This window comes from Halogranum gelatinilyticum (genome assembly GCF_900103715.1).
Lineage (GTDB): Archaea > Halobacteriota > Halobacteria > Halobacteriales > Haloferacaceae > Halogranum > Halogranum gelatinilyticum.
This window is the reverse complement of record NZ_FNHL01000001.1, coordinates 1,207,517-1,251,795: the sequence shown is the minus strand read 5'-3', so window position 1 is coordinate 1,251,795 and position 44,279 is coordinate 1,207,517. Positions and strand designations below refer to the sequence as shown.

Below are 44,279 nucleotides of genomic sequence, written 5' to 3'. Positions count from 1 at the left end.
CGTTCACGCCCTCTTTCTTCGCCAGCTCAGCGTACTTCGTGACCTTCTCCTTGTGACCGGCCTCGATGAGCGGGCCCATGAAGGTGTCTTCGTCCAGCGGGTCGCCGACGGAGACGTTCTTTGCCAACTCGACGTAGCGGTCTTTGAACTCGTCGTAGACGTCTTCGTGGACGACGATGCGCTCTGAAGAGACACAGCGCTGGCCGGTCGTCTTGAACGAGGTCATGAGCGCGGAGTGGACGGCGATGTCCAGATCCGCCTCTTCGGTGATGACGACGTTGTTCTTGCCACCCATCTCACACGCGGCGAGTTTGCCGGGCTGCTGGGCGACTTTCTCGGCGACCTCGTGGCCCACCTCGGCCGAACCAGTGAACAGGACGGTGTCGACGCGTTCGTCCTCCACGATGGAGGCGCCGGCGTCGCCGAAGCCCTGGACCATGTTGAACACGCCGTCGGGAATACCGGCATCCTCGAACATCTCGGCGATGATCTGGCCGCACCACGGCGTCTGTTCGGCGGGCTTCCAGACGACGGTGTTACCCTCGACCAGGGCGACGGCCATGTGCCAGAAGGGGATGGCGACCGGGAAGTTCCACGGGGTGATACAGCCGACGACGCCGCGAGGTTTGCGGCGCATATAGGCGTCCTTGGCGGGAATCTCGCTCGGGATAACGTCGCCTTTGGGGTGGCGAGCGTCGCCAGCGGCCCACTCGACCATGTGGTACGCTTCGATGACGTCCGCGCGACCTTCCGAGATTTCCTTGCCGCACTCTTTGGTCACGACTTCTGCGAGTTCTTCGGTCCGCTCGCGGAGCTCGTGGTAGATGTCCCAGAGATATTCCGCGCGGTCGATATGCGACAGTTCGCGCCACTCCTCGTAGGCCTCGTCGGCCTCAGCGAGTGCGGTGTCGATGTCCGCCTCGGTCCCGCGCTGGAAGGTGCCGAGGGTCTCGCCCGTCGCGGGGTTCTCACTGTCGAACGTCTCCGTGCTCTCGCCGTCCGTCCACTCACCGCCGATGTAGTGTTGGTACGGCTCGTCCGTCTGGTCGTTCATGATCTGGTAAAATTTGCGACGGGTGGGGTGAAAAAGCTCCCTGATTGGTGGACTGACCGTTCAGCACTCCCGCGGCGACGGCTCGGGCACGACGGGCACACCAGCGGCGGCTACGAACAGGTCAGCAGTATCTGGCGGCGTGAGAAGAGTGCAGTCACGAGCCGCGTTTCTCGATTTCGCCCTTCAACTGTGCCGCGTCGAAGTCGTGGTCCGGGCGGATGTTGACGAAGTCGACGAACTCGCGGGCGGCGAGCAGTTCCTCCATGGTGTACGCGGAGAGCGCGGCGTCGACGGCGGCTGGCGCGCCGATGAGCGGTTCGAGCGCGCCGAGCGCGCAGGCGATGTCGTACGAGCGGGCGTCCTCCCGGCCGTCGTCACGGACGTTCGTGGCGTCGATGAAGTAGATCTCGCCGTCGCGGATGAGGACGTTCTCGGCGCGGAGGTCGCCGTGGGCCAGACCGTTGTCGTGCATCAGGTGGAGATGCTCGAAGAGTTCCGGGGCGAGTCGGCGTTCGGCCTCCCTGTCCAGTTGGTCGAGCGAGCGGAACTCCGGGAGATATTCGAGGACGAGAACCCCGAGTCCGTCGAGTTCGAGGGCTTCGACGGGTTCGGGGGCGTTGATACCGAGGTCGCGCATCTTCTCGGTCGCCTCCAGTTCGTGGCGGGCCATGTCGTAGGGCGTCCCGAAATGTTCGAAGAAGCCCTCGGTGCCGCTGGAGAACGCGCCGAGGTTTCGCCCGGTGGTGAACAGCGCGTGGACGAGCGAGTTCTGTTTGGAGATGACCTTGACGAACCACTCGTCGTCGATGACCATCGGGGTGGAGAGCCAGTTGTCCGCGTCGAGAAAGCGGACGTGGACCGCCTCGCGGTCGTACCGCTCGGCGAGGTCGCCGATGACGTGTTCCAGCCGGGACCACTCGACACGGCCCCGCAGGAGGCGACGAAAATCCATCGTCTCCCCCTATGACGGCGGGTGGTATAATTGTCGTGGCAACGGCGACATCGATCGTCGGGCGCGTCAGTCTGCAGTGAGCGCGTAGAGACTCCCGTCGCCGAGTCCGGTTCCGACGAACGTCGTCTCGTCGTGGACCGCGACCGGGCGTACACCGGCGCAAGACACGGTGAGCCGCCAGCGGAGAGAGCCGCCGTCCCCGAGTGCGTGGAGTGTCGTCTCGTCGTCGCGGCCGCCCCTGTCCCCGGCCGACCGCGTCGTCGACACGTAGAGACCCGTGGTACCGGTCGAAAGTGCCGAAATAGTGGAGAACTCCCCGTCGACGGTCTGTCGCCACCGCTCGCTCCCGTCGGCGGCGGCGAGGGCGTAGACCATCCGCTTCGTCCCGACGTACCCACCGACGTACACCGTGTCACCGAGCGTGGCGGGGACGGTGGCAACGTCGCCAACCTGCCACCGCTCGCTCCCGTTCTCCGGGTCGAGACCGTAGACGAGGTCGGCGTCGGTCGCGACGAGCGTCCGACCGGCGAGCTTCGGCCCGTCCTTCGCCTGCTGTCGCTGTGACGAGAGCGTCGTCCGCCACCGTGTCTCGCCCGTGTCGGGGTCGAGTGCGACGAGACCACCGCGTTCCAACTGTACGTAGAGCGTCCCGTCGTGCAACAGCGGTCGGCCAGCGAGTCGGTCCTCCTCAGCGAGGTCACGCTTCCAGACGAGTGAACCGTCGTCCGGATCGAGCGCGAACAGGTCTTCGGGATACTGCGACGCCCGGTGACTCGTCGACACCGAACTGTTCCCGACGTAGAGCCGTCCGTCGCCGAAGACGGGGTTCGACGAGAAGGACCCTGCGAGTTCGTAGTGCCACCGCTCGCTCCCGTCTCGCGGGTCCAACGCCGACAGCCGGTCGTAGCCGCAGACGTACACGGCGTCGTCGGAGACGCGTGGGCCGCGGTAGAGTGCCGTCGGATGGCTCGTCTCCCACCGGCGGCTCCCGTCGGCGGCGGCGAACGCCCGGACAGTCCGGTCGGAACTCGTCGTATACACCGAGTCACCGTCGGTCGCCGGGGTCGAAACGCGCTTCGCGAGCGGGACGCGCCAGCGGATTGCGGCACCCTCGACGGACGGTTCAGCAGCAGTCGGTTCGGTTGTCGTTTCAGCTGTCGCCGTCGTCGGGCGGTCGGTCGGCGTGGACTGTTCGGAACCATCGAGACAGCCACCGACGGCCGTGGAGAGTGCTGCCGCGGCGAGTTGGAGGTACCGACGACGGCCGTAGGGACCAGTCATGTCAGGGAGTGCAAAGGGGTCAGACAAGTGCTTTCCCCCGTATTCTACACGGTCGTTCGCTGACTTTATCAGCACCCCCTCGCAAGCTTTGCCTATGGATTTCGAGCTACCCGCGGAACACCGGATGATTCGCGACACCGTCCGTGAGTTCTGCGAGGAGGAAATCGCCCCCGTCGCCCAGGAACTCGAAGACGACCACGAGTTCCCGGCCGACATCTTCGCGCAGTTGGCCGACCTCGACATGATGGGCGTCCCCGTCTCCGAGGAGTACGGCGGTCTCGGCGGCGACCAGCTGATGTACGCGCTGGTCACCGAGGAGTTGGGCCGCGTCTCCGGCGGTATCGGGCTCTCCTACGCGGCGCACGTCTCGCTCGGGTCGAAGCCCATCGAGGCCTTCGGCACGGAGGAACAGAAGGAACGCTGGCTCACCCCGCTCGCGACGGGCGAGGAGATGGGTGCGTGGGCACTGACCGAACCCGGCAGCGGCAGCGACGCCAGCGACATGGACACGATGGCCGTGAAAGAGGGCGACGAGTACGTCCTCAACGGGACGAAGCAGTTCATCACGAACGCCTCTGTGGCAGGCAGCGTCCTCGTCAAGGCCGTCACCGACCCTGGCGAGGGCTACGACGGCATCTCCACCTTCATCGTCGACCCGAAGAACGACGACGGCTTCGAGGTCACGACCGTCTGGGACAAGATGGGGCTCAACTGCTCGCCGACCTGTGAAATCGCACTCGACGACGTCCGTCTTCCCGAGGACCGCCTACTCGGCGAGGAGGGAGAGGGCTGGAAGCAGACGATGAAGACGCTCGACGGCGGCCGCATCTCTATCGCCGCGCTGTCGACGGGGCTGGCACAGGGTGCCTACTCCGCCGCCCACGACTACGCCAAGGAGCGCGAGCAGTTCGGCAAGCCCATCGCGAAACACGACGCCATCCGCGACAAGCTGGTCGATATGTACCGCAAGACGGAGCGCGCACGCCTCCTGACGCACAAGGCCGCCTGCCGCTACGACGCGGGCAACCGCGTCTCCACCGAGTCCGCGCTGGCGAAACTCGACGCCAGCGAAGCAGCCAGAGAAGTCGCCGAGGACGCCGTGCAGGTGCTCGGCGGCTACGGCTACACCGAGGACTTCGCCCCCCAGCGGTTCTACCGCGACGCCAAGCTGATGGAGATCGGCGAGGGGACGAGCGAGATTCAGCATCTCGTCCTCGGCCGCCAGCTCGGTCTCTAGTCAGAGTTCGTCTTCGAGCAGACCGTAGTGCAGCAGGTCGCGGTACGCGCCGCCGACGAACGCCTCCTCGCGGTGGACGCCCTCCTGCGTGAAGCCCGCTTTTTCGAGCACACGCTGTGATCCCACGTTGTGGCCGTAGGCCTCGGCGACGACCTTGTGCAGGCGACGTTCCTCGAAAGCATAGCGCGAGATGAGTCGGACGGCCGCAGTACAGTAGCCGTTGCCCCAGGCGTCGGGAGCGACCCAGTAGCCGAGTTCACCGACGCCCCACGTCTCGTTGAGGTGTAGACCCATCTGACCGACCGGCTCGCCGTCGTCACAGATGAGCAGGACGACCCGGCCGTCGTCGTCGGTCAGGGAGTCGAGCCACTGCTCCTCGTCCTTGTGGTTCTTGGGTGCGGCGGAGCCGAGCGTCCCCCAGACCTCGGGGTCGTTGATGTGTTCTTGGACGAACGCGAGGTCGTCGGACTCGACCGTGCGGAGTTCGACCGTCTCGTTGCGGAGGAAGACTGGACCGGGCATACGAGAGTCAACGCTCACAAAACGTATCAAGGATTCCGTGGTGTGAGACGGACTGTCGAACCGGCCGCAGTCGTCGTGTCTGTCGGGCCGCGACACCGTCGCCCGCGCTGTCGTTCGCGCCGTCTCCGTCGACAGCGACGAGACTCAGGGACGGGTCAGGATGATGGCGTCGGAATCGCCCGCCTCGTCACCGAGTCTCGCCCGGAGCTGCCGGTCGTGGACCGCCCGGAGCGCGTTGAGTTCCGCGGTCGACAGCGACAGCGCGGAGCCGAACTCGGGCCAGACGTGCCCCGGAACCGCGAGGAAGTACGAGTCCCCGCGTCGCTCGACGAGCGGGTCCGTCGCGAACGCCTTGCGCCACTCGTAGACGAGGTTGTCGACACCGGGGAGGTCCCGGACGCTCTGCTGGTGGCGACGCACCAACTCGCGGAGGTCGGTCACGGCGAGACCCCGTTCGCGGGCGACCGTCTCGATGACCGTGCCCTCGAAGACGTCGAGCGGGTCGCGTGTGTCTGCCATTGGACTCGTCGTTTGGCGGGCCACCGATAAAACACCCCTGCTGACGTCGGTCGCGCGAGCGGACCACTAAGTCGCTCGCGTCCGCGCTCTCCGTATGGACGTTCGCACCGGGTTCGTGACGCAGTTGGAGATGGACCACGAGGCCGCCCTGGCTGCTGCTGCCGACAGTGGCTTCGACTTCGTGGAACTGATGCTGGACGGAGCGGGCGAACGCCGTCGGCTCGACGGCCGGGTCGACGAGTATCGGCGGCTACTCGAACGACACGACCTCGACCTGCTGGTCCATCTCCCGTTCGGCGGCATCGACCTCGGGTCGCCGTTCGAGCACGTCCGCGAGGGGTCGGTCCGCGAGATGGCCGCGGCACTCGATACGGCCGCGACCCTCGGCGCGGAGAAGGCCGTCGTCCATCCGACGACGAACGCCTGGGGACCGGCGTGGGACGACGACGACCTGCGGGCCAACGTCGTCGACTCTCTTCTCGAACTCGACGAGCACGCCTACGCGCAAGACGTCGAACTCTGCGCGGAGAACATCCCGCGGAGCGTCTTCCGAACCCACGAGTTCTCGACACTCCTCGACGAGACGGACGTCTCGATGACGCTCGACACGGGCCACGCCCGGATGGACGGCCGCGACTCGCCGGGCATCGCCGCCTTCGCCGACCGCTTCGCCCACCGTATCAGCCATCTCCATCTCAACGACACCCGGCAGGCGAAGGACGAACATCTCCCGTTCGGCGCGGGCGACATCGACTTCACGGCGATCTTCGACGCGCTCGGCGAGGGCTGGTCGGGCACGCTCTCGCTGGAGGTGTTCACCCACGACTACGGCTATCTCGACGTCAGCAAGCGGCGGCTGGACGAGTTACTCTGAGGCGAGCGCGTCGTGAATCCGGGTCAGGCTGACGTCGGCAGCGCGGGCCCCCGCCGGGAGCGAGAGCGCGACCGTTCCCTCACCGGCGACGTCGACGACGAGCCGTGACCGACGGGAGGCGAGATACAGCCCACAGAGCGCGATGGCGACGACGGCGAGCAGGAGACCGCCGCCGAGCAGTGCCAGTTCGAGCAGTTCGAGCGCGCGCCGGATCGTGCCGAACAGCCCCGCCATGCCGACGACCGACAGCGAGCCACCTGCGTCGACGGCGAGCAGACTGGTCAGCCCCGCCCGTCCGAAGGCGAACCAACCGCCGAGGAGGACGACCGCGTAGACCGCCGCACGCGGGAGCACCGCGAGATACCGAGTGTTGCCGCCAGCGTCGACGCGCACGTCCTTGACGTTCGGCCGGTCGTAGCCGGTGAACCGCGGCCCGTCGGTGTCGGGGGTGTAGACCAGCAGCCGGTGGGTCGTCACCGCCAGCCAGCCCGTCCCGAGCGGTTCGCGGGCGACGACCGACTCGCCGGCGTAGAGCCACCGGTCCGGCGAGGACGGGTCAGCTGTCGTGTCGGGACCGCCCGCTGCGTCGGGAGTGCCGACCGCGTCGGGACCGCTCGCCGCGTCGGCTCGTGGCTCCGAGTCGACGCCGTCGCTCGTGTCGGGTTCAGTGGGCGGGGAGGAGGGGTCGCGGTCGGCCATCGAAGAGGAGAGCGGCGTCAGTTGGTCTCGACGAGCCGTTCGGCGATGCGCTGGGCACCCGACGCGGCCGCGAGCGACGGTTCCTCGGGCGCAGTTGCCTCGATCTCGCGGTCGAGTTCCTCGCTCAGCCGTTCCTCGAACTCGTCGACGAGGCCGGGGATGCAGGCCATCCCGCCCGTGAGGACGATGGGGCGGTCGAGCACCTGTCGGTAGAGCCGGACGTAGTCGTTCGCGAGTTCGGCGAGGAAGCGGTTGGCCACCTCGTCGACCACGTCGTCGAGATACTCGTCGACAGCGTCCATCACGGCCCACTCGATGGTGAACTCGTGGGAGCCGCCGCCGGGCTGCTGGATGACGTCCGTGAAGGGGTCGAAGTCGACGAAGTCGGCGTGGGTCTCCTTGTACTCGCGGGCGGTCTGACGGTCGATGTTGACCCGACGCTGGGTCTCCTCTTCGACGTTGTTGACGATGTGGCGGTCGACCTCGTTGCCCGTCACCGCGCCCGTTGCGAAGGGTGAGAGCTGTTCGCCGCGGCGGTAGGCGCAGGCTTCGAGGTTGGTCGAACCGAGGTTGATGGAGACGAAGATGTCGTTGATGGCCTCCAGCCCGTCGCCGATGGCCGGAATCGCGCCACAGAGCGACTCGGGGTAGCTCCGGACGAACTCGCTACCGATGCCGCTCTCCTCGATGACGGCCGCGAGATTGTCGAGACCGGCGTCGTTGTCGATGGTCGGGATGGCGTAGACGACGCCGCTGTGCTCGGGGATGCCCTCCTCCTCGATGAGAGCCGAGAAGAACCGTTTCGTCAGTTCGGCGCGGTCGTCGTCCTCGGGGAGTCCCGAGCGGAGCATATACTGGACGCGGTCGGGATACTCGCGGGCGGCGTCCTCGCCGTAGAGGACGCGTTCGCTGCCGGTCAGGGCGTCTTCGTACGTCGCGAGACAGGTCAGCGTCTGGACGACCTGTTCGGGTACTGCACCGTCGCCGGTCCCTTCGGAGACGACGACGGTTCGCGTGCTACCGAGTTTGACACCGACCGCGGCGGGTTCGGTGTCGCCGTTGGCACTCATTCTGACTTCGCGTTCATGCTCCCGTTATATAAGTTCCTCCCCGAAAATATCAACACTGAAAATCGTCTGCAAACCCAGTATATCTCGGCTCTCGACCCGTCCGTACGCTGACTTTCGCGGTTGAACCCCTAGCCGCTCGCGACGTGGGGCCGACGGCCGCTACTTCAGCGCGTTCAACTCTGCGAGGTAGACCAGACTCTCGCGGTGGTCATCGGCGGTGAGTTCGCCGTACCGGTCGCTCTCGGCGTCGCTGAAGCCGAAGAGATACTCTTCGAGGTCGTGCATCGCGTCCTCGGTCACCCAGTCGATGTTGCGGTAGTAACGCAGTGCCTCCATCGCGCCGCGGAAGCCCGCGCGGTTGACGAGGAACTCCAGCCACTCGAAGACGGTCACTTCGCCCGCGTGAGAAGCCGGAATTTCGTCGAGATACGGCTTCGAGATCTCGCCATCGCTCGCGCTCTGCAGCATGAGCAGCGTCCGGTGACGGTCGTCGTGGCGGGCGGCCTCGGCCGCACCGCGGTTCGGACGGTTCGAGTGGTTCGAGTGATTCGAGCGAGACCGGCCGCCGTCGACGGCGTCAAACAGGTCGCTCCGGCCGTCGCCGTCGAGTCCGGCCTCACGTTCGGCCCGGCTGGCCATATCGCGCAGCTCGCCGAGGTCGTAGTCCCGCGGGTCGATAGTCATACCTCACACGTCCCAACGCGTTTATATAAATTTTCGTACGGACGTGCGATGCGTCCCGAACCGTCCGTCCCGGACGGTGCGGTCCGCGCAACGCACACCGCGACCGCCGAGATTTTTGACCCCACCTCTCGACGTTCCGGTATGACCCGAATCCTCGTCGCGGGGGAGACCCTCGTCGACTTCATCCCGGACGCGCCGGGACCGCTCGCCTCGGTCGAGGCGTTCAGCAAACGTGCCGGTGGCGCGCCCGCCAACGTCGCCGTCGGTCTCGCTCGCCTCGACGCCGACCTCGACTTCTGGACCCGCGTCGGCGACGACGCCTTCGGCGACTTCCTCGTCGAGACGCTGGAACGGGAAGGGCTCGGCGGCGACCGCGTCGAGCAGGACCCCGACGCCCAGACGACGCTCGCGTTCGTCAGCCTCGGCGCGGACGCCGACCGCGAGTTCAGCTTCTACCACGACCACACCGCCGACACCCGGATGGAGCCGGGAACCATCGACGACGCCGCGCTCGCCGACTACGGCTGGCTCCATCTCGACGTGCTCTCGATGGACACCGAACCCTCGCGCTCGGCCGTCTTGGACCTCGCCGAGCGTGCAGGCGACGAGACGGTCGTCTCTTTCGACCCCAACTCCCGGCCCGAACGCTGGGGCGAGTTCTCCTACGTCGAGTCCGCGAAGCGCGGGTTCGAACTCGCGGACGTGGTGAAGGCGACGCCCGAGGACCTCCGCGAGGCGGGCTTCGAGGGCGACGCGCCGGAGCTGGCCCGCGAACTCTGTTCGTTCGGTCCCCACACCGCACTCGTCACCCTCGGCGACGAGGGGTCGTACGCCTACGCGACGGCCGACGCGCCGTGGGCCGACGAGGAGACGGAGGTTCGTCACCCCGGCTACCCGGTCGACCCGGTGGACACGACCGGCGCGGGCGACGCCTTCACCTCCGGGGCGATTGCGGCACTCTCGTCGGGCGAGTCGCTTGACGAGGCCCTGGCGTTCGGCAACGCCGTCGCAGCGACGACAACGACCGAACCCGGCGCGATGACGGCGTTGCCGACGCGCGGCGAGGTCGCGGCGTTCAGAGACGAGTAGTACGGCGGTCGAAGCGTCGAGGAGGGTCGTCTCCTCCCGTGACGCTCACTCGCTGCGTCTGTTGCCCGAAAACACGCCCGCACGGCTGAGCGCGACGAGCACCAGATAGCCGACGAAACCACAGACGAAGAGTACGGCCGGGATGACGAACGGCCCGAAGACGCCGATGAGGTCGGTGAGCGGGCCGAGTTGAAGCACGACTACAGCCAACGGCCGCGAGGGATTAAAGCTCCCGTTCGTCGGGACCGCCGTCGGCGGGTTCGTCGTCAGCGTCGCCAACGCGGTCGGCTGAATTGTCGCCAACGCGGTCGGCCGAACCATCGTTGCCAACGCGGTCGGCCGAGTCGCCGTCGCCAGCGCGGTCGGCCGAGTCGCCCACGCTGTCACCCGACCACTCGCCACCGTCGGTGCTCTCCGGGCCGACTGCGGCCGCCGGACGGGGAGCGTCGCCATCGAAGCGCACCGCCAGATCTCGCTTCGGGTAGGGAATCTCGATGCCCGCGTCGTTCAGACCGTCGTAGATCGCGCGGTTGAGGAAGTGTATCGCGCGGGCTTCCTTGGTCGGATGGTCGACCCAGCAGAGCAGTTCGTACTCCACCGCGGAGTCGCCGAACCGGCGGAACCGCATCCGCGGCTTCGGTGAGTCGAGCGTCAGCTTCTCGTCGAACGCGATGTCCACGAGGAGGGCCTCGAACTCGTCGAGGTCGGTGCCGTAGCCGACGCCGATGGGGACGCGGATCCGTTTGCGGGTCTGCGGAGCCGAACGGTTGACGATCTTCGCGGAGTTGAGCACCGAGTTCGGGACGGTGATGAGCACCTCGTCGCGCGTCAAGAGCATCGTCGACCGGATGCCGAGTTTGACGACGCTGCCGGCCTCGCCGGAGTCGAGTTCGATGAAGTCGCCCATCTTGTACGTGTCGTCGAAGTAGAGCGCGATTCCGCCGAAGAAGTTGGCGACGGTGTCCTTCGCGGCGAAGCCGACGGTGATGCCGACGATTCCGGCCGCGCCGAGCAGCGGGGTGATCTCGACGCCCCAGATGCGGAGCGTGACGCCAGCCGCCGCCACGAGGACGACGAGCGTCCAGACGTTCGAGAAGACCGGCGCGAAGTCGTACCGCGACCCCTTGTCCTTGACCGCCTCGACGAACCGGTTGACGACCTGATTGAGCGCCCACGCCCAGACGAGGACGATGACGGTCAACGCGGGGTTGTCGAAGAAGAAGCGCAGCTCTTCCTCGGTGAAGACGGTACTCGACGCGATGGCCGGCAGCCGCGTCAGGACGAACACGCCGGCGAGCGCGGCCGTGACGACGATGGGGATCCGCAGCTCCTGAAACAGGATATTGTCGAACTCGGTGTTGGTCTCGGTGACGAGACTCCGGACGAACCGCAGGACGACGAACTCCAAGAGGATGGCACTACCCAGCGAGAGCGCGAGGACGACGGCAGTCGCTTCGAGCGATGTGAGGCTTTCGAGGAACGACAGCGTCTGAAGCACGACCCTCACCACGAAACACGGTGGTATAAAGCTACACCGTCGGTCCGGACGGTGCGTGACGTCCGACGGCCGTCGGTCGGTCTGCCACTCCTCGGGGCGTGACCGGCGGCCAGTAGATTCTTGCGTTGGCCGACATCCGTGACTTTTTGTCCGATTTCGCACAAGGACTCTCTATGTACCGGTTCGGCCACTACGGCGTCTCACTGCTCGTCTTCGCGCCCGTCGGGTTCGCGCTCGTCTCGCTCGGGGCGATCTCGCTGGCGTTCGTCACCGGCGCGACGATGCTCTGGCTGGCGATGTTGCCCGACGTCGACCACCGACTCCCGGGCGTCCCCCACCGCGGGCCGACCCACTCGCTACTCTTCGCCGCGCTCGTCGGGGCGGTCTTCGCCGGAGTCGGCGCGGTACTCGGCCAGGGACTCGGTCTGGGGAGCGTCTTCGGCTTCAGCGCGCCCGGTATTGGCACCGTCGACCTCGCGACCTTCGGCTTCTTCCTCGGCGCGCTGACGGTCGTCGCCCACCTCCTCGGCGACGCCATCACGCCGATGGGCGTCAACTTCCTGTGGCCGCTCTCGGGCACGGAGTTCACGCTGTCGCTGACGCCCGCCGACAGCACGCTCTGGAACTACGGACTGTTCGTCCTCGGTGTCGCCGCGACGGCGGCGACGGCGGTGCTCACGATCCGCGGATTTTAGGACTCGAATCTGACGAGCACGTTCGTCCCCCACCGCTCGAACCACGTGTCTCGCGCTGCATACCGCGGGAAACGGGCACTATCCGCATGAACCCTCGGGCGACGTAGCGTTAAGTCGCGTCGCGGAGTACCACGGGCCATGTCTGAGCCGACACTCGACGACGACGCGATGCGGCGGTTCCCCGTTCCGGACTTCGCGGACCTCCCCGAAGACTTGCAGGAACGGATCGCCGAGGAGACCGACCGCGCGGGCTTCACGCCGAACGTCTTCTCGGCGTTTGCGTCCAAGCCCTCGCACTTCCGGGCGTTCTTCGCGTACCACGACGCACTGGTCGAGGACACTGCCCTCGATAGAGAGGAAGTCGAGATGATCGTCGTCGCCGTCTCGGGCGTCAACCACTGCTACTACTGCAACGTCGCCCACGGCGCGCTCCTGCGCATCTACAGCAAACAGCCCAAACTCGCGGACCAGCTCGTCGCCAACTACCGACAGGCGGACGTCAGCGACGAGCAGCTGGTGATGCTCGACGTGGCCGTCAAACTGACCGAACGCCCCGCCGAGGTGACCGAACGCGACATCCAAGACCTGCGTGAGGTGGGCTACAGCGACGAGGCCATCTGGGACATCGCCTCGGTGACCGCCTTTTTCAACCTCTCGAACCGGATGGCGATGTTCGCGGATATGCGGCCGAACGACGAGTTCCACGGGATGGCGCGGGGCGAGTAGCTCGGCCAGTCATCAGAAGAGGTTTGTCCGATGCGGCCGCCGACTCGGCCGTGTCTCTCGGACGAATACCCCTCCTTACCCTCGCAGTGCTCGTCGTACTCGCTGGCTGCAGTGTCGCTCCCAACGCGTCCGACGCGCAGTCTCCGACTGTCCAGTCGACAGCCGAGACGCCAACGACGGCTGTCGAGTCGACGCAACCGACGCCCGAACCGCCCGGTGGCTACGGCGAGGTCTACGCCGACGTCGTCGCCGACGCACCCGAGAACGCGACGGTAGTCGACGCGTCCACGTCGAGCGTGGCCGAGAGTCAGTCACTGCGCGACGCTGTCGACCGCGCCGTTGCGGCCGACGGGGACCGCGTGACCGTCCGGGTCGAGGGCGAGTCGGCCTACCGGTCGGTCGACGAGCGGTTCGGCCGTCTCCCGCTGTACTTCGGCGCGGACGGCACCTCGGAGCCGACGGCGTACGTCCGTCACGAAGGAGTAATCGTACGACTCTCGGTGAGTGGTGGTTTGTACGAGTGACCGGCGTCGGGTGAGAAGTCGGACGAGGGGCTGTTTACGCCTGTGCGTCGTAGCCAGCCTCGTTGACCGCGAGGACGAGGTCGAGCGGGTCGGCGTCGCCCTCGACGGTCGCCGAGTCGGTCTCGTTGTCCGCGGTCGCGCTCGTGACGCCGTCGACGCCCTCCAGCGCCTCTACGACGGTCGCTTCGCAGTTGCCACAGCTCATGCCTTCGACGGTGAGTGTCGTCGTCATATCTTGTTCTACGCACGGGACGGTTTAGCGACTTTCCCTTTCGGAACCGTGCCTCTGGTCGCCGAACGACTTTCGAATCCAAAGTCGGCTCGAAACGGCTTTCCGAGCCGGTCGAGTAGAGCGGGTCATGCGCGACCTCGACGACACCGACCGTCACATCCTCCGTCTGCTCGTGGAGAACGCCCGTCGACCTTACAGCGACCTCGCCGACCACGTCGGCCTGTCGGCACCGGCCGTCTCCGACCGAATCGACCGGCTGCAGGAACTCGGCGTGATTCGGGGCTTCACCGTCGACGTCGACCGCTCGCTGCTCCGCAGCGGCGTCCTCGTCCTCGTCGAACTCGACGTACCGGTCGACCGCGCTGGCGACGTCGCCGACGCGCTCGCCGCCCTCGACGCCGTCGAGCACACCTTCGAGACCGCAGACGGCACGGTCCTCGTGCAGGCGACCGTCCGCGACGGCGACGTGACCGGCCTGCTCGCGAAGGCCGTCGACCTCGATACCGTCCGCGACGTAGATGTGCGGCTGTTGCGGGATGCCGAGTGGACACCCTCCGTCGGCGAGGCGACGCTGGCTCTCACCTGCGCGGAGTGCGGCAACAGCGTCACCAGCGAGGGCGAGTCCGCCCGGCTCGGCGGCGACCTCTATCACTTCTGCTGTGGCACCTGTCTCGCCAACTTCGAGGAGCGGTTCGAACGGCTCGAAAGCGGTGCCTGAGACGAATTTCAGTTTAGAATCAAAGATTTCCGTCGCTCAAAGCCGAAGTTTCTGAGTCATAATCCGCATAGGTAAGGAACCCCTATGTCTACCTGAGTGAACGCCATGGAACGAATCAGACTCGACATCCGGGGGATGAGCTGTGCGAACTGCTCGTCCACCATCACCGAGGCATTGACGCGGTTGGAGGGGGTCGGCGAGGTGGACGTGAACTTCGCGACCGACGCCGGGACGGTGGAGTACGACCCCGAGCAGGTCTCGCTGGCCGAAATCTACGAGGCTATCGAGAACTCGGGATACGAGCCGGTCGCCGAGACGCTGAACGTCGGCATCACCGACATGACCTGCGCGAACTGCTCGCAGACGGTCGAGTCGGCCGTCTCGAAGCTCCCGGGCGTCGTCGGCGTCGACGCCAACTTCGCGACCGACGAGGCGCGGGTGCGGTACAATCCGGCCGCCGTCGACCGCGACGCCATCTACGACGCCATCGAGGACGCCGGCTACTCACCCGTCCGCGACACCGGCGGCGAGGAGAGCGAGTCCGAACGCCGCAAGAACGCGCGGAACGCCGAGGTCCGCCGCCAGCTCCGGCTGGTGCTGTTCGGGACCGCGCTGTCGGTTCCCTTGGCCGTCCTGATGATGGGCGACCTCGTCGGCCTGCCGGTCCCCGAGTCGTTCTTCGGGGTCGGGAAGGGCTGGATCGCGCTCGTCCTGGCGACGCCCGTGCAGGTCCTCCTGGGCAAAGAGTTCTACGAGAACTCCTACACGGCACTCGTCAGGAACCGCACCGCCAACATGGACGTGCTCATCGCGCTGGGGTCGACGACGGCCTACGCGTACAGCATCTTCGTTCTCCTGAACCTCGTCGCTGGCGGTCTCTACTTCGAGAGCGCCGCGCTCATCCTGACGTTCATCACGCTGGGCAACTATCTCGAAGCCCGCTCGAAGAGCCAGGCCGGGGCCGCAATCGAGCAGCTGCTCGAACTCGAAGCCGACGAGGCGACCGTCGTCTCGGAAAAAGACGGCGAGTTCGTGAACGAGCGGCAGGTGCCGCTGAAAGAGGTCCAGGTCGGCGACGTGCTGAAGGTCCGGCCCGGTGAGAAGATTCCGACCGACGGCGAGGTGCTGGACGGCGAGAGCGCGGTCGACGAGTCGATGGTGACCGGCGAGTCCGTCCCCGTTGAGAAGTCGCCGGGCGACGAGGTCGTCGGCTCGACGGTCAACGAGAACGGTCTCATCTACGTGCGGGCGACGAAGGTCGGCTCGGAGACGGCGATTCAACAGATCGTCCAGATGGTCCGCGACGCCCAGAGCCGTCAGCCCGAGATCCAGACGCTCGCCGACCGCATCAGCGCGTACTTCGTCCCGGCGGTCATCGCCAACGCGCTGTTGTGGGGTGTCGTCTGGTATCTCTTCCCCGAGGCATTGGGCGGCTTCGTTGGGTCGCTGCCGCTGTGGGGACTCGTGGCCGGCGGTCCCGGCGTCGTCTCGGCGTTCGAGTTCTCGGTCATCGTCTTCGCGAGCGCGGTCCTCATCGCCTGTCCCTGCGCGCTCGGGCTGGCGACGCCCGCGGCGACGATGGTCGGCACGGCCATCGGCGCGAGCAACGGGATTCTGTTCAAGGGCGGCGACGTGCTCGAACGCGTCCGCGACGTTGACACCGTCGTCTTCGACAAGACCGGCACGCTGACCAAGGGTGAGATGACGCTGACCGACGCTCGCGTCGTGAGTCCGACGACGGATGGCGCGGGGGCGGTCGCGGACGAGGAGACCGATTCGCTGAGCGAAGACGACCTCGTCGCCGTCGCCGCGAGTGCCGAGGCGGGGAGCGAACATCCCATCGCCGAGGCCGTCGTCGAGGGCGCGCGAGACCGCGGCATCGACGTCTCTGACCCGGCCGCACTCCAGAACGTCGCCGGGAAGGGCATCCGTGCACGGACCGACCGCGGCGACGTCCTCGTCGGCAAGCCCGACCTGCTGCGGGAGTACGACGTCGACCCCTCGCCCGCCGAGGAGACGCTCGCGGAGTTCGAGCAGCAGGGGAAGACAGCGATCATGGTGGCACTCGACGGCCATCTCCTGGGAGTGCTCGGCGTCGCCGACGAGATCAAGCCCAGCGCGACGGAGGCCGTCACGACGCTCCGCGAGCGGGGCACTCGCGTCATGCTCGTCACCGGTGACAACGAGCGGACGGCGTACGCCGTCGCCGAGGAGGTCGGCATCGACCGCGAACAGGTCCGTGCGGGCGTCCTGCCGGAGGACAAGGCCGACACGGTCGAGGACATTCAGGCCGACGGCAGCCGGGCGATGATGGTCGGCGACGGCGTCAACGACGCCCCCGCGCTCGCGGCGGCCTACGTCGGGACGGCGCTCGGCAGCGGGACGGACGTCGCCATCGAGGCGGCGGACGTGACGCTGATGCGCGACGACCCGATGGACGTCGTCCGCGCGATGAACGTCTCGGAGGGGACCTTGGCGAAGATCAAGCAGAACCTCTTCTGGGCACTCGGCTACAACACGGCGATGATTCCGCTGGCCTCCCTCGGCCTGCTGCAGCCCGTCCTCGCGGCGGTGGCGATGGCGTTCTCCAGCGTCTCGGTGCTGGCGAACAGCCTGCTGTTCCGCCGCTACGACCCCGAGAAGCGGTACCGGCTGTTCGGCCGGAACCGCTGAGGCAGTGGAAGCGTGGAACCGTCAGCCCCACAACCGTTAAATCGTCTCGGGGCGTGAAATAAAGCGTAATGGCGAAAGGTAAGGTGGCGTTTTTCAACGACACAGGCGGTTACGGTTTTATCGAGACGGACGATGCGGACGACGACGTGTTCTTCCACATGGAAGACGTCGGTGGCCCGGACCTCGAAGAGGGACAGGAAGTCGAGTTCGACATCGAACAGGCGGACAAGGGTCCGCGCGCGAAGAACGTCCAGCGACTCTAACGGAGTCGACGAGACGGCGAAAACGGTTTTTTCACATCGTGTACGACGACGGTGCAGTACGCCGGTCCCGTCGCGGTCGCTGTCGATCACATCAGCTAACTGTCTCGAAAGACGACTTCAAATCGTGTCTGCCAATAGAGAAATCAAACAGATGCTCGCGGGGATCGAACTGACCGTCGTCGGCGTCGGTCTCTGTCTCTTCTTCCGCACCGACGTGTTACTCGTCGGCGTCGGTGCCACGATGTCGCTCGTCGGGCTGTTCGTCGTGCTGCTGCGAACCGTGTCGTCGGGTGACTGACGGGGTCGGCCGGGTGGCGGCGGGCTCGTGTTCGACGTGCACAGAGTATTTTTCGCCGGACAGCGATGGCTGTCTAAGCGATATAGTCAAGTACTCTCATGAGAACTGTTATACTGGCGCACACAGTGCGCGGTCTGTCATCCACACCGCAGGTCGTGGCGTGGGTATCCCACGCGGTTTTTCCGAAATCGGTTCGCGAGCGGACCGCACCCGATCTCGTCGCTCAGAGCGACCCGTCCTCGGCCAACGTTCTGACTTCGCTCGCCCGCTCGCGGATCGCCGCCCACTCCTCGTCATCCTTCTTGTCGACGTGTGAGTACATCAGCCCCATCCGGCCCGTTCCTCGCAAGGTCTCCTCGTTCTCCTTCAGGAAGTCCCAGTAGAGCGCGTTGAAGGGACAGGCATTCTCCCCAGCCGTCTTCGAGACGGCGTAGGGACACGACATGCAGTAGTCGCTCATCTTGTTGACGTAGTTGCCCGAGGAGGCGTAGGGTTTCGAGGAGAGCACGTCCGTCGCGAACGTGCCCATCCCGACGACGTTCGGCGTCGTCACCCAGTGGTAGGCGTCGACGAAGCCGTAGTGGAACCAGCGGTTGAGTTCCTGGGGGTCCGCGCCGTAGACCAGCGCGAAGTTCGAGAGCACCATCAGCCGCTCGATGTGGTGGGCGTAGCCGTGCTCCCAGACGTGGCCCACGGCCTCCGAGAGACAGGTCATGTCGGTCTCGCCACTCGTGTAGAGCGGCGGCAGCTCGCGCGTCTGGTTCAATTGATTGGCCTCGCGCATCTCGGGCATCGCCCGCCGATAGACGTGCCGCATGAACTCCCGCCAGCCGACGACCTGCCGGACGAAGCCCTCGACGCTGTTGAGCGGTGCGTCGCCCGACTCGTAGGCAGCGACGGCGCGGTCGACGACCTCCATCGGCCGGAGGAGGCCGAGGTTGAGCGAAGAGGACAGAAGCGAGTGCGACAGTGCCCACTCGCCTTCGACCATCGCGTCCTGATACGGGCCGAACTCCGTGAGTCGGACTTCGACAAACTGCTCCAGCGCGGTCAGTGCCTCCTCGCGGGTGACGGGCCAGACGAACTCGTCGTTCGCGCCCCACGTCTCGAACCGTTCGTCGACCCAGTCGGCCACGGCCGCGGTCAACTCGTCCGGCTCGAACCGCGGCGTCTCGGGCGGTGTCCAGCCCTCGGGCGGCGTCTCGCGGTTCTGGTCGTCGTAGTTCCACTCGCCGCCCTCCGGGTCGTCGCCGTCCATCAGAATGTCGTAGTTCCGGCGGACGTGCCGGTAGAAGTGCTCCTGTCGAAAGCCGTCTTCGACGTCCCTGTCGCCCGCCCACTCGTCGAACTCGGCGGGCGTCGTCAGGAAGCCGTCGTTGTCGACGACGGTGAGACGCCCGCCGCGCTCGTCGACCATCGCCCGGAGACGGTCGCCGCCGCCGTGGCTGGCGGGACGCATGAGCACGAGGTCGTCGCCGGGGCGGGCCGCGAAGTAGTCGTCGAGTGCGTCGCCGAAGGAGTCGGCCTGGAGGTAGGTGACGTCGTAGCCGCGGTCCCGCAGGTCGTCACGGAAGTGACGCATCGCGCTGAAGACGAGCGTGAGTTTCTGCGGGTGGTAGGGCAGCCGGTCGGCGAAGCCGTGGGCTTCAACCATGAGCACGTGGTCGTCGTCTCCCTGCAGGACCGCGGCGTCGGCGTTCAGCTGGTCGCCGAGGAGCCAGACGGTCATCGGCTGGCCTCCGGACGGGACGGTGACGGACGGGACGAAAGGGCCGGTCGACGGCGACGGACACCATCGCTCCCGAGCGTGAGGGACATATCCGGCCTACGGAGGCCGTGACCAAATCCGTTCGTGCCGCGGCACTCGCGAACCGCCAATAGGGTTTAACCCGAGGCGCGAGAGGGCGGCGTATGGACAACCTCCTGACGAACTGGCTGCTCGCACTCATCGCCGCGCTGCTCGCGGTGCTCGTCCTCAACGCGACCGGACCGACGTTCGCGGCCGTGCTCGGACCCATCGCCACCGTGCTCGCGCTCGTGACCTTCCTCGCGTTCGTCATCGCGACGGGCGCGTTCCTCGTCTACACGGCGAGTTTCAAGGACAGCACAGAGGCGTAGGCCGATGGCGGATTGGTCAATGTCGTCGAATCAGTCGAATCAGTCGAAGTCACCGGCGTCGTCGGAATCGCTGACGCAAGCACTCCTCGCGGGTATCGGCCTGATGATCGCCTTCGACGTGCTGGGCTACCAGCTTATTGCCGTATTTGTCGCGGCGGTCTTCCTGGTCGGGCTGCTCGTCGTCGGCGCGACGAGGGTGATGCAGTTGGAGACGTCGCCGAGCCGCGACCGACGAGACGGCTGAGTCTCCCCGTCTGCGAGCCGGTCGCCGTTGACAGCGTCCCGTCCAACACTGCTTTACTCCACCGCCGAGAGCTGCGAACGATGACACGACTCGCCCTCTTCGGTGCCGTCCACGTCGACCGACGTGGCAAGGTCGTCAGCGAACTCGCCTCGTTCGCCGACGGCACCGACGCCCTCTTCGTCGAGTATCCCGTCGACGGCCTCTCGTTCCGTGACGGTGCTCGGGCGCTCCTCGCCGCGCCGGTCTCCGCGCTCGGACTGTTGCTCGCGTCGCTGCTCCAGTACCCCCTCTACGCCCTCTTCAACCGCGACGCCGTCCCCGCGGAGGTCCTCGCCGCTCGACGGCTCAGCGAGGAACGTGACCTCCCGCTGTACGCCGTCGACGACCATATCATCTCGATACTGGGCACGGTCGGCCGCGGGCGGACCGCCGTCGAGTGGCTGCTCCTCGTCGCGACCCTGGCGTTCACGCCCGTCGCGGGCGCGGCGTTGGTGACCACCGTCGTCGGACTCTGGGTCGGATTGGGTCTCGTCTACCGGCTTCACCGACTGCTCTGGGTCGTGGCGACCGTGCCAGCCGTCGGCGGCGCGTCCTGGCTCCTGGTGAGTCGGGACCTCGTCCCCGAACCGCTCGTCCTCACTGCCGTGCTCGCCACCTTCTATACGGTCTTTCGGACGCTCGACCGCCGTAACGGCGTCATGGTCGAGCGTATCGTCGAGACCTGCGAGCGCGAGGGACACGACCGAGCCTGTCTCACAACCGGCCGAGCGCATCTCGCGGGACTGGCGACCGCCGCTGACGAACGGGACGTCACGGTCGTCGCCTCCTACGTCCCGAACTGGCTCCGCGCGGGCGACGTCGTGGCGGGCGGCGAGCCGCAGCGTGTCGGTGTCGCGCCCGTGCGCGGCGACCTCGACACTGCGGGCGACGTGTTCGGCCGTCGGGTCGCCGCACTCGCCGTCGACTGGGTCTTCATCGCCGTCGCGGCCGTCGCCTTCGGGGTCGTCGCTGGCACGGTCGGCCGCCTCGTCGTCGGTGACGGCGCGCTCGTCGGTGGCTTCTTCGTCGGCGCGTTCTGTGCCTGGGCTGGCTACTGGGTCGGACTGGAGGCACGCACCGGACAGACCGTCGGCAAACGGCTGCTCGGGCTCGTCGTCGTCGGCCGCGACGGCTCGCGGGTGTCCCGACGCGGGGCCGTTCTCAGAAACCTGCTCCGGCCGGTGGACTTCCTCGTCGGCTACGCGCTCGGGGGCGTCGTCAGCCTGATCTCCCACGACGGCCAGCGACTCGGCGACCACGCCGCCGGGACACTCGTCGTCCGCGCGGAACGGGCCGAATAGCGTTGCACTCGGACGGCGTCGCACTCGGGCGGTGTTGCACTCGGACGGTGTCACGCTCGGCAGGTCGACGATCGGCCTTGAACTCGGCGGGCGACGGAGTGGTACTTCCGCGGAGCCTACGCTTTTGTCACTCGGCGTCGACTCGCGGGTATGGAGTACACCACCCTCGGTGACACCGGGCTGGAGGTCTCGCGCATCTGTCTCGGCTGCATGAGCTTCGGGACGAGCGACTGGCGCGACTGGGTGCTCGACGAGGAGGAGGGCATCGAACTCGTCGAGCGCGCGATGGACCTCGGTATCAACTTCTTCGACACGGCGAACATGTACTCGATGGGCGAATCCGAGCGCGTCCTCGGGAAGGCACTGGAGGGCCGCCGCGACGAGGCCGTCGTCGCCACCAAGGGCTTCTTCCAGATGAACGAGGACGACCCGAACTCGGGCGGGCTGTCGCGGAAGGCCATCGAGCAGGCACTCGACGACTCCCTCGAGCGGTTGGGCATGGACACCATCGACCTCTATCAGACCCACCGCTGGGACTACGATACGCCCATCGAGACGACGATGCGCGCACTCGACGACGCCGTGCGTCGCGGGAAGGTACGGTATCTCGGCGCGTCCTCGATGTGGACCCACCAGTTCGCGGAGGCACTCCACACCGCCGACAGCCTCGGGCTGGACCGGTTCGCCACGATGCAGAACCACTACAACCTGCTCTACCGCGAGGAGGAACGCGAGATGCTGCCGCTCTGTGAGAAGGAGAACGTCGGCGTCATCCCGTGGTCGCCGCTCGCCCGCGGCTACCTCGCGCGGCCGCACGAGGAGTCGGAGGCGACGACCCGTGGGAAGTCCGACGACTACGCGCGTCAGCATCCCTACCTCGAAGGCGGCGGCCCAGACGTCAACGAGCACGTGCAGGAACTCGCCGACGAGAAGGGCGTCAAGATGGCCCAGATCGGGCTGGCGTGGCTGTTCCACAAGGACACCGTGGACGCGCCCATCGTCGGCACGACGAGCATCGAGCATCTGGAGGACGCCGTGGAGGCACTCGACATCAAACTCTCGTCGAGCGACATGGAGTATCTAGAAGAGCCGTACCAGCCCGTGCGGGTGTCGGGCCACGAGTAGCTCGACACGACGACGCCCCTCGCCCCTCAGTCTTCGGAGGACCGCGTCGATTTCCACACGCCGTATCCGAACATCGCCGTTCCGACCACGAGAGAGGCTTCCGGCGGCAACGTAATCGTGACGAGCCCCAGCAACTGCGCGACGCCGCTCGCGACGAGAGCCATTCCGACAACGAAGAGGAGACCACGCTCGATGCTCGCCGTCTCGACGGACTGCTCGTCAGTCATTGGAGGGACCCATGACGCACACTATTCACCTCGACGACATAACTGTTCGAGACGTGTCGTCTCAGTCGTCACCCGTCGGCGTCGACACCGAGTCACCGACCACCGTCCTCGCCGACAGCCGTTTGACTGCCCGGGCAGCGACGAGTGCGATCGCCATCTCCGCGCCGCCGACGAGCAGGAAGGCGGGGAGGAAGCCCGCCAGTTCCGTGGCGAACCCGCCGAGCAGGAACCCCGTCAGGAAGCCGAGACTCCCGAAGACGTTGAATGCCCCGAGCGCCGCGCCGCGTTCGTCCGGTGCGACGACGTCCGTCACCAGCGCCATCGTCGCCGGAGCCACGAGTGCGCCGGCGACGCCGACGAGGACCATCACGCCCGCCGCGAGGAGCGGGGTGGGCGCGAAGACGACGGCGACGATGGTGACGCCGTAGCAGAGCGACCCCACGACGACCGGCAGGAACCGGCCCACGCGGTCCGAGACGATACCCGCGGGATACTGAAACAGCGCGAAGGGGAGGAAGAACGCCGCGAGCAGCAGCCCCGCGCCGGCGGCGTCGAGGCCGAAGGTCACCCGGAAGTAGTAGACGCCGACGAGCGCGAAGAAGCCGGCCGTCATGCGGTCGATGAAGCCGAAGGCGAAGGGGACGAGCAGTGCGGGCCGGTCGGTGAGTTTCGCGAGTGCACTGCCGACATCGGCGTCGCCGTCGTCGGCCTCCTGCGCACGGTCGGTGACGGTCGCGAGGAGTACCGCGACGACGACGAGGACGCCCGCGGCGGCGACGACGGGTGCGAGCGGGTCGACGACGGTGAGTTGGCCGCCGACGACAGACCCGAGCGCGGCCCCGAGGCCGATGGCGATGCCCGCCGCGCCCATGTTGCGGCCGTGCCCGCCGGAGAGGTCCGAGAGCATGGAGATGGCGAGCGAGAACGCCCCGATGGTGAACGCTCCGCCGACGGCGCGAATCGCGAGTGCGACGGGGAAGGAGACGCCGAGCGAGGGGCCGAGTGCGAGGGTGAGGTAGGCCGCCGCGCCGCCGAGCGCGCCCACGACGACTAGCGGGACGCGCTTACCGAGCGAGTCGCTGAGCGCGCCCCAGACCGGTGCAAAGAGCACGAAAGCGGCGAACTCGGCGACGAGGAAGTACATCCCGGCGTCGAGGCTGGCGATGCCGACGCCGGAGGGGTCGCCCTCGGCTCCGAGGGCGACGACGAGGTCCGCGATGCCCGGGTAGAGGAGGACCTGCGAGACGAGGACCGCCCAGACGGCAGTCGCCAGCACGACCCGGTCTCGTCGCTGGGAACCCATGACTGGACGAAGGAGTGGCGGGGACAAATCCCTGGCGTCTTCTGTCGGTTCCGCGACGCGCTGACGGGGAGCCGAGGGGTCACCGGACGGCGACGAGCACGGCGAGGCCGACCAACCCGAGAAAGACGAGCACTGAGAGGAGGAGGATACCCGCGAGACCGCCGACAGTGAAGGCGACGGCCGCACCGAGCGCGGCCAGCGGGAGAGCGATCAGGAGCGCGAGCCGGAACCGAAGGTAGCGACCGAGGAGTGGACTGTTCCAAAGGGCACGGAGCGGGCCGCGCATGGACGAGAGTGGACGGCGGCGCGACAAAGGGGTTCTGGCGCGCTAGAATCAGTCGATGGTCACGTCACCCATGTCGTAGAAGGCCGTCTCGTAGCCCTCGTGGCGGGCGATTTGCGGGGGAAGCTCGACGGAGACGGTCACGGTGTCGTCGGCACCGAGTCCGTCGACCGGCGCGCCGTAGTGGAGTCCCGCCTCGGGGTCGAGACCGGGAGCGAGTTCACCCTCGAAGGCCGTCTCGCCGTCGCGTTCGACCGTCGCCGACAGCGACATTCCAGGGACGAGATAGCGGTTGTACCGGGTCGCCGGGGAGACGAGCAGGTAGGGTCGGTCGCCGAAGCGGTCGTCGGTGGCGACCTGCACGCGGAAGGTGACGTCCTCGTTCGGACTGCGGCCCTCGCCGATGGGTTCGCCGGGAAGCGATTCGGGGGCGACCCCCTGCGGCATCGCCATGTCCATCCGGCGGAGTGCGGCGCGTTCGCCCTGTCGGTCTTCGAGCAGTTCGTACGGGATGTTGTCGCGCTGGCCCTGGCGGTAGTCGAACTGGATTTCGGCCGTGACAGCCTCCTCGAAGCGGCCCTCGAAGGAGCCGAACCGCGCGAACGGGAGTCCGGCGACGGTGACGCGGGCGGTGAAGATGTCGTCGCCGGGGAGCGGGACGTTGTCGCCGTAGTGGACGCCCATTCGCTGGGAGAACATGGGGTAGACGACCTCCTGGTAGACCAGCCCCTCGTCGTTCTCAAGCTCGACGGTGACGTCCGTCGAGGGGACGACGACGCCCGTCTCGGGTTCCCAGACGATGGCCATCAGATGGATCGAGTCGTCGGCTTCCAGCGGAATCTCGACGGAGGTCCACTCGCCACCCTCGTTCTCGACGACCCAAAAGCGGTGGGCGTAGCTGTACATGAGGCCGACGCGGAGGTCGCCCGCCTCGCCCATGCCGACCATCTGCATCCCCTCTTGGTGCGTCGGGATGTAGATGGCGTCCGGGCGGTCGGCGACGAGCGGCGGCTCGCCGCTGTTCGTCGTCTCGAACAGGCTCGCGACGGTCGAACAGCCGGAGAGCGAGGTGGCGAGACCGAGACCGGCCGCGCCGAGGAACGTACGTCGTTGCATTACTGGAGCGTAGGGAAGTCGGGAGGTTACGGGTTCTGGTACGGCCGTCGAAGCGAGGGGCTTCGGCTCACTCGGGCGAGAGGAGGTCGTCGACGAGACGGGTGAAGCGGTCGACGAAGCGGTCGGGCAGCGAGGGCGAGACGGCCGCGAGGAGTTCGGCCGTCGCCTCGGGGTCGACGAGGACGAGCGTCACGCGGTTGCGCGAGTCGCGCTCTTTCCGCGCGACGTCCTGCTCGACGAGGTGGTCGAGATGCCACTCCAGCGTGCTGCGGGCGACACCGACCCCGTCGGCGACGGTCGTCGGGTCCGTCGGGCCGTGTTCGAGCAGATAGCCGATGACGTCGCGTGCGGTCTCTCTGCGGACGAGCGCGAGCGTCCCGCGTTCCCAGTCGTCGAACGTCGGCGGGAAGTAGTGGGTGCGGCCGTAGAGTTCCTCGGCCGCGACGGTCTCCTCGCCGATGAGCCGCCGGAGATGGTACTGGACCTGGCCGGGCGCGAAGTCGGTGGTCCTGACGAGTTCGTTGAAGTGGACGCCGGGATTGTCGCGGACGTGGGCCGCGATGCGCGTGCGGGTCGAACTCATCGGTTCGCCCCCGCGGCGCGTTCGACCCGGCGGGCGTAGTAGACGGCGGCGAGCATGAGCGCGACGAGCACGAAGTCGAGCGTGTGTTCGGCGGTGTGGTGGAACTCGAAGGGCATCACGCCGCCCATCGTCAGGACCGCGACGGCACTCCGGGCGAGCAGTGCCGAGAGCGCGAGGGCGACGAGGAGATACGAACCCGAGCGTCGCTGGACGAACGCGGCGAGACCGAGCCCGGCGACGACGGCGGAGCCGAGCCCGGCGAGCGTCACTGCGACGACGAGCATCGGGCTTACCGTGGTGACGACGTGTGCCGGAGCGAGGACCGTCACGGGCGGACACCTCCTGCCAGCGGGGACGCGTCGAGTGCGGTAGACCGACTGTTCATTGAACGCGTCTAGTGGGTCGATGCTCAAATGTCGATTGGTGTGGCTCTCGAAACCCGCCCGAAACAGTGCGAATCCGACCCACGATTCGAACGGCGGACCAGAACCCCTTAACCGCTCACGGGCCTAGCGAATCCATGTTCGACAGGCCGTCCACACGACGGGACGTCATGAAGGCAGCCGTCGCCCTCGGCGGCGCGAGTGCCCTCGCGGCCTGCATGGACCGCGCCGACGAGCCGGTGCCGACGGGGACCGACGACCCCGAGTCGCTGCCGGAGCGTCAACACGCCTGGAACGACTACCTGCGAGCCGACGAGTACGGCAACGTCGACGGCCCGCGACATCAGCTGCTCCTCTACCTGAATCTGGACCACGACGGCACGCCGACCGCCGAGGACCGAGAGACACTCGAATCGGCATTGACGACGCTCGACCGTGCCTACGAGCGGAGCCACGAGGGAGTCATCTACTCCATCGGCTACTCGCCCGCGTACTTCGACCGGTTCGAGGAGCCACTCCCCGACGGTATCGACCTCCCGGAACCACGAGCACTCGCGCCGTTCGAGGACCCGCAGTTCGACCGACAGGACGCCCTGCTGCATCTCGGTTCGGACCGCGCCGACGCCCTGCTCGAAGCCGAGCAGGCTCTGACCGGCGAGCGCGACACGGCCAACACGGTCACCGTGGAGACGGCCCTCACGGATGTCGTGACGGTCGCTTCCCGGCGGACCGGCTTCGTCGGCGCGGGGATGCCCGCCGAGCGACAGGACGTGGAGGGGATTCCCGACTCGCGGCCCGTCCCCGAGGCGTCGCCGCTGTTTATGGGCTTCAAAGCCGGGTTCGCGAAGAATCAGGCGAGTGAGGACTACGTCACCATCGACGACGGCCCGTTCGCCGGGGGAACGACGAAACACGTCGCCAACATCCGCCAGCGGCTCGCCGACTGGTACGAGGAGCAGGACTTCGACGAGCGCGTCGCCGAGATGTTCTCACCCACCCACGCCGCGGAGGGCATGGTCGAGGGCGTCGGCGAGAACCTTGGCGACGACAGCGGGCTCACGCCCGAGATCGTCGAGACAATCCGCGAGCAGGCCAGCGAGTACGGCCGCGTCGGCCACGCCCAGAAGGCCGCCCGCGGCAACCGTGACGCCGACGGAAACGTCCGCGTGCTGCGACGACATTTCGAGTCGACCGACGACGACGTGGCGAGCCTCCACTTCCCCTCGCTGCAGACGGGTATTTCGGTGTTCGAGGAGGTCAGAGAGGCGATGAACGGGACCGACCTCACTGACAACCCAGCCATCCGCCAGCGGGTGAACAACGGTATCTTGGAGTACATCTTCGTCCGTCGCCGCGGCAACTTCCTCGTCCCGCCGCGCCGGATTCGGAGCTTCCCGACACCGACGGGCGAGTAATCACCCATTCTGCCGAGGGTTCAAGTACGAAAACGGGACCAGCCGACCGCATGGTCTGAACCTCGCCACGGGTCGGCCAGCGGTCGTGCAGGAGACCGACTCGTGGACGCCGACAGCACTCGGTTTGCCGTCGGCGGCCGTCCCCTGCCTGTTCGCCTCTTCCTACTCGTCGTAGTCCAGCGCGACGACCCGACCGTCGGCGTACATGACAAGTGCCTCGTCGTCGCCGTCGCCGTCGAGGTCCGCGAGCGTCGGCCGTGCGAAGACCGGCACATCGCGGCTGTAGGTCGCCCGTACCTCGCCTTCGGGCGAGACGACCGAGACGGTGCCGTCGTTGCCAGCGACGACCAGCTCGGGGTCACCGTCGCCGTCGACGTCGCCGACGACCGGCGGCGGCATCATCTGGACCGACTCGGCCGTGAGGTCGGTCGCCCAGACGACCTCGCCGGTCGCGGCGTCGACCCGGCGAAGCGCGCCGTCGCGGGCGGTCACGTAGAGTTCCTGTCGGCCGTCATCGTCGGTGTCGGCCACCGCCTCGACCGCGGCGAAGCGGCCGACGTTCAGCCGCCACTCCTCGCTCCCGCTCCCGTCGAGCGCGACGACGTCGCCTCGGCTCGTCGCGACGACCGTTTCGCGAGCGGCGTCGTTGTCGATATCGCCGGTCGTCCCCCACGTTATCGACCCACCGACGTTCCGCTGCCACTCGACGGCTCCGTCAGCATCGAACAGCGTCACGTTCCCGTCGTCGCCAGCGACGACCAACTCGGGGTCGCCGTCGGCGTCGAAGTCGGCGACCGCCGGCTGTGCCCAGACGAAGGCGTCGAGGTCGTGGCTCCAGACGGTCTCACCGGCACTGTCGACGACGAAAACGACGCCGCCGGAGTCGGCGACGATCAGCTCGCGTCCCTCGGCTGGCGCGAGGTCGGCGACGAGCGGCTTGGTGTAGCCGTACTTCGTGAGTTCCTTCGCGAACTCCTTCTCTCCCGTCTCGGGGACGAACGCGGCGAGTTCGTTCTCCGTCGTCGCCGCGAGGACCTCGTTGGTTTCGTCGGCATCGTAATCGGCGACCGTCGGGTCGGCGACGGCGTGGATGGTGCAGTTCGCCGCCGCGACGCCGTAGCTCCAGTCGGTCGAGCCGTCGCTGGCGTCGAGCGCGACGAGCGCGCAGCCCGTACTCCGGGACTCGGCACTCACCGGCGCGTAGACGCGGCCGTCGGCGACGGCGACCGAGTGGTGGTTCGCGCGGACGTTCCGCTCGGTGTCGCTCACCCACTCCTCGGACAGCTCCGCTCCTCCGTCGCCGACACCTAGGTAGGCGACGCCGAGGAGGCTGCCGAGGAGGAGGACGCCGACCGCGACGGTCACGAGTCGCATTAGTCGTCCTTGCCAGCCACCGCCGATAAGCCTCCCTCTTTGCCGCTCACGACGCCACCGGCCGGGAGATGATCCACAGCGAGAGGACCGTGTAGCCGACCATGAGCACCACGAGTGGTGCGTGCGCGAGCAGTGCCCGACGACGGCCGTCGACGAGCCGCTCGGCGACGGCGTGCGCCGCGACGACGGCGACGACGTGGCCGACGACGATCAGGACGACCTGCAGCCCCCAGTAGGCCGACAGCGGCAGCCACGCCAGGAGGTCGACGGCCTCGACGCGGACCATCCGCGGCAGGAGGCCGAGATAGGTCAGGACGTAGCCGAGGCTGTGTGCGAGTTCGTAGGCTGCCGCGATGGGGACGACCGAGGCGGCAAACGCCCGTGCCGGTTCGGCGACGTCTCCGATCTCACCAACGAGTCGGGTGACGCTGAGGAAGACGAGGAGGAACCCAGCGAGACCGAGCAGATAGAGCACGACGCTCACGGTCGGTCCGAGACCGAGCGCGTCGCGGACGCCGAAGTAGATTGTCTGGTACTCCGGCGACTCGACGAAGCCGTCGAAGCTCACCGTGTAGACCGCGGCGACGACGAACGCGACGCTGCTGGCCGACAGTCGGTCGAGACAGCCCTGCCACGGCACGCGCGCGACGAGGTCGCCCCCCTCGAACTGGAAGGGCGCGGCGCGGCCGAGCAGTCGGTAGAACACGGCCAGCGCGTCGGCGCGCTCGAACCACTGTGGGCCGAAGACGAGACCGCCGACGAGCATCACCGTCGCGTAGACCGCGAGCAGTCCCGCCGTCAGTGCAGGCCGTTGTGGCAGCTGCGTCAGGTTCTCGGCAACGCCGACGACGAGGAGGAAGCCGACGAACGCTGGCCAGTCACCGAGGTTCGGATACGGCCGAAGCTGAATCTCGCTCCCTTCGAGCCGAGCCAGGCCGTCGTAGAGCGTCCGCCACGGCGAGAGCGTCCGCCACGGGCTACCGCCCAGAATCGCGAGGAGCGCGACACCCTTCAGCAGTAAAGGCCAGACGAACAGCGTCGTGAAGTTACTCAGTGGCGCGCTCGGACCCGTAACACCCTCGACGAGCGCGAGTCCGAAGGCTGCGAGAAAGAGCAGTCGCCCGGCGAGTCGGCCACCCCGCGTCGCCGTCGGCAGCGAGACGAGTCGCCGCTGTCTCATCGGCGTCCCGTCCATCTGCGCGAGGAGCAGCGCGGTGAGCGCGACCGTCGCACCCGCACCGGCGAACAGAAGTGAGAGAGGAAGCGGCGCGTCGAACCGTGAGCCGACGCTGTGTGCTGAGACGGGTGCTGCGAGGAAGAGTACGCCAGCGAGAACCGCGAGCAGGCGGGAGAGCCGTCGCATACCGAAGCTTCTCGGTAGCGGTGGAAAACGTAGTCGATTCGTCGTCCGGTTCGACGCGGAACGGCCGTGTCAGGAGGTGACGTTCAGAGTTCTGACTCGATGGCGGCGCGGACCTCCTCCCACGTCGGGGTGACGGAGGTGCCGTTGACGTAGACGGCCGGCGTCCCGCCAGCACCGCGGTCCTGTGCGCGCTGGGCGTCGGCTTCGAGCACGGGGCGGTACGGCTCGTTGATGGCGTCGCCGCGGATTCCACAGCCGTCGGCACCGACCGCTTCGGCCTGCTCTTGGACGAGGTCGAACGAGTAGTCGCCCTGGTTCTCGAACATCAGCTTCGCGAACTCGAAGAACGTCTCGTCGTCCATCGAATCCTGCACCCCGCGGGCCGCGTTGGGGATCGCCCACGACCACTGTTGGTTGACCGGCAGCGGCCAGTCGTGGTGGTGGTACTGGACGTCGCCGGAGTCGACGAAGTTCGAGCGGATCTGCGGGAAGACATCCTGGGCGAAGGTCGCACAGTGCGGGCAGGAGAAGTCCTCCCAGACTTTGACCGTGACCGGCGCGTCGTCCGGCCCGAGCGTCGGGATAGGCAGCTCCTGAACCGTGTCGGTGCTGTCGGGGATGTCGCAGTCTCCGGCGTCGCTGCCGCTGGCACCGCCGAGACAGCCCGCGAGACCGACTGCGGTGGTGCCACCGATCGTTGCGAGGAGGGAGCGGCGAGAGGTGTCCATAGGTTATCTGTGGGTTTTGGCAGTATTTAACCCCCGTGAAAGGAGGCTGGTAACGACTGTCATCCGTAGGGATTTGCGTCTGCCGTTCCAACGGTGACCATGCCGACTGTCGCGTTCGAGGGAGCGAGAATCGACTGTGCGGAAGGGGCGATCCTCCGAGACGTCCTCCGAGCTGCGGGCCACTCGCCGTACAACGGCCGCGCCGAGACGCTCAACTGTCGCGGGCTGGGGTCGTGTGGCACCTGTGCTGTCGCCATCACGGCACGCGGCGACGGCGGCCCGCCCGTGAGCGAGCCGACCCTTCGAGAGTGTGCGCGGCTGTCGTTCCCGCCGCATTCCCCCGAGGACGGTCTCCGACTCGCCTGTCAGACGCGTGTCTACGGCGACGTCATCGTCGAGAAGTATCCGGGTTTTTGGGGCCACAAAGTCGACGAGTGACCTCGACAGAGAGGGGACGGCGTTCACCGTCACCCCGAGTCAGAGGAACGCTGGCGGCGTCGTCGGCAGCGAGATGAGCCACAGACTCAACGCGGTGTAGAGCATCATCACGACGACAAACGAGTACTGGCTGCGGATCGCCTGAACCCGGCTGGGGAACAGCTCGTAGGCCGTCGAGTGCGCCACCCAGATGGCGAGCAGATGTCCGGCCAGGACGAAGAGGATGGTGAGACTGCCGAACCATGCCGGAAGCGAAAGCACGAGGGGGTTCGGCGGCGGGCTGAACGGCGAGCCGAGGACGGCCACGAGCGACGGCGACAGCGAGACGAAGAACGCGAAGTAATGGGCGAGATGGTAGCCCGCGGCGATGGCGAGCAGTGGCGGTGCGAACCGGACCGCGAGTTCTCGGGTGGTGCGATACGTCTCCAGATAGTCGGCCGCCAGCTTGGCGGCGAGGACGTACAGCCCGACGAAGGCGGCGAAGCCGCCGAGATAGAGTCCGAGATAGACCGAAAGCGGCGGGAGACCGAGGCCGGCGAGGGCTTCGACGGTAGAGACACCAGCCGTCGTCGTCACGAAGCCGCTGAACGTCAGCTCCCAGACGAGCGCGACGACGAACGCGACGTCGTCCAGCCCATCGACGAAGCGGTCCTCGACGAGTCCCATCCCCGGCAGCCGGAGGTCGAGACCGTCCTCGGTCCACGTGAAGGGGGCGACTCGGCCGTAGAAGGCGAAGAAGACCGAGACGGGGTCGACGCGCTCGAACCACGTGTCGGGACCGACGAGGACCGCACCGACGACCGTGACGGCGGAGTAACCGACGAGCGCGGTCGCGAGCGTCGCCGGGACCGACGTGACCCCGGTCGTCGTCTCGACCCAGACGAGCGCGAGCAGTCCGGCGACGGCGGGCCACCGACCCAGCCGGTCGGGATACGCGACGAAGCCGTTCGGGAGCCGTTCGGCGACCGTCCGCCAGGGGTTCAACAGCGGCCACGCGTTGCCGAACAGGTAGGTCACCATCGTGAAGCCCGCACGCATCCCGGCGAAGACGAGCACGAGCGCGAAGTTGACCGTCGGAACCTGCGGCCCGGTGAAACCGCGGTAGACCGCGAGCGGCAGGAGCACGACGCCCGCGAGTGCCAACACGACGCGAGCACCGCGTCTGAGACTCCGGCCGTCGGTGAGCGCGCGCCGCCAGCTGTGAATCGAAGCGATAAACCGGCGGTCGGTCACGAAGCTCGCGAGCAGTGCGGAGGCACCGATGACGGCACCGCCGGTCGCGACGTAGAGCCACCGCGGGACCGAAAGCGACTGGCTGGACGCCCCACTGAGGCCGACGGCGGCGTTGCTCGCGGCGACCGTCCCGACGAACGCGACCGTCGCGAGCGCGAGGGCGGCGAGGCGGCCGGTCAAGCCGGTGAGCCGAGCAGGCCACGAGAGAGACGTCTCTCGCGGCTGGGTTGGGGTCCCGTCCGTCCCGTCCGGGGACTTAGACTGCGAAGCTGGCATACATGAAGAGGAAGCTGAAGTACAGGAGGACGAGTCCTCCGAGTGCGATGATGCGGAAGCGTCGGAGGGTCGCCTCCTCCTCGGCGTACGCGTCACGGTACCGTTCCAGTTCCGCCTCGTCGAGGTCGTTCGGATGGCGGACCCCGCGGTGGTGAATCAGGAGCGTCGCCGTCGGATAGGCCCCTCCGCACGTCTCGCAGATGTGCGGCGCGTCGGTCCCGTCCGTCGCCGTCTCCGCCGTCGGTGTGGTGTGTGTCGTAGTCATGGGTTACGAACGAGTGAGCGTCGTCGGTGGCATCTCGAAGAAGGCGGTCTCGTAGCCGTCGTGGCGGGCCACCTGCGGCGGCACCTCGACGGTCAACTCGACCGTGTCGCCGGGCTCAACGGCCGCGGCGGCTCCGTAGTGGTAGCCGACCGTCGGGTCGAGCGTTCGGTCCAGCGTCCCGTCGAAAACGGTCTCACCGTCTCGGGTCACCGTCGCGCGCAGCCCCATCATCGGGACGACGACGCCGTTGTACGGCGTTCGGGCGGTGATAGAGAGATACGAGCCGTCGACGCCGAAGCGACTCCCGTCGTCGACGACGAACGCGTGGAAGACGGCGTCGCCGGTGGTACCGGAGCCGAGGAGGCGACCGGGGAGGTCGTCGACCGCGGGGACGCGGCCGACCGGGAAGCCCATGTCCATCGGCTCGACCGCGTCTCTGGTGCCGCCGCGGTCGCCGAGGCGGGTGATGTCGACGTCGTAGAGGTCGTCGGTGTCGAACGTGAAGTCGAACGCGACCGTCTCGACGTCCTCGAAGCGACCCGCAAACGAGCCGGTCCGCCGCAAGCTGACGCCGCCGACGCGGACCGTCGCGGTGTAGTCGCCCTCGCCGTCGAACGCGTAGTTCGCGCCGTAGTGAAAGCCCATCTGCTGGGAGAGCATCGGGTAGGCGACTTCTTGGGAGACGAGTCGACCGTCCTGCGTAATCTCGATCTCTACGCCCGCGTCGACCGGGAGGACGGTCCCCGTCTCCGCGTCCCACAGCGAGACCATCAGATGAATCGAGTCGTCGCTTCCGACGGGCGTCTTCGTACGTTCGGTTCCGGCGACCGTCCAGAAGCGGTGCGGATAGGAGTAGCTGAGGACGACGCCGTACGGGCCCGCAGTCGTGCGTCCGTACAGCTTCATACCCTCGGTGATCGCCGGGAGATAGACGGCGTCGGGGCGGTCCGCGACGAGCGGCGGGTCGCGCCAGGCGGACTGCGTCTCGAACCCGCCGAGACAGCCTGCGAGCGAGCCGACGGTTCCGGCGGCCAGCGCGCCAAGGACCGACCGACGTGAGGTCGAGTTCGGGAGTGTCATAGGGTGATGAGAGCGTGCCGAGTCAACGAGTAAGGTTACGGGAGGACGATATTGTCTCTTTTGACACGGCCGCCGATTCGTATCCGAACTCGGGGTGTGCGTTAGGAGTAGCTTGCGGAACGACGGCCGGATATGCGAAGTGAACCACACCACGGGGTCGGAGAAGCGAGCAAGCCGGATCCGTATTAAATGGGGTCGGATACGACGGGGCGTCACGTGCGACGCGGTTGGGAGGATTTTTAGTAGTCCAAGCGGAAGCCACGCGTATGAGTACCGAAGATTCACACGACGACCACGGACACCACCTCCCGGCAGTGGAGGACTGGCCCAGGGGCTTCGGCGAAGCCAGTTGGTGGCCGTTCGTCACCGCAGTGGGTGGCGCAGGCATCTACATCGCGGCCGCGCTGTACATCGTCGCCATCGGCGACGACCCGCTTCTCAGCACGACGCCCGGCGTCGTCGTCGGCATCGGGAGCGTCGGCCTGTTCCTCGTCGGCCTCTACGGCTGGCTGTACCACGCGTTCGTCGCGAAATACTGGTCGCGCGGTGCGAGTTCGGACCACGGTTCCGGGCTCCGGTGGGGGATGATCGCCTTCCTCGGCTCCGAGCTGGGGACCTTCGGCGCGCTGTTCGGCTACTACTTCTACATCCGCGCAGGCCAGTGGCCGCCGGTCGGGATGCCCGAGTTCGGGCTGACGACCTCGCTCGTCCTCGCCAACACCGCCCTGCTGGTCGCATCGAGCTTCACGCTCCACTGGGCGGAACTCTCCCTGCGCCGTGAGAACCGCCGCAGCTTCATCCTCGGGATGCTCCTGACGCTCGCGCTCGGTGCGGTCTTCATCGGCGGGCAGATCCTGGAGTACTACGAGTTCATCGTTGAGGAAGGGTTCACCTTCACGAACGGCATCTTCGCGTCGGCCTTCTTCGGGCTGACGGGACTTCACGGTCTCCACGTCACGCTCGGTGCCGTCCTGCTCGGCATCGTCTTCGTCCGCGCGCTCCGCGGACAGTTCTCCTCGGAGCGGCACGTGGCGGTCACCACGGCCTCGATGTACTGGCACTTCGTCGACGTCGTCTGGGTCTTCCTCGTCGTCGTGCTCTACTTCGGCGCGGAGATCGGCGGCTCGGTCGCATAATCGCCGTCCCCCTTCTTTCGAGACGCTCCACCCGGAGCGACAGCGTCGTCGCTCACTCTTCTCGAAACCACGTCTCCGGGCCGGGGACGACGCCCGACAGGACGAGCGCGAGCAGGACGAAGTAGGTCGCCAGTCCGCCGCAGAGCGCGGCGACGGCCCAGCCCCCGGCCGTCGTCGCGAGCAGTCCACCGCCGCCGACGACGAGCAGTGCGGAGCCGACACGGACCGAGCGACGCTCCCACAGTGCGATGCTCCGCTCGGGGAAGCGGGCCATGAGCAGTTCGAGCCCGAGCGCGCCCGCACAGCCGAATGCGAGGGCGGTCGGCCGGAGGAGGTCGGCGGCGCGAAGCCCAGTCGCCGAGGCGACCGCGAGGAGTCCGCCACCGACGACGAGCGCGAGCAGGCCGTCGCGGTGTCGGGAGTTCACGAAGCCGGAGACGTGACGGCGGGCTTTAATTCCTGTCCGTCCGCAGGGAGACGTGAATGTCGAGGTCGACACGGCGCGCGATCGGCTACATCGCGCTCTCGTTCGCGGTCGTGGTGATCTACGCCCTCGCCTACCAGTGGGTACAGGGCGTCTTCGAGGGCCGTGAGATCAGCTTCCTCCGGGCGTTCGAGTTCACCGTCCAGTCCTTTACGACGACCGGCTACGGCGAGGAGTCGTCGGCGTGGACCCATCCGGCGTCGCTCATCATGGTCATCCTGATGATGGTGACCGGCGTCTTCCTCATCTTCCTGACGCTGCCGCTGTTCGTCGTCCCGCTCGTCGAGTCGGCACTGGCGCGGGACCCGCCGAGTAGCGTCGACCTCGAAGACCACGTCGTCATCTGCACGTTCACGCCGCGCGGGCAGACGCTGGTGGACGAACTCCGGTCGCGCGACAAACCCTACGTCGTCGTCGAGGACGACCGCGAGTACGCCCGCGAGCTGTACGAGGACGGCTACTCGGTCATCCACGGCGACGCCGAGGACGTCGAGGACCTCGACGCCGCCAACGTCCAAGAAGCCGACACCCTCGTCGCCGACGACACCGACGAGCGCAACGCGAGTATCGTCCTCTCCGCGAAACAGGCCGCCCCCGACGTGCGTGTCATCACCGTCGTCGAGGACCCGAACGTCGCCGACTACCACCGCTACGCCGGCGCGGACGCTACCATCTCGCCGCGTCGCCTACTCGGTGAACGGCTGGCCGGAAAGGCGACCACCTCCGTCTCGTCGGCACTCGACGACGCCATCGAGATCAGCGAAGATCTCGAAATCGCCGAACTGCTCGTCCAGCGCGGCAGTCCGCTCGAAGGCAAGCGCGTCCTCGACAGCGGCGTCGGCGAGATGACCGGGACGAACATCATCGGCGCGTGGTTCCGCGGCGAGTTCAAGAGTCCGCCGTCACCGGACGACATCATCGACGAGCACACCATCCTGCTCGTCGCCGGTCGCGAGGAACAGCTGGAGGAGCTGAAGGCGTTGACGCTCTCGGAGACGCGGCGACACGGGCGGGGGAAGGTCATCGTCGCCGGTGACGGGGAAGTGGGCGAGACCGCCGCCGAGGCCCTCGCCCAGGAGAATGCACCCCACGTCGTCGTCGACAAGGAGGACAAGGAAGGCGTCGACGTCGTCGGCGACGTGACCGAGCGCGAGACGCTGGAACGTGCCGGCATCGACGAGGCGCGGAGCATCATTCTCGCACTCGACACCGACACGACGACCATCTTCGCCTCGCTCGTCGCCAAGCAGGTCGCCCCACACGTCGAGGTCATCGCCCGCGCGAACGAGACCGAGAGCGTGCCCAAACTCTACCGCGCCGGCTCGGAGTACGTCCTCGCGCTGGCGACGGTCTCGGGGCGCATCCTCGCCTCGAACATCCTCGACGAGGAGGTCATCTCGCCGGACACGCAGGTCGACATCGTCCGGACCGAAGCACCCGGCCTCGTGGGTATGAGCCTCGTCGACGCCGACGTCCGTGCCCGGACCAACTGCACGGTCATCGCGGTCGAACGCGGCGACGAACTGCTGACCGACATCGGCCCGGACTTCGTCGTCCGGACGGACGACGTGCTCATCGTCGCGGGCGTCGACGCCGACATCAACCGGTTCAACGAGCTGGCGAACTAGAATTAGCTCAACTCGCGGCCGAGCGCGACGGGGCTGAGAAACAGGACCCACGCCGCGAAGACGAACGCACCGACCGTCTCGGGGACGGCGAGACCCGTGCCGAACCGCGGGCCGACGACCCACACGACCCAGCCAGCGAGGTGTGCGACGCCGAGGGCGGCAGAGAGTTTTCCGACCGACTGTGACCACCGGCCCGCACCGTCGAGCACGAGCGACACCGTGACGAGCAGGTAGAAGCCGAGTGCGACCGGGAAGTGGAGCGGATGGCCGCTGACGAAGACGCCGACGAGTCCCATCAGGACGACCGCGAGCGCGACCGTGGCGGCCGTCGCTCGGGCGAGGAGGTCCGCTGCGGCACGCCACAGTGCGTAGCTGTACGCCAGCCCCAACAGGCCGCCCGCGACGAGGCCGCCGTTGAAGACGAGTGCCGTCTCGCTGACGACGCCGAGGTCCGAGAGCGCGCTGGTGGCCCAGGTGAAGCTGTCGGAGACGAGAATCGCGAGGAAGATGGCACCGAGCGTGACGACGGGAGCGAGCGAGCCGACGGCCCGGGCGACGGCTGGCCCCCGCTCGTCGGCGTCCGCTGTCAGATGACTCACCTTCCGTGCTACCCGCGCGTTGGTCTTATACCTGATGTGAACGCATCTCACTACTGGAGCGAACCCCGGGAGTTTTACGCGACAAGCGGCCTTGTAGTAGTATGGGCTTTGGGAGCTACGATGAATCCGAGCAGGAGAACCAACAGAGTAGCGCCGACATCGACGAGAGCGAGGCCGTCGCTAGTCACGAGAACGACCACGACGGGTCGTCGACGTTCGAGGCCGGTGCCTCGAACGAGGACCTCATCGGCCGCCTCGACGAGATGCGCGACGAAGACGACGAGTAACCGGTAACCTGCGCGCTGTCGTTCGTTCCGTTCTTTTTGGCTGCTCCTGACGCCGTATACTCAAGTTCCAGTGGCTCGTCTTCCGACCGTGAAGCCGGAGGTAAGCCGTGACGCGTCCCGTCGGAGTCACGCGGCTCGTTCGACCCGGAGAGCCACTATCTGTCGGCAGCGTCTCCGCCGTCGGACCGCCGTCCTCGCAGCCGTCTCGCTGGCGGCGACGCTGGCCGTGGGCTGGCTCGCCGTCCGGGTCGTCGGCGTCGCCGGTGCGGTCCGGTGGACCCTCGTCGCGAGCGCGACGCTCCTCCTCGTCGTCGGTCTCCTCGCCACTCGGCTCGACGACAACCGTCCGGTAGCCGAGAGAGAGGGCACCGACGGCGGCCAGTTGGCACCGACGCTCGGCCCGGCGACGCACGTCACCGTCGGCCGCGGCGTCCTCCTCGCCTGGGTCGCGGGCTGTTTCGCGCTCGCGTGGGCGACGCTTCCGGCGTGGACGCTATGGCTGCCCGCGCTGGGCCACGGTGCGGCCGCCGCGCTGGACGCCGTCGACGGCGCGCTCGCCCGGCGGACCAGGCGGGTGACGCGACTCGGCGCGCGGTTGGATCTGTCGTTCGACGCGCTCGGTCTCCTCGTCGCGCCGCTCGTCGGCGTCGTGGCCGGACAGCTGCCGTGGTGGTATCTCTCGGTCGGACTGGCGCGCTACGGCTTCGTCGCCGGGATTCGGCTCCGCGAGTACCGCGGGCTGCCGGTCTACGAACTTCCGACGCGAGCAAGCAGGCGACTGCTGGCGGGGCTGCAGATGGCCTTCGTCGCCGTCGCGCTCACGCCGCTCGTCCCGCCAGCCGCGGGGACCGTCGGCGCGGCACTTTTCGGCGGCGCGCTGCTCGCGGGCTTCGTCCGCGACTGGGGCTACGTCTCGGGGCGGTTGGCAGACGCCGAGACGGGCGAGACGGCCGACGCCGAGCGGCCCGCGTGAACCTCACTCGACCCGAGCCAACACGTCGAGATTGTGCGCGAAGAACGTGAGTTCGCCCCGAGCCACGGCGTCGTGGCGGGCGGCGGTCCACGCGGTGAGTGCGTCGGCATCGAGACCGTCGTCGTCGGCGTCGAGACCGCCGTCGTCCGCGACCGCACCGGCGACTGTGTCGATCAGATGGTGCAGGAAGTACGCTTCGTCGGCCGGATAGGGCGGATGGACGAGCCAGTCGGAGCCGCCCGCGGCGACGACGTCGCCGCCCGCGTCGCCGACGGCAGTCAGGAGCGCGCGGCCGGTCGTACTGGAGCCGGGACGGCCAGAGGCGTCCATCGTCGCGTGGTAGACGTCAAGGAGTCGCTCCTCGAAGTCGGAGGGTACGTCAGTCGCACCGGCCGGCGGAGCGAACCCCGTCACGCCGTCGAAGGTGATGGGGAAGTACGCGAGACCGCCGTCGGCGACGAGGTCGAACAGGGCCGGTAGGCCGCTGTCGAGGTCGACGAGGTCGACGAAGGCCTGCCCGACGAGGAGGTCGACCGGCGTCCCGAGCGAGTCGGCGTAGGCCAGTGCGTCGGCGACGACGAACGAGACCGTGACGCGTTCGTCGTCGCGGGCGAGTGCGAGCGAGTCGTCGCTCCGTTCGACGTCGTAGCCCTCGCCGCGTGCCCATTCGGCCACTCGCTCGCGCGCGGCCGTCACGTTCGACTCGTCGCTGTCGAGGAGCGTGTAGTCGACGCGCGGCGGGAGCACGTCCCACGCGAGCAGCCGCTGGAGACCGGTGCCGACACCGGCGGCGACTTCGAGTACCCGGAGCGGGCGGTCGGCGACGTCGAGCGCGGCCGGGCCGTCGCCGTGGAGACCGTCGGTCAGGCAGTCGAGCGTGGGCCGGTGGAGCGCGCGGTCGTCGACCGTCCGCTTCGCGGTGAGATAGCGGTGAAACGAGAACTCGTCGGGGCTGGACACAGCCGAGCGTCGGGTGGAACCGAGAAAACCCTACCGCCAGTCGGTGGCGGGAGTAAGTCGGCCGCAGTCGTGCGATTGTCGCGCACACGGTCGTCAGACGGCCGTCGTACGAGGTGCCGGAAGGTTTTTGCTCGGCTTGGCGGGACATAGGGGCAAATGGATAGCGACATAATCGAGGTCGTCACCGGCTGGGATTCGAGTCCCGTCACCGGTGGGTACGACGGCCTCCGAACCCTCGCGGATCAGGGCTTCACGGGCGCGGTGAGCGAGGGGATGGTCTGGGCGTTCGTCCTCAACGGCAAGGTCGTCGGCGTCTTCGACGGCGACATCACCGCGTTCGAGGACGCAGAGGGGACGGCGTACCACGCGCCGGACCCCGCGCTGCCGCTGCTCTACGCGATGCAGGAGTCCGGCGGCAAGACACGGGCACAGTATTACACGAACGACACACCGATCTCCGCGGCCGACTCGACGCTCTCCTCGGGCAAGTTCACGGGCTACATCGAACTCTCGGAGAACGTCCTCTCGGGCGACTACTACGTGGTCTACTACGGCGGCAAGTCGATGAGCGTCGCCTACGTCGGCAACAGCCGGAAGCTGCTCACGGGCGACGAGGCCTTCGAGCGCGCCGACGACGAGGTTGGCATCTACAAGGTCAACGAAGCGAAGATCGAGGTCGTCGACATCCCCGAACCCGAGCCAGAGCCCGAACCGGTCGTCACCGACGACGCGAGCACGGATGCGACCGATTCGACAGATACAGCGGACCCGACGGCCGATGCAGAGACCGCAGGCCTCGACGCCGCGGCGGCCGGAGCGGCGACGGGGGATGCGGACGACGTCGACGAAGCCGACGACCCCATCGGCTCGGGCGTGACGTTCGACGGCACCGACGGCGTCGACGAGGCCGACGTCGACGTCCCCGAGACCACCGCGACGACGGACGAAGGTGCTGTCGCCGCCGACGTCGACGAGGCGGGAACGGTCGAGGCGTCCGAGGCGGACGCCAGCGTCGCCGAGGCCGACGACGCGGCCGATGTGACCGAGACAGAACCAGTCGCCGAAGACCCGACGGCGGAGCAGGCCGTCGACGACTCCCCCGAGGACTCGGCGTCGGCTACCGACGTGGAGACGACGGAGTCCGCGGAAGCGACGCGGAGTGAGGCGACGGAGACGACCGAGCCGACGGTCGAACCGGAACCGGCTCCCGACCCGGACGCCGGCGACGAGGACCCGCTGGCGGCGGCGTCGGCAGCGACTAACGGCGAGACCGACGAGGACGTGTTCTCCGAGGAAGCACAGTGGCGCGAGGCGACCTCGATTCCAGCACTCGACCCGCAGGACAGCGCGACGGAGCGCGACGAGGGCGGGCCGACGGTCCAGCAGGCGGCGGTCCGTCGACGCGACGAGAGCGCGCGCTCACAGCGGCGGCCGCGACAACAGCAGTCCGAGCGGACACAGCCACCGCAGCGACAGCAGGAGACCGAGCGGTCGGCGACGGAGTCGGAGACGGCTCCCCAAGTCGGCCAGCTGAAGGCCCGACTGGAGGCTGTCGCCGAGGAGAAGTCGGAACTCGAAGCCGCACGCGAACGGCTCGTCGCCGAGGTCGACCGCCTCGAAACCGAGCGTGACCAGGCTGCGAGCGAACGCGACGAGTACCGTGAGCAGGCGTCGGCGTTGGAGTCGCGCGTCAGTTCGCTGGAAGCCGAGGTCGACCGCCTCGAAGCGGAACTGGAGGAGGCGCGTGCAGCCGTCGCCGACACTGGCGGTGCGGCGACGGAGACGATGTCGGCCGAGGCGGCGCTGGACGGGACGAACCTCTTCGTCCGCTACGGCTCGAAGAGCGGTGGGACGCTGGAGAAGGCCCACGCGGGCGAGGTCAACCGCAGCGAGGTCAACGAGAACCTCCGGCTCGAACACCACACCGGCTTCGAGACCGAAGGCGTCGCCGTCGACGGCGAGCCGTACGAGGAGTTCCTGCAGGGGAGCATCGAGTACGGCTTCGTCCGCTGGGTCGTCGAGGACCTGCTCTACGAGATTCGCGAGACGGGGAACAGAAACAGTCTCGACGAACTGTTCGACGCGATTCCGAAGATCGACCGCGCCGAACTCCGGGGCGACGTGACGCTGAAGTACACCGAGAACGGCGAGGAACACCGCGAACAGCAGTCGTTCGACGTCGTGCTGCGCGACCGGATGGGCAATCCGCTGCTCGTCGCCAACCTCAACGGCTCGCGCGACCCGGCCTCGGAGGGGATGATGCGGTCGCTCGTCGAACACACGAGTCGGCTGCGGGAGTCCAACGACTCGCTCGGCGCGGCGTTCCTCGTCACGGCGAGCTACTTCGCACCGGACGCGCTCGAAACCGCCGCGGACGCGACCGGCGGGGGGCTGCTCAGCCGCGGCCGCAGAAAGAGTTTCGTCAAACTATCCAGAAAGCAGGGCTTCCATCTCTGTCTCGTCGAGACCCGGAACGGGGACTTCCACGTAAACGTACCAGAACTCTAAGCCCTTCCCACCTGCGAGGTTTTAGCTCTCGATCTCTGCTGCGTCTTCGATCCGCATCGTGCCGAGTTTGTCTGTGATCTCGTCGAGCTTGTCGTCGAGCTCGTCGACGAACTCCGCCGTGCGCTCGGTCGTGATCGCACCCTGACTCGACGGCTCGATGAGGTTCTCCTCTTCGAGCACGCGCAGGCTGTAGCGCACCTTGTGGTGCGGGTAGCCGGTCTCGTTCGACATCTTGACGATACCGATCGGTTCACTCTCGATGACCATCTTCAGAACCTGCAGATGGCGTTCGAGCATATCGACTTCCTTCTCAAGTCGGTCTATCATGCCATTTGTTAACTTGTCTTTTAGGCTTTTAAAAGTTGCTGTCGCAGACCGCTACCCGGGAGCTGTTTCTGACTGTCTCACGTGAGAGGGGTTAACACTTCGGGTTTCTCACGCGTGTTAACGCGTCCGACGGAATGGGAGAGTGATACACGATACTGCGTAGTCGACGGCAGTTCGGCGTCTTTGGAACCACGTTCGTGCATAGCTCCGAGCCGAGGACCGTAATCTGTTTAGTGGGTGAGCCAGAAGCAAGCCTCGGATATGACCGTAACTATCGTCGGCTCTCAGCTCGGCGACGAGGGCAAGGGTGCACTCGTCGACCTCTGGGGCGGAGACGCCGACATCGTCGTCCGGTATCAGGGCGGCGACAACGCTGGCCACACCGTCGTCGAGGGCGGCGAGGAGTACAAGCTCTCGCTCGTCCCGAGCGGTGCCGTTCGCGACAAGGTCGGAGTTCTCGGCAACGGCTGCGTCGTCAACCCCCGCACGCTCTTCGACGAACTCGACACGCTGCAGGAGAAGGGACTCGACCCCGACGTGCGCGTCGCGAAACGCGCACACGTCATCCTCCCGTACCACCGACGCCTCGACGGCATCGAAGAAGAAGTGAAAGCCGACTCGGGCGTCAAGGTCGGCACGACCGGTCGCGGTATCGGCCCGACCTACGAGGACAAGGCTGGCCGCCGCGGCATCCGCGTCGGCGACCTGCTGGACCCCGACGTGCTCCGTGAGCGACTGGAGTACGCCGTCGACCAGAAACGCTCGCTCATCGAGGACGTCTACGGGCTCGAAGCGGGCGAGGAGTGCGACGTCGACGCCCTCCACGAGGAGTTCGCCGCCTTTGGCGAGCGGCTCGTCGAGAACGACATGGTCGT

The 44,279-nt window shown here is 67.4% G+C and carries 50 protein-coding genes (1 of these 50 cut by a window edge); 22 read left to right on the top strand and 28 right to left on the bottom strand.

The genetic code is table 11. The features are described 5' to 3' along the window. From BLR57_RS06480 to BLR57_RS06470, 3 genes are all read right to left on the bottom strand, one after another. On the bottom strand, positions 1-1,054 hold a 1,054-nt coding region (locus BLR57_RS06480; RefSeq protein ID WP_089695398.1), incomplete at its 3' end, for an aldehyde dehydrogenase family protein. A gap of 154 nt (positions 1,055-1,208) precedes the next feature. Next, a complete protein-coding gene (locus tag BLR57_RS06475; protein ID WP_089695395.1) occupies positions 1,209-2,006 on the bottom strand; it encodes an RIO1 family regulatory kinase/ATPase domain-containing protein in 798 nt (265 codons plus the stop codon). 66 nt (positions 2,007-2,072) lie between these two features. Continuing rightward, the gene (locus BLR57_RS06470; RefSeq protein ID WP_089695392.1) at positions 2,073-3,287 is read right to left on the bottom strand and encodes an outer membrane protein assembly factor BamB family protein; all 1,215 of its coding nucleotides are present in this window, start codon (positions 3,285-3,287) and stop codon (positions 2,073-2,075) included. 94 nt (positions 3,288-3,381) lie between these two features. Between BLR57_RS06470 and BLR57_RS06465 the strand changes: the two genes are divergently transcribed. Continuing rightward, entirely contained in the window at positions 3,382-4,524 is a 1,143-nt protein-coding gene (locus BLR57_RS06465) for an acyl-CoA dehydrogenase family protein (protein ID WP_089695389.1), read from the top strand. Here the strand turns inward: BLR57_RS06465 and BLR57_RS06460 are convergent, their stop codons facing one another. After that, on the bottom strand, positions 4,525-5,046 hold the full coding sequence (locus tag BLR57_RS06460; RefSeq protein WP_089695385.1) for a GNAT family N-acetyltransferase: 522 nt from the start codon (positions 5,044-5,046) through the stop codon (positions 4,525-4,527). Between the two features lie 144 nt (positions 5,047-5,190). Further along, positions 5,191-5,565: a DUF8048 family protein gene (locus tag BLR57_RS06455; protein WP_089695381.1), complete on the bottom strand. Its 375-nt coding sequence runs from the start codon at positions 5,563-5,565 to the stop codon at positions 5,191-5,193. 94 nt (positions 5,566-5,659) lie between these two features. On the opposite strand from BLR57_RS06455, the gene BLR57_RS06450 reads away from it, so the two are divergent. Continuing rightward, positions 5,660-6,439: a sugar phosphate isomerase/epimerase family protein gene (locus BLR57_RS06450; RefSeq protein ID WP_089695377.1), complete on the top strand. Its 780-nt coding sequence runs from the start codon at positions 5,660-5,662 to the stop codon at positions 6,437-6,439. On the opposite strand, the gene BLR57_RS06445 is transcribed toward BLR57_RS06450, so the two are convergent. The 3 genes from BLR57_RS06445 to BLR57_RS06435 all read right to left on the bottom strand — a co-directional run bounded on the left by BLR57_RS06445 (position 6,431) and on the right by BLR57_RS06435 (position 8,892). Next, complete coding sequence (locus BLR57_RS06445) at positions 6,431-7,138, bottom strand: hypothetical protein (protein ID WP_089695375.1); 708 nt, start codon at positions 7,136-7,138, stop codon at positions 6,431-6,433. The two genes, BLR57_RS06450 and BLR57_RS06445, sit on opposite strands and share 9 nt — an antisense overlap. A 17-nt stretch (positions 7,139-7,155) precedes the next feature. Continuing rightward, positions 7,156-8,208 (bottom strand): actin-like salactin, encoded by a 1,053-nt coding sequence (locus BLR57_RS06440; protein WP_089695372.1) that lies wholly within the window; start codon positions 8,206-8,208, stop codon positions 7,156-7,158. A gap of 159 nt (positions 8,209-8,367) precedes the next feature. Then, positions 8,368-8,892 carry a FlaD/FlaE family flagellar protein gene (locus BLR57_RS06435; protein WP_089695370.1) on the bottom strand — a complete coding sequence of 175 codons (525 nt, stop codon included), beginning with the start codon at positions 8,890-8,892 and terminating at the stop codon, positions 8,368-8,370. Between the two features lie 141 nt (positions 8,893-9,033). On the opposite strand from BLR57_RS06435, the gene BLR57_RS06430 reads away from it, so the two are divergent. Further along, positions 9,034-9,981: a carbohydrate kinase family protein gene (locus BLR57_RS06430; protein WP_089695585.1), complete on the top strand. Its 948-nt coding sequence runs from the start codon at positions 9,034-9,036 to the stop codon at positions 9,979-9,981. A gap of 45 nt (positions 9,982-10,026) precedes the next feature. Here BLR57_RS06430 and BLR57_RS19305 read toward each other — a convergent pair whose 3' ends face one another. Both BLR57_RS19305 and BLR57_RS06425 read right to left on the bottom strand, forming a co-directional pair. After that, a complete protein-coding gene (locus BLR57_RS19305; protein ID WP_170830571.1) occupies positions 10,027-10,179 on the bottom strand; it encodes a hypothetical protein in 153 nt (50 codons plus the stop codon). Positions 10,180-10,204: 25 nt separating this feature from the next. After that, a complete protein-coding gene (locus BLR57_RS06425; protein ID WP_089695367.1) occupies positions 10,205-11,479 on the bottom strand; it encodes a mechanosensitive ion channel family protein in 1,275 nt (424 codons plus the stop codon). A gap of 173 nt (positions 11,480-11,652) precedes the next feature. Here BLR57_RS06425 and BLR57_RS06420 point away from each other — a divergent pair, with 173 nt between their 5' ends. From BLR57_RS06420 to BLR57_RS06410, 3 genes are all read left to right on the top strand, one after another. Continuing rightward, the gene (locus tag BLR57_RS06420) at positions 11,653-12,174 is read left to right on the top strand and encodes a metal-dependent hydrolase (protein ID WP_089695364.1); all 522 of its coding nucleotides are present in this window, start codon (positions 11,653-11,655) and stop codon (positions 12,172-12,174) included. 138 nt (positions 12,175-12,312) lie between these two features. Further along, positions 12,313-12,900, top strand: a complete 588-nt coding sequence (locus tag BLR57_RS06415) for a peroxidase-related enzyme (protein ID WP_089695361.1) — start codon at positions 12,313-12,315, stop codon at positions 12,898-12,900. A gap of 50 nt (positions 12,901-12,950) precedes the next feature. Continuing rightward, positions 12,951-13,424 carry a hypothetical protein gene (locus BLR57_RS06410; RefSeq protein ID WP_139173282.1) on the top strand — a complete coding sequence of 158 codons (474 nt, stop codon included), beginning with the start codon at positions 12,951-12,953 and terminating at the stop codon, positions 13,422-13,424. Between the two features lie 34 nt (positions 13,425-13,458). Here BLR57_RS06410 and BLR57_RS06405 read toward each other — a convergent pair whose 3' ends face one another. Further along, positions 13,459-13,656 carry a heavy-metal-associated domain-containing protein gene (locus BLR57_RS06405; protein WP_089695355.1) on the bottom strand — a complete coding sequence of 66 codons (198 nt, stop codon included), beginning with the start codon at positions 13,654-13,656 and terminating at the stop codon, positions 13,459-13,461. Between the two features lie 127 nt (positions 13,657-13,783). Here BLR57_RS06405 and BLR57_RS06400 point away from each other — a divergent pair, with 127 nt between their 5' ends. The 4 genes from BLR57_RS06400 to BLR57_RS19300 all read left to right on the top strand — a co-directional run bounded on the left by BLR57_RS06400 (position 13,784) and on the right by BLR57_RS19300 (position 17,608). Then, positions 13,784-14,374, top strand: coding sequence for an AsnC family transcriptional regulator (locus tag BLR57_RS06400; protein ID WP_089695351.1), 591 nt, complete (start codon positions 13,784-13,786; stop codon positions 14,372-14,374). A 105-nt stretch (positions 14,375-14,479) separates the two neighbouring features. Further along, positions 14,480-17,047, top strand: a complete 2,568-nt coding sequence (locus BLR57_RS06395; protein ID WP_089695348.1) for a heavy metal translocating P-type ATPase — start codon at positions 14,480-14,482, stop codon at positions 17,045-17,047. Positions 17,048-17,115: 68 nt separating this feature from the next. Next, positions 17,116-17,310, top strand: coding sequence for a cold-shock protein (locus BLR57_RS06390; protein ID WP_089695344.1), 195 nt, complete (start codon positions 17,116-17,118; stop codon positions 17,308-17,310). 124 nt (positions 17,311-17,434) lie between these two features. Then, a complete protein-coding gene (locus BLR57_RS19300) occupies positions 17,435-17,608 on the top strand; it encodes a hypothetical protein (protein WP_170830570.1) in 174 nt (57 codons plus the stop codon). A 223-nt stretch (positions 17,609-17,831) separates the two neighbouring features. Here BLR57_RS19300 and BLR57_RS06385 read toward each other — a convergent pair whose 3' ends face one another. Continuing rightward, positions 17,832-19,337 carry a cryptochrome/photolyase family protein gene (locus BLR57_RS06385; RefSeq protein WP_089695341.1) on the bottom strand — a complete coding sequence of 502 codons (1,506 nt, stop codon included), beginning with the start codon at positions 19,335-19,337 and terminating at the stop codon, positions 17,832-17,834. Positions 19,338-19,519: 182 nt separating this feature from the next. Between BLR57_RS06385 and BLR57_RS06380 the strand changes: the two genes are divergently transcribed. From BLR57_RS06380 to BLR57_RS06365, 4 genes are all read left to right on the top strand, one after another. Beyond that, the gene (locus BLR57_RS06380; RefSeq protein WP_089695338.1) at positions 19,520-19,726 is read left to right on the top strand and encodes a hypothetical protein; all 207 of its coding nucleotides are present in this window, start codon (positions 19,520-19,522) and stop codon (positions 19,724-19,726) included. A gap of 4 nt (positions 19,727-19,730) precedes the next feature. Further along, a complete protein-coding gene (locus BLR57_RS06375) occupies positions 19,731-19,970 on the top strand; it encodes a hypothetical protein (protein ID WP_089695335.1) in 240 nt (79 codons plus the stop codon). Positions 19,971-20,050: 80 nt separating this feature from the next. After that, positions 20,051-21,310 (top strand): RDD family protein, encoded by a 1,260-nt coding sequence (locus BLR57_RS06370; protein WP_089695330.1) that lies wholly within the window; start codon positions 20,051-20,053, stop codon positions 21,308-21,310. A gap of 150 nt (positions 21,311-21,460) precedes the next feature. After that, positions 21,461-22,435, top strand: coding sequence for an aldo/keto reductase (locus BLR57_RS06365; protein ID WP_089695327.1), 975 nt, complete (start codon positions 21,461-21,463; stop codon positions 22,433-22,435). A gap of 26 nt (positions 22,436-22,461) precedes the next feature. On the opposite strand, the gene BLR57_RS06360 is transcribed toward BLR57_RS06365, so the two are convergent. The 6 genes from BLR57_RS06360 to BLR57_RS06335 form a co-directional block, all read right to left on the bottom strand. Next, entirely contained in the window at positions 22,462-22,662 is a 201-nt protein-coding gene (locus BLR57_RS06360; RefSeq protein WP_089695324.1) for a hypothetical protein, read from the bottom strand. Positions 22,663-22,723: 61 nt separating this feature from the next. Continuing rightward, positions 22,724-23,965, bottom strand: a complete 1,242-nt coding sequence (locus tag BLR57_RS06355; RefSeq protein ID WP_089695321.1) for an MFS transporter — start codon at positions 23,963-23,965, stop codon at positions 22,724-22,726. 79 nt (positions 23,966-24,044) lie between these two features. After that, positions 24,045-24,251 (bottom strand): hypothetical protein, encoded by a 207-nt coding sequence (locus BLR57_RS06350; RefSeq protein ID WP_089695318.1) that lies wholly within the window; start codon positions 24,249-24,251, stop codon positions 24,045-24,047. A 48-nt stretch (positions 24,252-24,299) separates the two neighbouring features. Further along, positions 24,300-25,364 (bottom strand): DUF7350 domain-containing protein, encoded by a 1,065-nt coding sequence (locus tag BLR57_RS06345; protein WP_089695315.1) that lies wholly within the window; start codon positions 25,362-25,364, stop codon positions 24,300-24,302. A 67-nt stretch (positions 25,365-25,431) separates the two neighbouring features. Continuing rightward, positions 25,432-25,947 (bottom strand): winged helix-turn-helix transcriptional regulator, encoded by a 516-nt coding sequence (locus BLR57_RS06340; RefSeq protein ID WP_089695311.1) that lies wholly within the window; start codon positions 25,945-25,947, stop codon positions 25,432-25,434. Next, the gene (locus BLR57_RS06335) at positions 25,944-26,276 is read right to left on the bottom strand and encodes a DUF7471 family protein (RefSeq protein WP_089695308.1); all 333 of its coding nucleotides are present in this window, start codon (positions 26,274-26,276) and stop codon (positions 25,944-25,946) included. Before BLR57_RS06335 ends, BLR57_RS06340 begins: the two co-directional genes overlap by 4 nt. A gap of 191 nt (positions 26,277-26,467) precedes the next feature. Here BLR57_RS06335 and BLR57_RS06330 point away from each other — a divergent pair, with 191 nt between their 5' ends. Then, positions 26,468-27,745, top strand: coding sequence for a DUF7405 family protein (locus tag BLR57_RS06330; protein ID WP_089695305.1), 1,278 nt, complete (start codon positions 26,468-26,470; stop codon positions 27,743-27,745). Between the two features lie 162 nt (positions 27,746-27,907). On the opposite strand, the gene BLR57_RS06325 is transcribed toward BLR57_RS06330, so the two are convergent. The 3 genes from BLR57_RS06325 to BLR57_RS06315 all read right to left on the bottom strand — a co-directional run bounded on the left by BLR57_RS06325 (position 27,908) and on the right by BLR57_RS06315 (position 31,210). Next, positions 27,908-29,119 carry an outer membrane protein assembly factor BamB family protein gene (locus BLR57_RS06325; protein WP_089695301.1) on the bottom strand — a complete coding sequence of 404 codons (1,212 nt, stop codon included), beginning with the start codon at positions 29,117-29,119 and terminating at the stop codon, positions 27,908-27,910. A gap of 46 nt (positions 29,120-29,165) precedes the next feature. Continuing rightward, on the bottom strand, positions 29,166-30,482 hold the full coding sequence (locus BLR57_RS06320; protein ID WP_089695298.1) for a hypothetical protein: 1,317 nt from the start codon (positions 30,480-30,482) through the stop codon (positions 29,166-29,168). An 83-nt stretch (positions 30,483-30,565) separates the two neighbouring features. Beyond that, the gene (locus BLR57_RS06315) at positions 30,566-31,210 is read right to left on the bottom strand and encodes a DsbA family protein (RefSeq protein ID WP_089695295.1); all 645 of its coding nucleotides are present in this window, start codon (positions 31,208-31,210) and stop codon (positions 30,566-30,568) included. A gap of 99 nt (positions 31,211-31,309) precedes the next feature. Between BLR57_RS06315 and BLR57_RS06310 the strand changes: the two genes are divergently transcribed. Then, positions 31,310-31,648, top strand: a complete 339-nt coding sequence (locus BLR57_RS06310; RefSeq protein WP_089695292.1) for a 2Fe-2S iron-sulfur cluster-binding protein — start codon at positions 31,310-31,312, stop codon at positions 31,646-31,648. Between the two features lie 39 nt (positions 31,649-31,687). Here the strand turns inward: BLR57_RS06310 and BLR57_RS06305 are convergent, their stop codons facing one another. From BLR57_RS06305 to BLR57_RS06295, 3 genes are all read right to left on the bottom strand, one after another. Beyond that, positions 31,688-33,061, bottom strand: a complete 1,374-nt coding sequence (locus BLR57_RS06305) for a hypothetical protein (protein WP_089695289.1) — start codon at positions 33,059-33,061, stop codon at positions 31,688-31,690. Between the two features lie 76 nt (positions 33,062-33,137). Further along, positions 33,138-33,422 (bottom strand): DNA-binding protein, encoded by a 285-nt coding sequence (locus BLR57_RS06300; RefSeq protein ID WP_089695285.1) that lies wholly within the window; start codon positions 33,420-33,422, stop codon positions 33,138-33,140. A 3-nt stretch (positions 33,423-33,425) separates the two neighbouring features. Then, positions 33,426-34,502: a DUF7350 domain-containing protein gene (locus BLR57_RS06295; protein WP_244509916.1), complete on the bottom strand. Its 1,077-nt coding sequence runs from the start codon at positions 34,500-34,502 to the stop codon at positions 33,426-33,428. A 266-nt stretch (positions 34,503-34,768) separates the two neighbouring features. Between BLR57_RS06295 and BLR57_RS06290 the strand changes: the two genes are divergently transcribed. Then, positions 34,769-35,638, top strand: a complete 870-nt coding sequence (locus BLR57_RS06290) for a cytochrome c oxidase subunit 3 (protein ID WP_089695282.1) — start codon at positions 34,769-34,771, stop codon at positions 35,636-35,638. A gap of 52 nt (positions 35,639-35,690) precedes the next feature. Here the strand turns inward: BLR57_RS06290 and BLR57_RS06285 are convergent, their stop codons facing one another. Further along, positions 35,691-36,065 carry a hypothetical protein gene (locus BLR57_RS06285; RefSeq protein WP_089695277.1) on the bottom strand — a complete coding sequence of 125 codons (375 nt, stop codon included), beginning with the start codon at positions 36,063-36,065 and terminating at the stop codon, positions 35,691-35,693. 56 nt (positions 36,066-36,121) lie between these two features. Between BLR57_RS06285 and BLR57_RS06280 the strand changes: the two genes are divergently transcribed. Next, a complete protein-coding gene (locus tag BLR57_RS06280) occupies positions 36,122-37,750 on the top strand; it encodes a potassium channel family protein (protein ID WP_089695274.1) in 1,629 nt (542 codons plus the stop codon). A 2-nt stretch (positions 37,751-37,752) separates the two neighbouring features. On the opposite strand, the gene BLR57_RS06275 is transcribed toward BLR57_RS06280, so the two are convergent. Further along, entirely contained in the window at positions 37,753-38,349 is a 597-nt protein-coding gene (locus tag BLR57_RS06275) for a DUF998 domain-containing protein (protein ID WP_211603156.1), read from the bottom strand. Between the two features lie 101 nt (positions 38,350-38,450). Between BLR57_RS06275 and BLR57_RS06270 the strand changes: the two genes are divergently transcribed. Beyond that, complete coding sequence (locus BLR57_RS06270; protein ID WP_089695269.1) at positions 38,451-38,636, top strand: DUF5786 family protein; 186 nt, start codon at positions 38,451-38,453, stop codon at positions 38,634-38,636. An 88-nt stretch (positions 38,637-38,724) separates the two neighbouring features. Further along, positions 38,725-39,609 (top strand): CDP-alcohol phosphatidyltransferase family protein, encoded by an 885-nt coding sequence (locus tag BLR57_RS06265; RefSeq protein WP_244509914.1) that lies wholly within the window; start codon positions 38,725-38,727, stop codon positions 39,607-39,609. 3 nt (positions 39,610-39,612) lie between these two features. Here the strand turns inward: BLR57_RS06265 and BLR57_RS06260 are convergent, their stop codons facing one another. Further along, positions 39,613-40,569 (bottom strand): class I SAM-dependent methyltransferase, encoded by a 957-nt coding sequence (locus BLR57_RS06260; RefSeq protein ID WP_089695267.1) that lies wholly within the window; start codon positions 40,567-40,569, stop codon positions 39,613-39,615. A gap of 156 nt (positions 40,570-40,725) precedes the next feature. Here BLR57_RS06260 and BLR57_RS06255 point away from each other — a divergent pair, with 156 nt between their 5' ends. Further along, entirely contained in the window at positions 40,726-43,077 is a 2,352-nt protein-coding gene (locus tag BLR57_RS06255) for a DUF7527 domain-containing protein (RefSeq protein ID WP_089695266.1), read from the top strand. A 21-nt stretch (positions 43,078-43,098) separates the two neighbouring features. Here BLR57_RS06255 and BLR57_RS06250 read toward each other — a convergent pair whose 3' ends face one another. Next, the gene (locus tag BLR57_RS06250) at positions 43,099-43,404 is read right to left on the bottom strand and encodes a hypothetical protein (RefSeq protein WP_089695263.1); all 306 of its coding nucleotides are present in this window, start codon (positions 43,402-43,404) and stop codon (positions 43,099-43,101) included. 261 nt (positions 43,405-43,665) lie between these two features. Here BLR57_RS06250 and BLR57_RS06245 point away from each other — a divergent pair, with 261 nt between their 5' ends. Next, positions 43,666-44,279 carry the 5' portion of an adenylosuccinate synthase gene (locus BLR57_RS06245; RefSeq protein WP_089695260.1) on the top strand. Its footprint extends 718 nt past the window's final position, so 614 of the gene's 1,332 nt are visible here — the first part of the coding sequence; it begins with the start codon at positions 43,666-43,668; the stop codon falls past the right edge of the window.

What these genes read in the sequence shown, in the direction of transcription:
- BLR57_RS06475 (WP_089695395.1), bottom strand. Translation starts at nt 2,006, where the DNA reads ATGGATTTTCGTCGCCTCCTGCGGGGCCGTGTCGAGTGGTCCCGGCTG.
- BLR57_RS06470 (WP_089695392.1), bottom strand. Translation starts at nt 3,287, where the DNA reads ATGACTGGTCCCTACGGCCGTCGTCGGTACCTCCAACTCGCCGCGGCA.
- BLR57_RS06465 (WP_089695389.1), top strand. Translation starts at nt 3,382, where the DNA reads ATGGATTTCGAGCTACCCGCGGAACACCGGATGATTCGCGACACCGTC.
- BLR57_RS06460 (WP_089695385.1), bottom strand. Translation starts at nt 5,046, where the DNA reads ATGCCCGGTCCAGTCTTCCTCCGCAACGAGACGGTCGAACTCCGCACG.
- BLR57_RS06455 (WP_089695381.1), bottom strand. Translation starts at nt 5,565, where the DNA reads ATGGCAGACACACGCGACCCGCTCGACGTCTTCGAGGGCACGGTCATC.
- BLR57_RS06450 (WP_089695377.1), top strand. Translation starts at nt 5,660, where the DNA reads ATGGACGTTCGCACCGGGTTCGTGACGCAGTTGGAGATGGACCACGAG.
- BLR57_RS06445 (WP_089695375.1), bottom strand. Translation starts at nt 7,138, where the DNA reads ATGGCCGACCGCGACCCCTCCTCCCCGCCCACTGAACCCGACACGAGC.
- BLR57_RS06440 (WP_089695372.1), bottom strand. Translation starts at nt 8,208, where the DNA reads ATGAGTGCCAACGGCGACACCGAACCCGCCGCGGTCGGTGTCAAACTC.
- BLR57_RS06435 (WP_089695370.1), bottom strand. Translation starts at nt 8,892, where the DNA reads ATGACTATCGACCCGCGGGACTACGACCTCGGCGAGCTGCGCGATATG.
- BLR57_RS06430 (WP_089695585.1), top strand. Translation starts at nt 9,034, where the DNA reads ATGACCCGAATCCTCGTCGCGGGGGAGACCCTCGTCGACTTCATCCCG.
- BLR57_RS06420 (WP_089695364.1), top strand. Translation starts at nt 11,653, where the DNA reads ATGTACCGGTTCGGCCACTACGGCGTCTCACTGCTCGTCTTCGCGCCC.
- BLR57_RS06415 (WP_089695361.1), top strand. Translation starts at nt 12,313, where the DNA reads ATGTCTGAGCCGACACTCGACGACGACGCGATGCGGCGGTTCCCCGTT.
- BLR57_RS06405 (WP_089695355.1), bottom strand. Translation starts at nt 13,656, where the DNA reads ATGACGACGACACTCACCGTCGAAGGCATGAGCTGTGGCAACTGCGAA.
- BLR57_RS06400 (WP_089695351.1), top strand. Translation starts at nt 13,784, where the DNA reads ATGCGCGACCTCGACGACACCGACCGTCACATCCTCCGTCTGCTCGTG.
- BLR57_RS06395 (WP_089695348.1), top strand. Translation starts at nt 14,480, where the DNA reads ATGGAACGAATCAGACTCGACATCCGGGGGATGAGCTGTGCGAACTGC.
- BLR57_RS06390 (WP_089695344.1), top strand. Translation starts at nt 17,116, where the DNA reads ATGGCGAAAGGTAAGGTGGCGTTTTTCAACGACACAGGCGGTTACGGT.
- BLR57_RS06385 (WP_089695341.1), bottom strand. Translation starts at nt 19,337, where the DNA reads ATGACCGTCTGGCTCCTCGGCGACCAGCTGAACGCCGACGCCGCGGTC.
- BLR57_RS06380 (WP_089695338.1), top strand. Translation starts at nt 19,520, where the DNA reads ATGGACAACCTCCTGACGAACTGGCTGCTCGCACTCATCGCCGCGCTG.
- BLR57_RS06375 (WP_089695335.1), top strand. Translation starts at nt 19,731, where the DNA reads ATGGCGGATTGGTCAATGTCGTCGAATCAGTCGAATCAGTCGAAGTCA.
- BLR57_RS06370 (WP_089695330.1), top strand. Translation starts at nt 20,051, where the DNA reads ATGACACGACTCGCCCTCTTCGGTGCCGTCCACGTCGACCGACGTGGC.
- BLR57_RS06365 (WP_089695327.1), top strand. Translation starts at nt 21,461, where the DNA reads ATGGAGTACACCACCCTCGGTGACACCGGGCTGGAGGTCTCGCGCATC.
- BLR57_RS06360 (WP_089695324.1), bottom strand. Translation starts at nt 22,662, where the DNA reads ATGACTGACGAGCAGTCCGTCGAGACGGCGAGCATCGAGCGTGGTCTC.
- BLR57_RS06355 (WP_089695321.1), bottom strand. Translation starts at nt 23,965, where the DNA reads ATGGGTTCCCAGCGACGAGACCGGGTCGTGCTGGCGACTGCCGTCTGG.
- BLR57_RS06350 (WP_089695318.1), bottom strand. Translation starts at nt 24,251, where the DNA reads ATGCGCGGCCCGCTCCGTGCCCTTTGGAACAGTCCACTCCTCGGTCGC.
- BLR57_RS06345 (WP_089695315.1), bottom strand. Translation starts at nt 25,364, where the DNA reads ATGCAACGACGTACGTTCCTCGGCGCGGCCGGTCTCGGTCTCGCCACC.
- BLR57_RS06340 (WP_089695311.1), bottom strand. Translation starts at nt 25,947, where the DNA reads ATGAGTTCGACCCGCACGCGCATCGCGGCCCACGTCCGCGACAATCCC.
- BLR57_RS06330 (WP_089695305.1), top strand. Translation starts at nt 26,468, where the DNA reads ATGTTCGACAGGCCGTCCACACGACGGGACGTCATGAAGGCAGCCGTC.
- BLR57_RS06325 (WP_089695301.1), bottom strand. Translation starts at nt 29,119, where the DNA reads ATGCGACTCGTGACCGTCGCGGTCGGCGTCCTCCTCCTCGGCAGCCTC.
- BLR57_RS06320 (WP_089695298.1), bottom strand. Translation starts at nt 30,482, where the DNA reads ATGCGACGGCTCTCCCGCCTGCTCGCGGTTCTCGCTGGCGTACTCTTC.
- BLR57_RS06315 (WP_089695295.1), bottom strand. Translation starts at nt 31,210, where the DNA reads ATGGACACCTCTCGCCGCTCCCTCCTCGCAACGATCGGTGGCACCACC.
- BLR57_RS06310 (WP_089695292.1), top strand. Translation starts at nt 31,310, where the DNA reads ATGCCGACTGTCGCGTTCGAGGGAGCGAGAATCGACTGTGCGGAAGGG.
- BLR57_RS06300 (WP_089695285.1), bottom strand. Translation starts at nt 33,422, where the DNA reads ATGACTACGACACACACCACACCGACGGCGGAGACGGCGACGGACGGG.
- BLR57_RS06295 (WP_244509916.1), bottom strand. Translation starts at nt 34,502, where the DNA reads ATGACACTCCCGAACTCGACCTCACGTCGGTCGGTCCTTGGCGCGCTG.
- BLR57_RS06290 (WP_089695282.1), top strand. Translation starts at nt 34,769, where the DNA reads ATGAGTACCGAAGATTCACACGACGACCACGGACACCACCTCCCGGCA.
- BLR57_RS06280 (WP_089695274.1), top strand. Translation starts at nt 36,122, where the DNA reads ATGTCGAGGTCGACACGGCGCGCGATCGGCTACATCGCGCTCTCGTTC.
- BLR57_RS06270 (WP_089695269.1), top strand. Translation starts at nt 38,451, where the DNA reads ATGGGCTTTGGGAGCTACGATGAATCCGAGCAGGAGAACCAACAGAGT.
- BLR57_RS06255 (WP_089695266.1), top strand. Translation starts at nt 40,726, where the DNA reads ATGGATAGCGACATAATCGAGGTCGTCACCGGCTGGGATTCGAGTCCC.
- BLR57_RS06250 (WP_089695263.1), bottom strand. Translation starts at nt 43,404, where the DNA reads ATGATAGACCGACTTGAGAAGGAAGTCGATATGCTCGAACGCCATCTG.